47 protein-coding genes (1 of these 47 cut by a window edge) are annotated in these 43520 nt (G+C 67.5%); 36 read left to right on the top strand and 11 right to left on the bottom strand.

Translation table 11 applies throughout. The features are described from left to right. Positions 1-131 precede the first annotated feature (131 nt). The gene (locus tag JCR33_RS04045; protein WP_198880734.1) at positions 132-1175 is read right to left on the bottom strand and encodes a MurR/RpiR family transcriptional regulator; all 1044 of its coding nucleotides are present in this window, start codon (positions 1173-1175) and stop codon (positions 132-134) included. Between JCR33_RS04045 and JCR33_RS04040 the strand changes: the two genes are divergently transcribed. Both JCR33_RS04040 and JCR33_RS04035 read left to right on the top strand, forming a co-directional pair. After that, positions 1096-1842 (top strand): COG4280 domain-containing protein, encoded by a 747-nt coding sequence (locus JCR33_RS04040; RefSeq protein WP_408628749.1) that lies wholly within the window; start codon positions 1096-1098, stop codon positions 1840-1842. The genes JCR33_RS04045 and JCR33_RS04040 overlap by 80 nt on opposite strands. Beyond that, a complete protein-coding gene (locus JCR33_RS04035) occupies positions 1839-2045 on the top strand; it encodes a hypothetical protein (protein ID WP_198880732.1) in 207 nt (68 codons plus the stop codon). The genes JCR33_RS04040 and JCR33_RS04035 overlap by 4 nt, the downstream gene beginning before the upstream one ends. Positions 2046-2169: 124 nt before the next feature. Here the strand turns inward: JCR33_RS04035 and JCR33_RS04030 are convergent, their stop codons facing one another. The 3 genes from JCR33_RS04030 to JCR33_RS04020 all read right to left on the bottom strand — a co-directional run bounded on the left by JCR33_RS04030 (position 2170) and on the right by JCR33_RS04020 (position 4914). Further along, positions 2170-2835, bottom strand: a complete 666-nt coding sequence (locus tag JCR33_RS04030) for an acyltransferase (protein ID WP_198880731.1) — start codon at positions 2833-2835, stop codon at positions 2170-2172. Between the two features lie 277 nt (positions 2836-3112). Beyond that, positions 3113-3991, bottom strand: coding sequence for a cation diffusion facilitator family transporter (locus JCR33_RS04025; protein WP_198880752.1), 879 nt, complete (start codon positions 3989-3991; stop codon positions 3113-3115). Positions 3992-4167: 176 nt separating this feature from the next. Then, the gene (locus JCR33_RS04020; RefSeq protein ID WP_211110053.1) at positions 4168-4914 is read right to left on the bottom strand and encodes a phosphatase PAP2 family protein; all 747 of its coding nucleotides are present in this window, start codon (positions 4912-4914) and stop codon (positions 4168-4170) included. 317 nt (positions 4915-5231) lie between these two features. Between JCR33_RS04020 and JCR33_RS04015 the strand changes: the two genes are divergently transcribed. From JCR33_RS04015 to rnd, 4 genes are read left to right on the top strand one after another with little or no spacing between them, the layout of a single operon-like run. Next, positions 5232-7007, top strand: a complete 1776-nt coding sequence (locus JCR33_RS04015) for an N-acetylglutaminylglutamine amidotransferase (RefSeq protein WP_198880730.1) — start codon at positions 5232-5234, stop codon at positions 7005-7007. Between the two features lie 9 nt (positions 7008-7016). Continuing rightward, a complete protein-coding gene (gene ngg / locus JCR33_RS04010; protein ID WP_198880729.1) occupies positions 7017-8789 on the top strand; it encodes an N-acetylglutaminylglutamine synthetase in 1773 nt (590 codons plus the stop codon). Then, positions 8777-9928, top strand: a complete 1152-nt coding sequence (locus JCR33_RS04005; protein ID WP_332461114.1) for an osmoprotectant NAGGN system M42 family peptidase — start codon at positions 8777-8779, stop codon at positions 9926-9928. The genes ngg and JCR33_RS04005 overlap by 13 nt, the downstream gene beginning before the upstream one ends. Before the next feature lie 17 nt (positions 9929-9945). Then, entirely contained in the window at positions 9946-11211 is a 1266-nt protein-coding gene (rnd, locus tag JCR33_RS04000) for a ribonuclease D (RefSeq protein ID WP_198880728.1), read from the top strand. Positions 11212-11229: 18 nt separating this feature from the next. On the opposite strand, the gene gpt is transcribed toward rnd, so the two are convergent. Together gpt and JCR33_RS03990 are read right to left on the bottom strand one after the other, a co-directional pair. Beyond that, positions 11230-11733: a xanthine phosphoribosyltransferase gene (gpt, locus tag JCR33_RS03995; protein ID WP_198880727.1), complete on the bottom strand. Its 504-nt coding sequence runs from the start codon at positions 11731-11733 to the stop codon at positions 11230-11232. Next, complete coding sequence (locus JCR33_RS03990) at positions 11730-12083, bottom strand: hypothetical protein (RefSeq protein WP_198880726.1); 354 nt, start codon at positions 12081-12083, stop codon at positions 11730-11732. Before JCR33_RS03990 ends, gpt begins: the two co-directional genes overlap by 4 nt. A gap of 154 nt (positions 12084-12237) precedes the next feature. On the opposite strand from JCR33_RS03990, the gene JCR33_RS03985 reads away from it, so the two are divergent. The 30 genes from JCR33_RS03985 to JCR33_RS03840 all read left to right on the top strand — a co-directional run bounded on the left by JCR33_RS03985 (position 12238) and on the right by JCR33_RS03840 (position 38914). After that, a complete protein-coding gene (locus JCR33_RS03985; protein ID WP_198880725.1) occupies positions 12238-12954 on the top strand; it encodes a peptidoglycan-binding domain-containing protein in 717 nt (238 codons plus the stop codon). Between the two features lie 15 nt (positions 12955-12969). Next, entirely contained in the window at positions 12970-13335 is a 366-nt protein-coding gene (locus tag JCR33_RS03980) for a DUF1491 family protein (RefSeq protein ID WP_332461113.1), read from the top strand. Beyond that, positions 13328-13804 carry a YcgN family cysteine cluster protein gene (locus JCR33_RS03975; RefSeq protein ID WP_198880723.1) on the top strand — a complete coding sequence of 159 codons (477 nt, stop codon included), beginning with the start codon at positions 13328-13330 and terminating at the stop codon, positions 13802-13804. The genes JCR33_RS03980 and JCR33_RS03975 overlap by 8 nt, the downstream gene beginning before the upstream one ends. A 224-nt stretch (positions 13805-14028) precedes the next feature. Beyond that, on the top strand, positions 14029-14361 hold the full coding sequence (locus JCR33_RS03970; RefSeq protein WP_198880722.1) for a hypothetical protein: 333 nt from the start codon (positions 14029-14031) through the stop codon (positions 14359-14361). Between the two features lie 83 nt (positions 14362-14444). After that, positions 14445-15713 carry a DNA-packaging protein gene (locus JCR33_RS03965; RefSeq protein ID WP_232372238.1) on the top strand — a complete coding sequence of 423 codons (1269 nt, stop codon included), beginning with the start codon at positions 14445-14447 and terminating at the stop codon, positions 15711-15713. 112 nt (positions 15714-15825) lie between these two features. Then, positions 15826-16989 (top strand): phage portal protein, encoded by a 1164-nt coding sequence (locus tag JCR33_RS03960; RefSeq protein WP_198880721.1) that lies wholly within the window; start codon positions 15826-15828, stop codon positions 16987-16989. After that, the gene (locus tag JCR33_RS03955) at positions 16989-17174 is read left to right on the top strand and encodes a hypothetical protein (protein WP_198880720.1); all 186 of its coding nucleotides are present in this window, start codon (positions 16989-16991) and stop codon (positions 17172-17174) included. The genes JCR33_RS03960 and JCR33_RS03955 overlap by 1 nt, the downstream gene beginning before the upstream one ends. Positions 17175-17194: 20 nt before the next feature. After that, positions 17195-17350, top strand: coding sequence for a hypothetical protein (locus JCR33_RS03950; protein WP_211110051.1), 156 nt, complete (start codon positions 17195-17197; stop codon positions 17348-17350). After that, the gene (locus JCR33_RS03945) at positions 17347-17913 is read left to right on the top strand and encodes an HK97 family phage prohead protease (RefSeq protein WP_198880718.1); all 567 of its coding nucleotides are present in this window, start codon (positions 17347-17349) and stop codon (positions 17911-17913) included. The genes JCR33_RS03950 and JCR33_RS03945 overlap by 4 nt, the downstream gene beginning before the upstream one ends. A 15-nt stretch (positions 17914-17928) precedes the next feature. Further along, positions 17929-19143, top strand: a complete 1215-nt coding sequence (locus JCR33_RS03940) for a phage major capsid protein (protein ID WP_232372210.1) — start codon at positions 17929-17931, stop codon at positions 19141-19143. A 114-nt stretch (positions 19144-19257) separates the two neighbouring features. Then, the gene (locus JCR33_RS03935; RefSeq protein WP_198880716.1) at positions 19258-19830 is read left to right on the top strand and encodes a head-tail connector protein; all 573 of its coding nucleotides are present in this window, start codon (positions 19258-19260) and stop codon (positions 19828-19830) included. Further along, a complete protein-coding gene (locus JCR33_RS03930; RefSeq protein WP_198880715.1) occupies positions 19827-20153 on the top strand; it encodes a phage head closure protein in 327 nt (108 codons plus the stop codon). Before JCR33_RS03935 ends, JCR33_RS03930 begins: the two co-directional genes overlap by 4 nt. Then, entirely contained in the window at positions 20150-20551 is a 402-nt protein-coding gene (locus JCR33_RS03925) for a DUF3168 domain-containing protein (RefSeq protein ID WP_198880714.1), read from the top strand. Before JCR33_RS03930 ends, JCR33_RS03925 begins: the two co-directional genes overlap by 4 nt. A gap of 13 nt (positions 20552-20564) precedes the next feature. Beyond that, the gene (locus tag JCR33_RS03920; protein WP_198880713.1) at positions 20565-20978 is read left to right on the top strand and encodes a phage major tail protein, TP901-1 family; all 414 of its coding nucleotides are present in this window, start codon (positions 20565-20567) and stop codon (positions 20976-20978) included. A gap of 7 nt (positions 20979-20985) precedes the next feature. Beyond that, positions 20986-21324 carry a gene transfer agent family protein gene (locus tag JCR33_RS03915; RefSeq protein WP_232372209.1) on the top strand — a complete coding sequence of 113 codons (339 nt, stop codon included), beginning with the start codon at positions 20986-20988 and terminating at the stop codon, positions 21322-21324. Between the two features lie 44 nt (positions 21325-21368). Further along, complete coding sequence (locus JCR33_RS03910; RefSeq protein ID WP_198880711.1) at positions 21369-21527, top strand: phage tail assembly chaperone; 159 nt, start codon at positions 21369-21371, stop codon at positions 21525-21527. Continuing rightward, positions 21517-22092, top strand: coding sequence for a phage tail tape measure protein (locus JCR33_RS03905; protein WP_198880710.1), 576 nt, complete (start codon positions 21517-21519; stop codon positions 22090-22092). The genes JCR33_RS03910 and JCR33_RS03905 overlap by 11 nt, the downstream gene beginning before the upstream one ends. 3 nt (positions 22093-22095) lie before the next feature. Beyond that, on the top strand, positions 22096-22731 hold the full coding sequence (locus tag JCR33_RS03900) for a DUF2460 domain-containing protein (protein WP_198880709.1): 636 nt from the start codon (positions 22096-22098) through the stop codon (positions 22729-22731). Further along, entirely contained in the window at positions 22728-23579 is an 852-nt protein-coding gene (locus JCR33_RS03895) for a DUF2163 domain-containing protein (protein WP_198880708.1), read from the top strand. The genes JCR33_RS03900 and JCR33_RS03895 overlap by 4 nt, the downstream gene beginning before the upstream one ends. Next, positions 23576-24004 carry an NlpC/P60 family protein gene (locus JCR33_RS03890; RefSeq protein WP_198880707.1) on the top strand — a complete coding sequence of 143 codons (429 nt, stop codon included), beginning with the start codon at positions 23576-23578 and terminating at the stop codon, positions 24002-24004. The genes JCR33_RS03895 and JCR33_RS03890 overlap by 4 nt, the downstream gene beginning before the upstream one ends. After that, positions 24004-27894, top strand: a complete 3891-nt coding sequence (locus tag JCR33_RS03885) for a baseplate multidomain protein megatron (protein ID WP_198880706.1) — start codon at positions 24004-24006, stop codon at positions 27892-27894. The genes JCR33_RS03890 and JCR33_RS03885 overlap by 1 nt, the downstream gene beginning before the upstream one ends. Next, positions 27878-30976, top strand: coding sequence for a DUF2793 domain-containing protein (locus tag JCR33_RS03880; protein WP_198880705.1), 3099 nt, complete (start codon positions 27878-27880; stop codon positions 30974-30976). Before JCR33_RS03885 ends, JCR33_RS03880 begins: the two co-directional genes overlap by 17 nt. Before the next feature lie 56 nt (positions 30977-31032). Beyond that, complete coding sequence (locus tag JCR33_RS03875) at positions 31033-31983, top strand: C40 family peptidase (protein ID WP_198880704.1); 951 nt, start codon at positions 31033-31035, stop codon at positions 31981-31983. Further along, positions 31983-32267 carry a hypothetical protein gene (locus JCR33_RS03870; RefSeq protein ID WP_211110050.1) on the top strand — a complete coding sequence of 95 codons (285 nt, stop codon included), beginning with the start codon at positions 31983-31985 and terminating at the stop codon, positions 32265-32267. The genes JCR33_RS03875 and JCR33_RS03870 overlap by 1 nt, the downstream gene beginning before the upstream one ends. Positions 32268-32534: 267 nt before the next feature. Then, positions 32535-32741, top strand: a complete 207-nt coding sequence (locus JCR33_RS03865) for a PepSY domain-containing protein (protein WP_198880702.1) — start codon at positions 32535-32537, stop codon at positions 32739-32741. A gap of 15 nt (positions 32742-32756) precedes the next feature. Continuing rightward, positions 32757-33428 (top strand): response regulator transcription factor, encoded by a 672-nt coding sequence (locus JCR33_RS03860; RefSeq protein WP_198880701.1) that lies wholly within the window; start codon positions 32757-32759, stop codon positions 33426-33428. A 46-nt stretch (positions 33429-33474) separates the two neighbouring features. Continuing rightward, complete coding sequence (locus JCR33_RS25450) at positions 33475-34794, top strand: ATP-binding protein (protein WP_198880700.1); 1320 nt, start codon at positions 33475-33477, stop codon at positions 34792-34794. A gap of 152 nt (positions 34795-34946) precedes the next feature. After that, a complete protein-coding gene (locus JCR33_RS03850) occupies positions 34947-35294 on the top strand; it encodes a hypothetical protein (protein WP_198880699.1) in 348 nt (115 codons plus the stop codon). A gap of 70 nt (positions 35295-35364) precedes the next feature. Next, positions 35365-38157, top strand: coding sequence for a valine--tRNA ligase (locus tag JCR33_RS03845; protein ID WP_198880698.1), 2793 nt, complete (start codon positions 35365-35367; stop codon positions 38155-38157). Positions 38158-38374: 217 nt separating this feature from the next. Then, positions 38375-38914, top strand: a complete 540-nt coding sequence (locus tag JCR33_RS03840; RefSeq protein ID WP_198880697.1) for a DUF2155 domain-containing protein — start codon at positions 38375-38377, stop codon at positions 38912-38914. On the opposite strand, the gene aat is transcribed toward JCR33_RS03840, so the two are convergent. The 5 genes from aat to JCR33_RS03815 form a co-directional block, all read right to left on the bottom strand. Continuing rightward, entirely contained in the window at positions 38901-39566 is a 666-nt protein-coding gene (aat, locus tag JCR33_RS03835; RefSeq protein WP_198880696.1) for a leucyl/phenylalanyl-tRNA--protein transferase, read from the bottom strand. The two genes, JCR33_RS03840 and aat, sit on opposite strands and share 14 nt — an antisense overlap. After that, positions 39563-40912: an acetyl-CoA carboxylase biotin carboxylase subunit gene (accC, locus tag JCR33_RS03830; RefSeq protein WP_198880695.1), complete on the bottom strand. Its 1350-nt coding sequence runs from the start codon at positions 40910-40912 to the stop codon at positions 39563-39565. Before accC ends, aat begins: the two co-directional genes overlap by 4 nt. Continuing rightward, complete coding sequence (gene accB / locus JCR33_RS03825) at positions 40912-41367, bottom strand: acetyl-CoA carboxylase biotin carboxyl carrier protein (protein WP_198880694.1); 456 nt, start codon at positions 41365-41367, stop codon at positions 40912-40914. Before accB ends, accC begins: the two co-directional genes overlap by 1 nt. 297 nt (positions 41368-41664) lie before the next feature. Then, positions 41665-42417, bottom strand: coding sequence for a DsbA family protein (locus tag JCR33_RS03820; protein WP_198880693.1), 753 nt, complete (start codon positions 42415-42417; stop codon positions 41665-41667). A gap of 103 nt (positions 42418-42520) precedes the next feature. Further along, positions 42521-43520, bottom strand: the 3' portion of a protein-coding gene (locus JCR33_RS03815; RefSeq protein ID WP_198880692.1) for an Rne/Rng family ribonuclease. 1913 nt of this gene lie beyond the right edge of the window; 1000 of the gene's 2913 nt are visible here — the last part of the coding sequence; the start codon falls outside the window, past its right edge; the stop codon is at positions 42521-42523.

Here is a 43520-nt window from a genome sequence, read left to right as displayed (position 1 = left end):
TTCAGTCGGCGACCGGGTCAGTTTTCCAGCGGCGGCAACAACGTCTCCCCAGGTGCTCTCAGTGAGCTGGTGGATTTCGAGTGTTAATCCGATGCTTCTGGCGCCCTCGCTCGGAAGTCGAGCCGGTCGGCTTACGTGTCGTCTTCGTCGAGGCGGAGGCGGGTGGCTTCGCCGGCGAGGCGCTCTCGGGCGGCGTTGAGGGAGCGCAGGCTCGCGATCGTTGCCGAACGTCGCTTCATGGCGAGGCCGATCAGCAGGGCTTCGACGAGAACCATGGTCGTCGCGTGCATGCTGAGAAGGTCCGCCCGTCCGCGTGGGGCCGTCAGCACCAGACGGACGCGCGGTCCGAGGCGGGGGCCGAGAGTGTCGGTGACGAGGATGACCGGGACGTTGCTCTGTGCGGCAGCCTCGAGGAGGACGGCCAACTCCGAATAGAGGCGCCCGTAGGCGAATGCGACGACGAGGTCACCGGCGCGCAGCCGCGCGACGTCGTCGGCAAACAGGAGGCCGCCGTTGGTGAGCGCGAGCGCGTCGAGACCCATGCGCGCCATCTGCAGCACGAAGTAGTTCACCACCGCACTCGTCGGTCCCAGACCGAACACGGCGACGCGACGCGCGTCCCCGATCAAGCCCACGGCTGTGCGAATGTCGTCGGACGTCACCGACCGTCGCAGAGCTGCGATCGACTGCTCATGGAGGCCGAGCGTGAGCGCGAGGGCGTCGGCGGGATTGTCTCCGGTCTCTGCGAGCGTGCGCTCCACGCGCTCGGCGAGCGTCAGGTGTTGTCGCATCTCCTGCGCGAGCACGCGCTTGAGCTCGGCCAATCCAGAAAAGCCAAGAGCCTTCGCCGTACGCACGACGGTGGCATCGCTGGTGCCGGTGCGGTCGGCGAGGACCGTCGCCGAGGACATGAGCGCGACCTCGCGATGCTCGCGAATGAAGGTCGCGACCCGTTGCTCAGCCGCGCTCAGCCGTTCGAACCGCTGCACGAACCGGGTCTCGAACATGGCCACCTCTCGATTGGCTTGACTCTGTAGCGAATTCCACAATAATTGTTCAATCATGTAGAAATTACTACGGATCGGGTGGCCTATGATCGCATCATGGGGATCTGTCGCGCCTGCGGTCGGATCGGCATTCGTGGCCTCGACCGTCGAGGTGGTGGAGGCGTTCACGATCGTTCTCGCCGTCGCGACGCTGCGCGGCTGGAAGGCGGCCGGCATCGGCACCCTTGCCGCGCTCGGCGTTCTGGCGGCGATCGTGCTCGTCTTCGCGCCCCTGCTTGCTCTCGTTCCGCTTCACGGGCTTCAGCTCGTGATCGGCGTGCTGCTCCTCCTTTTCGGGCTGGGCTGGCTGCACAAAGCGATCCTCCGGGCCGCTGGCGTGATGGCGCTGCATGACGAGAGCGCGATCTTCGAACGCGAGAGGCGCGCGATCGGTGACGAGGCGGCTCGCCACGAGACGACCGCCGACTGGATCGCGGGGATTGCCGCGTTCAAGGCGGTTCTGCTCGAGGGACTGGAGGTGGTCTTCATCGTCATCGCCGTCGGCGCGGCGGCGGGTTCGCTCTGGCCCGCGGCGGGTGGCGCGCTGGCAGCCTGCCTCGCCGTCCTCGCCCTTGGCGCCCTGATCCGCAAGCCGCTCGCGCGTGTGCCGGAGAATGCGCTCAAGTTCGCCGTCGGAATCATGCTGTCGTCGTTCGGCGTGTTCTGGACGGGGGAGGGCCTCGGCGTCGTGTGGCCGGGGGCGGACCTCTCCCTTATCGGCCTCGTCGTCATCTTCGCGGTCGCCGGCCTCGCCGCGAGCCGCCTTCTGGCGCCCAACCGGCTGGAGGTCGCGTGAGCATTCTCTCCGACGTCGTGAAAGAGCTCTTCGGCATGTTCCTTGCCGATTTGCGCCTCGCTGTCGGCATCTTCGTTCTCGTCGGCGTGGTCGCCTTTCTGCTTCAGGGGTTGCATGTGGCCTCGCTCATCGGCGCGGCGGTGCTCGTCATCGGCAGTCTCGCGCTTCTCGTGGAGGCCGCGATGCGCAAGGCGCGACGCTAGGTCGGGAGCCGAACCATATCCTGACGATCGCGCTGCACCTGACATATGGCAAAGCCCGGCAAACTCATGAGGATGATCGGCGCCGCGTGGCCGTCATTCTCGATCGGGTGAATATTTCCCCGACCTAGCCTTCGGCGGTCTCGGGGATGTACTCGGCTAGGTAGCCCGACAAGGCGGGGTCGTCCAAACTGTCGCCGAACCAGCGGTCCCAAATGATGCCGGTGCGGACGACGTTGGCCGGGCTTCCGACGAGGAGCGCGCCGTCTGGGTATTCGCCTGCTGACACCGTGGCGTGGGTACCGACCACGGAGTTCATCCCGATGCGGCTGCCTTTGAGAAAGGTGGTGGAGTGGGCGCCCCAGACGTGGTCACCAATGTGCGTGTCAGCGGCCGGATTGATTTGCTGGCGCGTTGCGACGTCGAAGATGGGATGGGCGTCCGAGTTCCGAATATGAACGTTTCGACCGAACATACAGCGGTCTCCGATGGTGATGCGCCGGCCCTCTTGAGCGGTGATGGCGATCTGCTGTGCGGTAACCTCACGACCGATGATCACAGTGGCGCCTTGCGCGATGCCGATGACACCCTGAAGGAGGCAGCCCTCACCGATCTCAAGATAGCTGTTGCTGTGGCGGATCGTAATTGCGAACTGGCGGCGGACACCCATCGGTCCGATGCGAACTGTATTGTTGTTTCCTAAGATTGTAATCCGTAGTTTGAACGGGTGGATCGGGCCGATCTCGATTGTGTTTCCCCGGCCGCGATCATGGATTTCGACGTCCGATCTCATATCATCACTCCAAGAATTGACTTGGGGGATACTCGGGCGTGCTGAATAAGCCGTTTTGTTTAGAGGGATAGATCCGGTGACAGCAAGAGCGGCAACGTCTCCGGACGTAAATGAACATTAAGCGGACCGGTCGACCAGAGACAAGGGGAGGTTAGACGGGCCCCTGCGCCAAATCGTCTACATTGGCGCACGGATCACCGAGGGCGACCGAGCGCCTCTGGGTGAGGCGCGCGTTCTCGGACAACCGAACCTGCGACCGTCGTCCGACCGACCAGAGTCAGTCGAGGACGACGATGCCGGTATGTTTGGACTTGTGCTCCGGCTCGACGTGGATGGTGATCTTGGCGTCGGCGATCGTGGCCCTGAGGGCGGCTTCGACGCGGTCGCAGATCTCGTGGGCCTCGAAGACCGTGGTTTCGCCGGGCACCACGAGGTGGAAGTCGATGAAGGTGACGCGGCCGGCGTGGCGGGTGCGCAGGTCGTGCGCCTCGATGGCGCCGCCGGCCTCGGTGGAGATGATCGAGCGCACGACGCCGAGCGTCTCCTCCGGCACCGCCTCGTCGAGGAGGACGCTGAGCGATTCCTTCACGAGCTTCGAACCGGACCACAAAATGTTGACGGCGACGAGGCTCGCGACGGCGGCGTCGAGGCGCCACCAGCCCGTGGCGAGGGCGAGGAGCAGGCCGACGATCACGCCGATCGAGGTGAGCACGTCGGTGAAGAGGTGCTTGCCGTCGGCGACGAGGGCCGCGGACTTCTGTCGGCGTCCCTGGCGCAGGAGCACGGCGGACCAGGCGGCGTTGACGACGGTCGCGAGGGCGTTGACGAGGAGGCCGTCGATCGGAGCGTCGAGCACGCGGGGGGTGAGGAAGGCGGTGTAGGACTCCTTGAGGATCAGGATGGCGGCGATGATGATCATCACCCCTTCGAGCACCGCGCTGAAGAACTCGGCCTTGTGGTGGCCGTAGGGGTGGTTGGCGTCAGCCGGACGGGCGGCGAGGCGGATCGCGAAGAGGGCGGCGAAGGCCGTCGCCACGTTGACGGTGCTTTCCAGGGCGTCCGACAGGAGCGCGACCGACCCGGTCATCCAATAGGCGAGGCCTTTGAGGCCGAGGACGACGAAGCCGATGATCAGGCTCCCGATGGCGAGCTTCATGGTGGTCGACACGGGGTGTGCTCTCGCTGGTTGCGGACCGGACCTTTGCGGCGGATGGCGGTACCGATATGGCACGCGCCGGCTCTGCCGTCAGCGAGCCAGCTCTAGCGTGCCTGACGCTGGTGCACGAGCCCGCAGGTCGCGGGAACGTGCCGCAGGAGGCGCCGGGGTGAGGGCTATTCGCCTTCGACCGGCTGGTGTTCGATGGCGCCGCGCTGCTCCAGCCAGCGGGCGACGAGCCAGCAAGAGAGCGCCCAGGCGGCGCCCCCGGCCCATCCGGCGAGCACGTCGGTGGGCCAATGGACGCCGAGATAGACGCGGCTCGCCCCCACCGCAAAGGTTACGAGGATCGCGAGGGCGACGATGTAGATCTTCATTCGCCGCCGCTGTTGGGCGTGGGCGACGATGACGGCGAGGGTGAGGTAGGTGGTCGCCGCGAGCATCGAATGGCCGCTCGGGAAGCTGGCGCTGGAGACGGCGACCTCGTGGGACACGAGCTCGGGCCGCGGGCGGTCAAAGGCGAGCTTGGCGAGCGTGGTCACGACGGTGCCTCCGAGGACCGCGATCGCCAGGAAGCTCATGGTGCGGACTTGGCGCTGTAGGTAGAGGAAGCCGCACACGGCGAGGGTGATCGAGGCGAGGATGCCGAAGCCGCCGAGGGCGGTGAAGTCGCGGGCGAGCTCCTCGACCCAAGGCGGGCCGATGGGATCGCCGATGTCGCCGGGCGCGCGAAGGCCGAGGAGAAGGGCGGAGTCGAGCTGGTGTGTGTCGCCCTCGAGGACCTCCTCGGCGATGGCGATGAAGAGCCAGCCGCAACCCGTGACGGCGAGCACGATCAGCAGCGCGCGAAACTCGGTGAAGCGCTGGAGGGTGCCGAGGGCCCAGCGGCCATAGTGGACCATCCGATCCCGGGTGAGGCTCATCCTCGTCTCCTCTCGGGCGGCCGAGCGGCGGCCGTGACACTGGCGCGGGCAGGGCAAGCGGCGAATGCTTTCGCCCTGCGGCACGAATCTTTGCGCGACGGACACATCTTATGCGAGTGGTTGGAACAAAGGGCGGTTGAGGAGGTTGTCCCGTTGACGGCGGGGTCTGCGCGTCGGGGTGTGATGGGCGTCGTGCCCGAAAAGTGACCACTCCGGGCCGCTTTTGGCGGCCCTTTGGGCCAGGGGTGAAGCTCTTTGCCTATCATTGCGGCCAACAGTCGCCTAACAACACGGAATGAAGAGGAGGGTGCAAGCCTATGTGCGGGATTTGCGGCGAGGTGAGGTTCGACGGGGCGCCGGCATCGGTGACGGCGGTGGCCGCGATGGCGGATGCGATGGCCCCGCGCGGACCGGACGGCGCCGGGATCCTCGCGCGTGACCGCGTCGCCTTCGGCCATCGTCGGCTGACGATCATCGACCTGTCGACGCGTTCGTCGCAGCCGATGACGGATCCCGAGCTCGGCCTCTCGATCGTGTTCAACGGGTGCATCTACAACTATCCGGAGCTACGCCGCGAGCTCGAGGGCAAGGGCTATCGGTTCTTTTCCTCCGGCGATACGGAAGTGATTCTGAAGGCGTATCACGCTTGGGGAACCGACTGCGTCAAGCGCTTCCACGGCATGTTCGCCTTTGCGATCCACGAGCGGGACAGCCAGCGCGTGGTGCTCGGGCGCGACCGGTTCGGCATCAAGCCCTTCTACCTGTCGGAGACCGATGGGCGGCTGCGCTTCGCCTCCTCGTTGCAGGCGATCCTGGCGGCCGGCGACGTCGATACGTCGATCGATCCGGTGGCGCTCCATCATTATATGTCGTTCCACGCCGTGGTGCCGCCGCCGCTCACCATCCTGAAGGGGGTGCGCAAGCTGCCGCCGGCGACGGTGAGGGTGATCGAGCCGGACGGGCGTTCGCGCGAAGAGGTCTACTGGCGGGTCGACTATACCCGCACGGCGGAGGACATCGAGACGCCCGCGGAGGTGTGGCGCGATCGGGTGCTTGATGCGCTGCGCCTGTCGGTCGATCGGCGCATGGTGGCGGACGTGCCGGTGGGGGTGCTCCTGTCCGGCGGCGTCGATTCGTCCGTGATCGTCGCGCTTCTTGCCGAGGCGGGGCAGACGGGGCTGAAGACCTTCTCCATCGGCTTCGAGGATGCGCACGGTGAGGTCGGCAACGAGTATCAATATTCCGATCTGATCGCCGAGCGGTTCGGGACCGATCATCACAAGATCTTCATCCCGTCGGCGGAGATGATCGAGGAGATGCCGGCGACGGTGGCGGCGATGCCGGAGCCGATGGTGTCATACGACAACGTGGGCTTCTTCCTGCTGTCGCGGGAGGTCGCCAAGCACATCAAGGTGGTGCAGTCCGGCCAGGGGGCCGATGAGGTGTTCGGCGGCTATCATTGGTATCCGCCGATGGCCTCGGCCAATGACCCGCTCGCCACCTACGCCAAAGCGTTCTTCGATCGGCCGCACGAGAGGATGGCGCAGGAGGTATCGGCACCCTATCTCGCCGACCATGACGTGAGCTTGGAGTTCGTGCGCCGGCAGTTCGACATTCCGGGGGCCGACGACCCGGTCGATAAGGCGTTGCGCATCGATTCCACGGTGATGCTGGTGGACGATCCGGTGAAGCGCGTGGACGCCATGACGATGGCGTGGGGCCTCGAGGCACGGGTGCCGTTCCTCGACCACGAGCTGTGCGAGCTCGCGGCACGGGTGCCGCCGCAGTACAAGCTCGCTCAGGGGGGCAAGGGCGTGCTGAAGGACGTCGCCCGGCAGCTTGTCCCGCATGAGGTGATCGACCGCAAGAAGGGATATTTCCCGGTACCGGCGCTGAAGTATATTTCAGGCCCGGTACTCGATATGGTGCGGGGCGTGCTCGATGCGCCGGCCGCCAAGGATCGCGGCCTGTTCCGGCCGGACTATCTCGACCGGCTGCTGGCCGATCCGCCCGCCCACATCACACCGCTGCGCGGCTCCGAGCTGTGGCAGGTGGCACTGCTCGAGATGTGGTTGCAGTCACATCGGATCTGAGGGGGACCGATGACCAACAAGACCGAAGTCGTGGCGGGACAGAGCGCCAAGGCGCCCGCCGCGGCGAGCGCGTCCGGCCAACGCCGGGCGTCCGACCCCATGAACGTGGCGATCGACTGCGGATGGGGCACGCTGCATTTCGCGGACACCTACGAGACATCGGAGGCGCTGGCGGAGGCGATGCGGGCGGAGGGGCCCGGCCGCCGCGACATCGCCTTCTACGTGGAAGAGCCGCACGTGATGCTGTCGGCGGCGCCACTCGAGCTGTTCCTCGACCCGAGCCACGCCTTTCGGCTGACCCTCGCCGACTACGAACCTTCGGGGACGAAGCCCAAGGGCTTCAGCGTGCGGCGCATGGCCAACGAGGAGGACGCGGAGGCGGTGAACCGCATCTACGCCTCGCGCGGCATGGTGCCGGTCCGGCCCGACTTCTTCTGGCGGCGGCGCGACAGCCGGGCGTTCACCTATCTCGTCGCCGAGGACGAGGCGACGGGCGCGATCATCGGCACGGTGACCGGGGTGGACCACGCCCGGGCCTTCGGCGATGCGCGGCATGGAACCTCGCTCTGGTGTCTGGCGGTGGATCCGCAGACGCGCCACTCGGGCGTCGGCGAGGCGCTGGTGCGCGCGCTGGCCGAACTCTACAAGGACCGCGGCTGCTCGACGCTCGACCTTTCGGTGCTGCACGACAACGAGCACGCGATCCAGCTCTACGAGAAGCTCGGCTTCGGGCGACTGCAGGTCTACACGCTGAAGCGCAAGAACCCAATCAACGAGCGCCTGTTCGCCGGTCCGGCTCCGGAGGTGAACCTCAACCCCTACGCCCGCATCATCGTGGAGGAGGCGCGGCGGCGCGGGATCGACGTCGACGTGATCGAGGCCGGCAGCGGTCTCTTTCGCCTGACCTACGGTGGGCGCTCGCTGCGCTGCCGGGAATCGCTGTCGGAGATGACGAGCGCCGTCGCCATGTCGATCTGCGACGACAAGGCGGTGACGCGGACCATCGTGGAGCGCGCCGGCATCGTGGTGCCCGACGAGATCGAGGCCGAGACCCCCGCCGCGGTGAAGGCGATGTTCGACAAGCACGAGCGGATCGTCATCAAGCCAGCCCGGGGCGAGCAGGGTCGGGGTATTTCAGTGGGGCTTACGGCCGACGACGACGTGGACGCCGCGTTCATGCGTGCTCGCGAGGTCTGCGAGCGGGTTCTGGTGGAAGAGTTCGTCGAAGGGGATGATTTACGCCTTGTGGTGATCGACCATCGGGTGGTCGCCGCGGCGATCCGCAAAGCCGCGCGGGTGTTCGGCGACGGGCAATCCACGGTGGGGACGCTGATCGAGAAGCAGAGCCGGCGCCGGGCGAGTGCAACGGGGGGAGAGGCATCCATTCCGCTAGACGGTGAAACCGAACGCTGCCTGAAGGCACAGGGGCTGACGATGGACAGCGTGCCGGACGATGGACGCGAGGTGCAGGTGCGGCGCACCGCCAACCTCCACACCGGGGGGACGATCCACGACGTCACCGATCACGTGCACCCGGCGCTGGTGAGCGCGGCGGTGCGGGTTTCGCGCGCGATCGACATTCCGGTGGTCGGCGTCGACCTCATGGTGCCCTCGCACCGGGAATCGGCCTATCGTTTCATCGAGGCGAACGAGCGGCCGGGGCTCGCCAACCACGAGCCGCAACCGACGGCCGAGCGGTTCATCGACCTCTTGTTTCCGCAGTCCATCCCGCATGCCGCGCGGCAGGCGGCGCGCCAATCGGAGCCGACGTGTCCCGCCTGACCATCGACACTGTCTATCTGAAGGATACTTTGGCGGAGCTGTTGTCGATCGCTTCGCCGACCGGCTACACCGATACCATCGTGCGGGCGGCGGTGGGCGAGCTGCGTCGGCTCGAGGTGGAGATGGAGATCACCCGGCGCGGCGCGATCCGCGCCCGCCTGCCGGGCAAGAGCCCGCGCGGCGCCCGCGCGATGATCGCCCACCTCGACACCATCGGGGCGCAGGTGAAGCTTCTGAAGGAGAACGGGCGGCTCGAGATCGTCCCGGTGGGCACCTGGTCGTCGCGTTTTGCCGAGGGTGCGCGGGCGACCGTCTTCACCGACAAGGGCGCCTATCGGGGTACGATCCTGCCGCTCAAGGCGTCCGGCCACGTCTATAACGAGGAGATCGACACGCAGCCGGTGTCGTGGTCGAACGTGGAATTGCGCGTCGACGCCCTCGTCAAGGGGCACGAGGATCTGGCGCGCCTCGGCTTTGCGATCGGTGACCTCGTCGCCATCGATCCGCAGTCGGAGTTTATGGACAACGACTTCATCGTGTCGCGCCATCTCGACGACAAGGCCGGGGTGGCGACGCTGTTCGCCACCATCGAGGCGCTGAAGCGGGAGAAGGTGGAGCTGCCGGTGGACCTCTTCTTCATCTTCTCGATCTTCGAGGAGGTGGGGATCGGTGGGGCCTCGGTGCTGACGGACGATGTCGCCTCGTTGGTGGCGATCGACAACGGCACCACCGCGCCCGGGCAGGCGAGCGCGGAGTTCGGTGTCACCATCGCGATGGCCGATCAGTCGGGCCCGTTCGACTACCATTTGACGCACAAGCTGGTGAAGTTGTGCGAAGAGAACGAGATCCGCTATCAGAAGGACCTCTTCCGCTATTACCGCTCCGACAGTGCCGCGGCGCTGCAGGCGGGGTACGACGTGAGGAGCGCGCTTGTGACGTTCGGTGTGGACGCCTCGCATGGTTATGAGAGGGTGCACCTGCACGCGCTACGGTCGATCGCCGAGCTTTTGACCGCCTATGCGGTGAGCCCGGTGGAGATCGTGCGCGATCGTGAGGCGATCGGGTCGATCGCCGGATTTCCGACACAGCCGATGGAGGATGCGGACGTTTTCCCGCGTCCCGGCAAACCACAGCTCTAGGAGTGACGAGCCGATCGATGGAGATCATTCGGGGCACCGAGGCGCTTGCCGATTTGTGCGCGCGGCTCAGCAGCGCAGAATTCGTGACGGTCGATACCGAGTTCATGCGCGAGACGACGTTCTGGCCCAAGCTCTGCTTGATCCAGATCGCGTCGATGGACGAGGCCGCCATCATCGATCCGATGGCGGAGGGGCTCGCGCTGGACCCGCTCTTCGCGCTGCTCGCCGATCCCGGGGTGATGAAGGTGTTTCATGCCGCGCGGCAGGACATCGAGATCTTTCATCACCTGTCGGGCAACGTGCCGACGCCGATCTTCGACACTCAGGTGGCGGCGATGGTGTGCGGCTTCGGCGACAGCGTGGCCTACGATCAGATCGTGCAGCGGGTGACGGGCAACATCGTCGACAAGTCGTCCCGCTTCACCAACTGGGCGGAGCGGCCGCTGACGGATGCGCAGCTGACCTATGCGCTCGCGGACGTGACGCACCTGCGCGCCGTCTATGTGCATCTGCGGGACAATCTCGCCGACAAGGGGCGCTCGGACTGGGTGTCGGAGGAGATGGCGATGCTTGCCTCGCCCGATACCTACGACTTGAAGCCCGAGGATGCCTGGCGGCGCCTCAAGGCGCGTGCGCGGCAGCCGGTGGAGCTTGCCGTGCTGCAGGATATCGCCGCGTTGCGCGAGCGTGAGGCCCGCGAACGGGACGTGCCGCGCAACCGGGTGATGAAGGACGATGTGATCTACGAAATCGCGCTGCAGCGGCCGGCGACGCCGGAAGCCTTGGCGCGGCTGCGTTCGGTGGGGAAGGGCTTCGAGCGCTCTCGCCTCGGCCAGGCCGTGGTGGGGGCGGTGAACGAGGCGTTGCAGCGACCGGCGAATACGCTGCCGACAATTCCGCGCAAGAAGCCGAGCATCGAGGGGGCGTCGTCGGCGGTGGAGCTGATGAAGGTGCTTCTGAAGCTCTCCGCCGAGGCGCACGGGGTGGCGCCGAAGGTGATCGCCACGGTGGACGATCTCGAAGCGATCGTGGCCGGAAACGATGCGCCGGCCTTGTCGGGCTGGCGGCGGGAGGTGTTCGGCGACGCTGCGCTGAAGCTGCGCGGCGGCGAGATCGCCATCGCCTTCGACGGCAAGCGGCTCACCACGATCGAGTGTGATCGGCCGGTGAACCCGGTGCCGGCGGCCGGTCGAAACCGGCGTCGTCGTCGCAAGAATGCGGGCGAGGGGGCGTCGGGAGTGGTCGACGGGGGCGAGGCGGCGGCCAACCTGTCGTCGGGTTGAGGCGGGGCGGGCGAGCGCTCAGCCGCCCGGGCCGCGAATGGGCGGCTGGAAGGAGTAGCCGAGGTCCCAGGGGAAGTAGATCCAGGTGTCCTGGCTCACTTCGGTGACGTAGGTGTCGACCTGGGGGCGGCCCATCGGTTTGGCGTAGACGGTGGCGAGGTGGGCGCCGGGCAGCCGTTGACGCACGAGCTGGGCGGTTTTTCCGGTATCGACGAGATCGTCCACGATGAGGATGGACTTCGGATCGCGGGCGGCGAGATGCTGGTCGATGTCCTTCAGGACGTCGAGGTTCTCGAGCTGCTTGAACTCGCCGTAGGAGACGACGCTGATCGTGTCGATGATCCGCACGCCGAGTTCGCGGGCGACGATGGCGCTCGGCACCAGGCCGCCACGGGTGATGGCGACGATGGCGTCGAACGGGCCCTGGCCGTTGAGGCGCCAGGCGAGCGCGCGGCAGTCCCGATGGAACTGATCCCAGGAAACGGGGAAGGCTTTTTCGGGAAGGCGCGCGTCGTTCGTCATGGCTTGGCGTCGCCTTGAACGGGGCGATTGTCAAGCGGCGAGGGGCCGTTGTTCGCGGCGATCGCGTTGTGCTCGGCCGCCGGGGTGGGAGTGAGGGCGCGGTCGTCGGGGGTGAGCGACGGGCTCTCGGCGCTGGCGATGAGACGGTCGACCGTGCTGGCCACCAGGCGGGCCGTGGCGCGCGCGAGGTCGCCGCCCTGTTCGCAGGTGACAGGGCGCCGATCGCAGAAGGTGCTTACGTCGTCGACGGCGGATCCGATGACCTGGCCGAACTGGGTGTTGGCACCGATGATCGGGGCGAGCATGACGACGACGAACACCAGTGCAGCGAGCTTGAGAAGAAATGTCATGGGCTTTTGTCCGATCGTTTGAACGGGTTGACCCTAGCGCCTGGCGGTAACGCGCGGGTTTGGATCAAGGATCGGATTGTGTCGGGTTGGGTGAGGCGGTGTTTAACACCCTTTTCACGGCTTTGTGGGAACGTTGCGCCAGGAGGTGCCCGACGTGCGACTGACCGAACGGATCGAACATATGCCCATCGAAGATTGGGCGGCTGCTGTGGGTCGGTTGTCGCGCCGCGTTCGTCGGCGTGTCGCCCGCCGCAGGGTGAGTGTGTTGGTGGTCGTCCTTTGCGCGGGCGTGGCGTCCGCGGTGGGCGCCAATGCGCTCTGGCAACAGAATGAGCGGCACCCCGCGCCGATCTGGGGCGCCGCTAGCGACGACACCGAGGTGCGGCAGGTGGTGGCCTCCCACAGCGGGACGGACGATCCGATCGCGGCGCTGACCGGCGATGCCGGCGCGGACGACGAGCAGTCCGATCTCGTGCAGCGTGTCCAGGCGGTGTTGGCCGAGGCAGGCTACTATTCGGGGCCCGACGACGGGGTTCTCGACAGCGCCACGTCGGACGCCATTCGGCGCTTCGAGGAGGCGCATGGCCTGCCGATGACGGGTGAGCCGAGCCTGACTTTGCTGACCGCCGGGGGAAGCGGCGCCACGGCAATGCCGCCGGCCAAGGCGTCCGCTGCGGCGCATCCTGTCTCGGCGATGGACGTGTCGCAGATTCAGCGTCTTCTCAACGAGAAGGGGTTCGGGCCGCTCACCGTCGACGGCATGATGGGCCCGAGGACGCGGGAAGCGGTCAATCGCTTCGCGGAATCGCGCGGTTTGGACGGCGGATTGTCGCCTTCGGTGCTGAAAGCGCTTGCCGGGGGCGATGCCTGACACCACTTCGCGCGTGTGAGAATATCAACGCACGATCATGACGACGAGGCCGCCTCGTTGCCTCGTCTTAAGTCCGGTGTGTGGGTGATGGCGTATGTGCGCCGTTGCTCCGGACAGGGCGCGTTTGCCGCCATCTCGCGTCGTGGTGACGACAGCGCAGGGGCAATCTTCATCGAATGTCTGCACCGCAGCGGGACGGACCTCTACGGACCGCAGCCGGGGGGCGGCGGGCGCGTGTTCGAGAAGGTGATGGAGAACGCCACGAACATTGCCGTGGCCGAACGCCTGGAGCGCGAGGCGAGGTTCGACGACGATCTTTGGGTCGTGACGGTCGAGGATCGCGACGGGCGGAGCTTTCTGACGACCGACGAGCATGGCTGAGCCCTTCTGGAGGGTGAAGTCGCTGGAGGAGATGTCGCCTGAGGAGTGGGAATCCTTGTGCGATGGCTGCGGACGATGCTGTCTCAACAAGCTGGAAGACTGGGACACCGGCGAGATCGCCTGGACCGACGTCGCGTGCACGCTGCTCGACGAGGGGACCTGCCGGTGTCGCGACTACGCACGCCGGAGCGAGGTGGTGCCGGACTGCGTGCAGTTGACGCCTGAGGCGGTGCGCAAGCTGACGTGGCTGCCCGTGACCTGCGGCTATCGGCGCGTCGCCGAGGGGCGCGACCTTGCGTGGTGGCATCCGCTGGTGTCGGGCGACCCGGAGAGTGTGCACCGTGCCGGGGTTTCCGTGCGCGGCAGGGTGACCTCGGAGGACGACGTGCCGGTGGAAGAATATGAGGCGCGGATCGTCGATTGGCCCAACGAAGAGGTTGTGGCCGATGAAGATGAAATTATAGGTTGACAGCGCAACGGTGCTGGGGTAGAAGGTTGCTACTGTCGCAGAGTTGGGCTTGCGGCGGGGTTGGTTGAATGGGCTCACCGGTCGGCTGAGGCTGATCATCGGCTTGGGATTTTGGACGCGTCGCCTTTGGGCGGCGCGTTTTTTGTTGTCCCGGGCGGTGAGCGGCGCCGACTGGTGGTGCCGCCATTTCGGACCAACGCTCAGCGGGAGAGGGGGAAGATGGCATGATCGACATCGCAGCCGACGACCGCGAGAGCCGGGAAGGGCTGGTGAGCCGCTTGTTCGCCGCCTTCGCGATGCAGGTGCGCGACATCGAGGAGCGCGCCGCCTCGCACGGTGGCGCCGAGATCCTCGAGGACACCAAGCTGTTGAGCGGGCTGGCGCGCACCCTCGAGACGCTGATTTCGCTCGACCGCAAGGTGTCGGCGGGGAGCGAACAGACGCCGGCCGACACCGATGGGATGCGCGCCGAGATCGCCGACCGTCTGGCGCGGCTCAACCCCGCGTCGAAGCGGAAGACCAAGGCGCAGGCGATCCCCGACGAGGGGTCGCATTGACCGGGGTAAGGCGACGGACCTCCGCCTACAATCTGCGGCAAGCGCTGATCGCATGCTTTCGGCGTGGCCAGGCGGACGAGTTTCTGGCCGGGCTGACGCCGGAGCTTGCCGAGACGCTGCTGGGCGACTGGGAGGTCTGGGCGCGACCGGAGCAGATGCCGCCCGACGGACGCTGGACGACGTGGCTGGTGCTGGGGGGGCGGGGCGCCGGCAAGACCCGCGCCGGCGCCGAGTGGGTGCGCGGCATGGCCACCGGAAAAACGCCTTATGCGAAGGCGCCGGTCGGTCGGATCGCGCTGGTCGGCGAGACGCTGGCCGACGCACGCGAGGTGATGGTGGAGGGGATATCCGGCCTGCTGGCGGTGTCGCCGCCACGCGAACGGCCGGAGTGGCAGCCCTCGCGCCGTCGCCTCGAATGGTCGAACGGGGCGGTGGCGCAGATCTTTTCGGCGACGGACCCGGAGAGCTTGCGGGGGCCGCAGTTCGGCGCGGCATGGGCCGACGAGCTCGCCAAGTGGCCCGACCCCGACGCCTCGTGGGACATGCTGCAGTTTGCGCTTCGCCTCGGCGAAAGGCCGCGGCAGATGGTGACGACGACGCCGCGGCCGGTGCCGTTGCTGCGTCGTTTGATGGATGACCCTCGCACTGCGCTGACGCGGATGGCGACGGATGCGAACGCGCTGAACCTCGCGCCCGGCTTCTTGGAGACGGTGGTGGGGCGCTATCGCGGCACGCGGCTCGGTCGCCAGGAGCTCGACGGTGAGTTGATCGAGGATCGCGACGACGCGTTGTGGTCGCGTGACGAGATCGACCGTGGTCGCGTTGCCGAAGCGCCGGCGCTGCAGCGCATCGTGGTGGCGATCGATCCGCCGGCGACGAGTGGGGCGCGATCGGCGGCCTGTGGGATCGTGGCGGCCGGTCTCGGATCGGACGGCCATGCCTATGTGCTCGCCGACGCCACGATCGCGCGGGCCGGCCCCAAGGTGTGGGCGGAGCGGGCGGTGTCGCTCTACCACACGCTCGGGGCCGACCGCTTGGTGGCGGAGGTGAACCAGGGCGGCGAGATGGTGGAAACCATCGTGCGTGAAGCCGATCCGACGGTGCCGGTGCAGACGGTTCGGGCGAGCCGGGGCAAGTGGACGCGCGCCGAGCCGGTGGCGCTTCTCTACGGGCAGGGCCGAGTGCGCCACGCGGGGGTGTTCGCCGAGCTCGAGGACCAGATGTGCAATTTCGTGCCGGCGGGGACCGCAGAGGGCGTGTCGCCGGACCGGATCGATGCGCTCGTGTGGGCGCTGACGGTGTTGATGCTCGAGCCGACGGGGGCGTCGCCGCGGGTGCGGCGGTTCGGATGAGACCTGTCGGGTGACGATCGAAGGGGGCCGGTGGCCCCCTTTTTTGTTGGTCGGGCGATTTCGGGAACGGGCGGGGCGGCGCCATGGCGTCAGCTTCTGGGAAAGGGGTGCGATGGGCATCTTTGGCACACGCGAACAGAAGGCCTCGCGGGTGGGCCGGCTGATGACGATCGAGCCGCTCGGCCGCGCGGCCTGGACGCCGCGCGACTATGCTTCGCTGGCGCGAGAGGGCTTTGCGAAAAACGCCATCGTCTACCGCTCCGTGCGGATGATCGCGGAGGCGGCGGCATCGGCTCCCTGGCTTCTCTATGACGGGGAACAGGAGATCGAGCGGCATCCGCTGCTCGATCTCCTGCGGCGACCCAATCCGGCACAGTCGGGGGCGGCGTTGATGGAGGTGCTCTACGGGCACCTGCTCGTCGCCGGCAACGCCTATCTGGAGGTGGTGGCGCTCGACGGGGCACCGCGCGAGCTGTTCTCGCTGCGCCCCGACCGCATGAAGGTGGTGCCGGGGCCTGATGGGTGGCCCCAGGCGTTCGAATATTCTGCCGGGGCGCGGACGGTGCGCTTTGCGCAGGAGGGGACGCCGCCGCCGATCCTGCACCTGTCGCTCTTCCATCCGCTCGACGATCACTATGGCTTCGCGCCCATCGAGGCGGCACAGACGAGCCTCGACATCCACAATGCGGCGGGCGCCTGGTCGAAGGCACTGCTCGACAATGCGGCGCGGCCGTCCGGGGCGCTCGTCTATACCGGCGAGGGTCATCTCAGCGACGAGCAGTTCGAGCGGCTGAAGGCGGAGCTCGAAGACGGCTATACCGGTGCGCGCAATGCCGGGCGGCCGCTGCTTCTGGAAGGCGGGCTCGATTGGAAGACCATGGCGATGAGCCCTCGCGACATGGACTTTATCGAGGCGAAGAACCAGGCGGCGCGGGAGATCGCTCTGGCCTTCGGGGTGCCGCCGATGCTCCTCGGGATCCCGGGCGATTCCACCTATTCCAACTATCGCGAGGCGAACCGGGCGTTCTGGCGCCAGACGGTGCTGCCGCTGGTGAACCGGACCGTGCAGGCGATGGGCAACTGGCTCGGCGCCGCGTGGGGACCGACGCTGCGGCTCGGCTTCGATGCCGATCAGATCGAGGCGCTGTCGGTCGAGCGGGAGGCGCTGTGGGATCGGGTCGCGAAGGCCGACTTCCTGACCCGGGATGAGAAGCGCATCGCCGTGGGCTACGGCATCGACAACCCCGAGGGGGGCGGCGCCGCCGCGGATGAGTGATGGACCCTCTCACGCAGAGCGTGGTGGAGCGAGGTGACCTGGCGCACCTCGCTCTTTTTCTTTGGGCGACGGCCTCGTCCGGCCTCCTGATCTGGACGATGCGCGAGCTTGCCCGCTCGAACCGGCGCTTCTCGGACTTCGTGACCGCGATCGCCAAGCTCAACTCACTGTTCGGACAAGACTGATGGTCAGATGGATGCGGGCAATGTCGCAGCCGGTGATACGGCTGACATTTATGGAGCAGGTGGACCATCAGCCCACCTTCGACGCGTTCGCCGAGAACGTGGCGCGGCAGATCGTGGCCGATCGGGTGCGGCAGGAGCCGCGCGTCGTCAGCCTCCGGCGGAGAGCCGTCCGATGAGGCGCGCGCGGGCGCCGGAAACGAAGTTCGCGAGTCTTGTGGGAAGTGTCGACGCCGAGGGGCGGTTCTGCGGCTACGCCTCGCTGTTCGGTCGGGTGGATCTTTCCGGCGACGTGGTGATGGCGGGGGCGTTCGCCCGCTCGCTGCGCGAGAAGGGGCTCGATCGCGTCGGGATGCTCTTGGAGCACGATCCCGGCAAGCCCATCGGAACATGGCTCGCCATCGAGGAAGACCGGCGCGGACTATGGGTGGAGGGGCGGCTCGGCCGGTCCGCCACCGCGGCCGCCGCCGGGCGGCGCATGGCCGAGGGACGGCTCGACGGGCTGTCCATCGGCTTTCGCACGGTGGCGGCCGAGGAGGATCGGCGGACGCGGGTGCGCCGGCTGATCGAAATCGACCTCTGGGAGGTGTCGGTGGTGAGTGCCCCGATGCTGCCGGAGGCGAGGGCGCGGGCGGCCGGCTCAGGTCGCGGCGCGGGGGGCGAGGCCTCCGGGACTGCCGTGGACGCGGGGCTGATTGCCCGGCTGCGTCGGACAACGGCGCTTCTTCGTCAAACGAGGTGATCAATGGATAACGAGATGAGTGCGCCTGAAACGAAGGCCGATCTGGCGCAGGCGTTTACCGACTTCATGGGGGCGTTCGAGGTCTTTCGCGAGACCAACGACCGCCGTCTCGCCGAGCTCGAGCACAAGAGCGGCGCCGATGTGGTGACGACCGACAAGCTCGCCCGCGTCGAGGCGGCGCTCGACGCCAACCAGCGTCGCATGGACGAGATGGTGCTGAAGTCGCACCGCCCGTCGCTCGGCGGTGCCGTGGTCGCGGGGCCGAACGAGCACAAGGCCGCCTTCGAGGGCTATGTGCGGGCCGGCAACGAGACCGGGCTCCGGGCGCTCGAGAAGAAGGCGCTGACCGGCGGGGCGTCCGATGCCGGCTTCACCGTTCCGGTGGAGGTGGAGGCCGAGGTGATGCGGCGTCTGACCGCGATCTCGCCGATCCGCTCCATCGCCGCCGTACGGCAGGTGTCGGGGGCGACCTACAAGAAGCCGATCACCAGCGCCGGGCCGGTAACGGGCTGGGTCGCCGAGACCGCCGATCGCGACGTGACCGACGCGCCGACCCTGTCGGAGCTGAAGTTCGACACGATGGAGCTCTATGCGATGCCGGCGGCCACGGCGACGCTGCTCGACGATACCGCCGTGGACATGGACCAGTGGCTCGCCGACGAGATCGAGACGGCCTTCGCCGAGCAGGAGACGGCTGCGTTCGTCGCCGGCACCGGCACCAGCAAGCCGCGCGGTTTCACCGACTATACGCTGGTGGAGGAGAGCTCCTGGTCGTGGGGCAACATCGGCGTGGTGAAGACCGGCGTCAACGGCGGCTTCCCGGTCAGCACCCCGGCCGACAAGCTGATCGACCTCGTCTACACGCTGAAGGCGGGCTATCGGCAGAACGCGCACTTCGTGATGAACCGCTCCACCCAGGCGGCCGTGCGCAAGATGAAGGACGGTGACGGCAGCTATCTGTGGATGCCGCCGGCGATCCCGGGCGCCCGTGCCTCGCTGCTCAACTTCCCGGTGGTCGAGGCCGAGGACATGCCCGACATCGCCACGGACGAGCCCGCCATCGCCTTCGGCGACTTCCGTCGCGGCTATCTGATCGTCGATCGCCAGGGGCTGAAGATCCTGCGCGATCCCTATTCCTCCAAGCCCTACGTGCTCTTCTACACGACCAAGCGCGTGGGTGGCGGTGTGCAGGACTTCGACGCGATCAAGATGCTGCAATTCTCCGCCTGATCTCTGGCGGAGGCGGCCACCCAGGCAGGGTGGCGGAGCGCGGGCCGGCCCTTGGGGTCGGCCCGTTCGTGTTTCGGCCGGGACGGCCGTGGTCTTCAACATTCGGGTGGCATGATGGTGGCGATCCTGGTGACGGCGCCGCAGGCGGAGCCTGTGACGCGTGACGAGGCCAAGGCGCATGCGCGCATCGACGGAAATGCCGAGGACGGGCGCGTTGACGCCCTGATCACCGCGGCGCGCATGGAGGTGGAGAACCGCACCGGCCGGGCGCTCGTGACGCAGGGCTGGCGCATCGTGCGCGATGGGGTGCCGCGCGGCGGGGTGATCCGTCTGGCGCCGGCGCCCATTCAGAGCGTCGATGCGGTGACGGTCTATGCGCAAGACGGGACGCCGACGGTGGTGTCGTCCGACGACTACGAGGTGGACAGCGCCTCCGCCCCGGGCCGGCTGAAGTTCGCCGCCGGGCGCTTCTGGGGTGCGCGGGCGATGAACGGGATCGAGGTGGACGTCACCGTCGGCTACGGCGATCCGGAGGACGTTCCCGCGCCGTTGAAGCAGGCGGTGCTGCTGCTCATCGCCTACTGGTTCGAGGAGCGCGAGGCGGCGCGCGTCGGAGCGGTGACGGAGCCGGTGACGAGCGGCGTCGCGGCGTTGCTCGCGCCCTATCGGATGCCGAGGCTCGCATGACTCCGCGGATCGGGGAGCTGCGGCGCCGCATCGACATCGAGGCGGCGGTGGAGACGGCCGACGGCGCCGGCGGCGTGAGCCGCACCTACGAGGTGGTGGCCTCGGTGTTCGGTCGTGTGGAAGCGCGGCGACGGCGCGAGACCGTCGACGACGGGCGCGCCGTGGGGGTGGTCACGCACCGCGTCACCATGCGGCGGCGGGCCGATGTGACGGGTGGCGTGCGCCTCGTCGTCGACGGGACGCGCTATCGCGTGCTCGCCGTGGAGGACGAGGACCCGCAGCGTCGCTTCCTGCGCTGCCTCTGCGAGGAGGAACAGCGATGAGCGAAGCACGGCATGCGCTGCTCGAGGCCGTCTATGGCGCGCTCACGGGGGATGCGGCGCTCGATGCGCTCCTTTCCGGCGTGTTCGACGAGGTGCCGCGGGGGGCGGACTATCCTTTCGTGGCGTTCGGCGAGATGGCGAGCCGCGCTCTCGACGGCGATGCGGCGGGAACGGTCGAGCATCGCTTCGAGATCCTGGTGCATTCGCGCGCGGCGGGGCGCCGGGAGGCTTCCGACATCGCCGAGCGCGTCGTGGGGCTGCTCGACGGGGCGGCGTTGACGCTCGACGGCCACCGGCTCGATGGGCTCGCCCATCGCGAGACCAGCGTACGGGCGAGCCGCGATCGGCGCGCCTATGTGGCGCGGTTGCGATTCCGCGCGCTGACCGAAGCAATCTGAAGGAGGGCGCGCGATGGCGGCGCAGATGGGCAAGGACCTTCTGTTGAAGGTGGACCAGTCGGGGGCGGGGGCGTTCGTGACGGTGGCGGGCTTGCGCTCGCGCCGCATCTCGTTCGGCGCCGAGACGGTCGATGTGACCGACCAGGAGTCGGCCGGCCAATGGCGCGAGCTGCTCGACGGGGCCGGGGTGAAGCGGGCGAACCTCGCGGGCTCGGGCATCTTCAAGGATGCGACGTCCGACGCCGTGGTGCGGACGATCTTCTTCGACGGTGCGGTGCGGGACTGGCAGGTGGTGGTGCCCGACTTCGGCACCATCTCCGGCCCCTTTCAGGTGACGGCGCTCGAATATGGCGGCACCTATGACGGGGAGGTGGTCTACGAGATCGCCATGGAGTCCGCCGGTCAGCTCGTCTTCACCACGCTTTGAGGAGGGTATGATGGCCAATCCTCATCGGGGTGAAGTGACGGCGGTGCTCGACGGGCGGGCGTGGACGCTCTGCCTGACGCTCGGCGCGCTGGCGGAGCTCGAGACGGCGTTTCGTGTCTCGGACATGACCGCGCTGGTGGCGCGATTTTCTAATGGTGAGCTTTCGGCGCGCGATGCGGTCAAGATCATTGGCGCCGGACTGCGCGGCGCCGGCAATCCCGTGGACGACGACCAGGTGGCGCGGATGACCGCCGAGGGTGGTGCGGTGGGGTTCGCCGCCATCGTGTCGGCGCTGCTGACGGCGACGTTCGGCGGCACGGAGCGGGAGGGCGGCGACCCTTCTTGAGCGGGGCCGCGTCGCCGGCGCGGCCGTTTCCTTGGCGTGATCTGATGGCGTTCTTTCTCGGCGAGCGGCGCATGGCGCCGGCCGACTTCTGGGCGCTCACCCTTCCTGAAATCGAGGCCGTTCTGGGTCGTGGTGGCGCGTCAGAGGTGACGCGGCGCGGCGATCTCGCGCGGCTGATGGAGCAGTTTCCCGATGGCCGATGACGACGACAAGCTATCCGAGGAAGTGTGGGCGGCCGAAGAGATCGCCGACACTCTGACCGTCTCGGCCTCCACCTTCTCGCGCGTTCTGCGCACCGGGATGCGCCATGCCGTGGTGGAGGGGCACAGCCTCGAGCGGGTTCTGAAGCGGGCGGCCCTATCGATTTCGAACGGTGCGCTGGTCGCGGGGCTGCGGCCTTTGACGAACCTCGTCGGCGGCGGGGCGAGCGGGCTGTTCGGCGGGCTGGCGCAGGCTCTTGCAGGGGGCGCGGTGTCGGCGGCGACCGACGTGGTGCCCTTTGCCGAGGGTGGTGTGATCGGCTCGCCCACGGCCTTTCCGATGGGGGGCGGGCGCGTCGGGCTGATGGGTGAGGCGGGACGCGAGGCGGTGTTGCCGCTCGCGCGCGGACCGGACGGGCGGCTCGGCGTCGCCCTCGAGGGCGAGCGCGGGGCGCCGGTGATCAACGTCAACATCACGACGCCGGATGCCGCGTCCTTCCAACGGTCGGAGGCGCAGGTGACGGCGATGCTGGCGCGCGCCGTGGCGCGCGGCCGACGGGGGCTCTGAACGATGGCCGGATTTCATGATGTGAGGTTTCCGCTCGCCGTGTCGTTCGGCGCGACGGGTGGGCCGCAGCGACGTACGGAGATTGTGACGCTGGGATCGGGGCGTGAGGAGCGCAACCAGCGCTGGGCGATGAGCCGACGCCGCTACGACGCCGGCACCGGCGTGCGCAACCGCGACGACCTGCAGACGGTGGTGGCGTTTTTCGAGGAGCGGCGCGGCCGGCTCTACGGGTTTCGCTATCGCGATCCGCTCGACAACAAGAGCTGTGCGCCGAGCGAGACGCCTGCGGCCGACGATCAGCTCCTGGGGGTGGGCGACGGCTCCACCACCGACTTCGCCCTGGTGAAGCGTTATGGCGACGACTTCCTGCCCTACGATCGACCGATCCTGCTGCCGGTCGACGGCAGCCTTCTCGTGGAGGTGGGCGGCGTCGCGCGGGTGGAGGGCGCGGACTTTTCCTTCGTCGACGGGGTGATCAGCTTCTTCGGCTTCGCGACGCCGGGTTTCGGCGAGGCGGTGACGGCAGGCTTCCTGTTCGACGTGCCGGTGCGCTTCGACACGGACTTTCTCGAGGTCAATCTCTCGCGCTTCGAGGCCGGTTCGATCCCCTCCATTCCGGTGGTGGAGATCACGCCATGAGGGTGCTGGGGGCGCCTCTACGCGAGCATCTCGAGTCCGGCCTGACGACGACGTGCCGCTGCTGGCGGATCGCGCGGACCGACGGCGTGGTGCAGGGCTTCACCGATCACGACCTTGCGGTGACCTTCGACGGGCTGACCTTCTCGCCGCTCTCAGGGTTCGAGGCGACGGGAGACGTGACGCGAGCCGACCTCTCCGTCGGTGGCCTCGAGATTGCCGGGGCATTGACCTCGGCAGGGCTCGATGCGGTGGATCTGCAGAGCGGGCGGTACGACTTCGCCAGCGTGATGATGTGGCTGGTGAACTGGCAGGATCCCGAAGAGCGGGTGCTGTTGCGCCAGGGAACGCTTGGCGAAGTGGTGCGAGAGGACGGGGCCTTTCGTGCCGAAGTGCGCGGGCCGATGCGTCAGCTCGAGACGATCCGCGGGCGGGTCTACACCGCGACCTGCGATGCTGATCTCGGCGATGCCCGGTGCACGGTGGATTTGTCGGCGCTCTCTAGGATCGCGTCGGTCGCGAGCGTCGACGGGGCGTTGGTGATCGTCAACGGGATCGACTTCAAGGCGGCGGGCTGGGCCTCGCAGGGTGTCTTGGAGGTGACGAGCGGCGACGAAACCGGACGGCGCGAGCTCGTGACGAGCCATGCCGTGATCGACGATCAGGTGGTGCTGACCTTGCGCTCGGCGATCGTCGGCCTCGAGGCGGGCGACATGCTGCTCGTGACGCCCGGGTGCGACAAGCGCTTCGCGACGTGCCGGAAGAAGTTCTCCAATCATCTGAACTTCCAAGGGTTTCCGCATCTTCCGGGGAATGATCGGGCGTTCTCTTATGCAAGGTCCTCCTCGTGAGGCGCGGGGAGATCGTGGTGGCGGCCTTGGGCTGGGTCGGCACGCCCTATCATCACCAGGCCTCGCGCCGTCAGGTGGGGTGCGACTGTCTTGGGCTGGTGCGTGGCGTCTGGCGTGAGGTCGTGGGGACGGAGCCGGAGATCGCGCCCGCCTATTCCCCCGACTGGGCCGAGGCGCGGGGCGAGGAGACGCTACTCGCCGCGGCGCAGCGGCACTTTTTGGCTGCCGACGAGGTGCTGCCGGGCACGGTCCTGCTGTTCCGCTGGAAGCGGGGCGTGCCGGCCAAGCACCTCGGCATTGCGACCGGCGAGGGGACCTTCGTGCATGCCTATGACGCGGCGGGGCGCGCCGTCGAGGGGGTCTTGGGCCCCGTTTGGCGGCGCCGGCTCGCCGGGATGTTCGACTTTCCGGGGGTGACGGACTGATGGCGACGCTTGTACTGCAGGCGGCCGGGCAGGCCGTCGGCGGGCTTCTGGGGCCTGTCGGAGCGATCGTGGGGCGCGCCGCGGGCGCGCTCGCGGGCAACATCATCGATCAGCGTCTGTTCGGCGAGACGACGCACCGGTCGGTGGGGCGGATCGACGACGTCAGCGTGCAGACGGCTGCCGAAGGGGATCCGATCTCCCGTGTCTACGGGCGGATGCGGCTCGCGGGAACAGTGATCTGGGCGACGGATTTCACCGAGCACGGCACCACCACGTCGACCGGCGGCAAGGGCGGCGGGTCGACGGTGACGGAATATTCCTACACCGCGAGTTTCGCCGTCGGCCTCTGCGAGGGGACGATTGCACGGATCGGTCGGGTGTGGGCCGATGGGGAGCCCCTCGATCTCGATCAGATGGCTCACCGGATCCATACAGGCGAAGCCGATCAGGCGGCCGATCCCCTCATCGAGGGGATCGAAGGAGACGCGCCCGCCTATCGGCACCTCGCGTACGTGGTGTTCGAGAATCTACCGATCGGTCCCTACGGCAACCGGCTGCCGCAGCTGACCTTCGAGGTGATCCGGCCCGTCGGCGCGCTTGAAGAGCAGGTGCGGGCGGTGACGCTCATTCCGGGTGCGACGGAGTTCGGCTATCATCCCGACACCGTGAAGCGGACTCTCGGGCCCGGCGAAGCGGTGGCGGACAACCGTCACCTGACGGGGGCGTCCGACATCGAGGCCTCGCTCGACGAGCTGCAGGCGCTGTGCCCGAATTTGGAGAGGGTCGCGCTGGTCGTTGCCTGGTTCGGCGACGACTTGCGTGCCGGATCGTGCTCCCTGGAGCCGGCGGTCGAGAGCCGGGAGCGGGAGACGAGCATTGCCTGGGGTGTCGCGGGGCAAACCCGGGCGACGGCCAAGCTCGTGACCGACACCGGTGGCGATCCGAACTACGGCGGCACACCCTCCGACAACGCCGTGTTCGAGGCGGTGAAGGCGATCCGTCAGCGCGGGTTGAAGGTGGTGTTCTACCCCTTCCTGCTGATGGACGTTCCCGCGGGGAACGAGCTTCCCGATCCCTATGGGGGTGAGGAGCAGGCGGCGTTTCCGTGGCGGGGCAGGATCACCGTGTCGCCGGCTCCCGGAGAGGCGGGGTCGCCGGATGGGACATCGACCGCGGATTCGATGATTAACGCCTTCGTGGGGAGTGCGGTGCCGGGGGATTTTTCGGCCTCTGGCGCGGTCGTGACCTATTCGGGGGCGGCAGAGTGGTCGTTGCGGCGCATGGTGCTCCACTATGCGCACCTCGTGGATGCGGCCGGCGGTGTCGATGCGTTTCTGGTCGGCTCGGAGCTTCGTGGGCTCACGACGGTGCGCGGTGCGAGCAGCTATCCGTTCGTCGATGCGCTGTCGGCGCTCGTCGACGACGTGCGCGCCGTGGTCGGGGCCGACACCAAGATCTCCTATGCGGCGGACTGGTCCGAATATTTTGGGCATCAGCCGGGCAGCGGCGACGTGTCGTTCCATCTCGATCCGCTGTGGGCGAACGCCAACGTCGACTTCATCGGGATCGACAACTACTGGCCGCTCGCCGACTGGCGGGATGGGACGCACCTCGATCAGAGCCTTGCGAGCGGGCCGCACGACGGGGCCTATCTGAGCGCCAACGTGCGCGGCGGCGAAGGCTTCGACTGGTACTATGCGAGCGCTGCCGATCGGTTGGCGCAGGTGCGCACGCCCATCGCCGACGGCGCATACGGCAAGGACTGGGTGTTTCGCTACAAGGACCTCGCGGCGTGGTGGAGCAACCTCCACTACGATCGCGTCGCCGGGGTGGAAATGGGGACGCCGACGGCTTGGCTGCCGGGGCTGAAGCCCGTCTGGTTCACTGAGGTGGGCTGTCCCGCGGTGGACCGGGGGGCGAACCAGCCGAACGTCTTCTACGACCCGAAGAGCGCCGAATCGACGCTGCCCTATTTCTCCAACGGGCGGCGGGACGACGCGATGCAGCGCGCCTATCTCGGCGCGATGCTCGGGGCGTTCGACCCGGAGAAGTCGACCGACATCGAGGCGATCAATCCGCAATCCGGCGTTTATTCGGGGCGGATGGTGGATCCGCGGACGGTTCACGTGTGGACCTGGGACGCGCGGCCGTGGCCCGCCTTTCCGCACCGCTCCGACGTCTGGTCCGACGGTGAGAATTGGGAGCGCGGCCACTGGCTGACCGGGCGGCTGGGGACGGTGCCGTTCGAGGAGCTCGTAGCGGCGCTGTTCGCCGACTGGGGCCTCGAGGCGCCAGCGGTCACGGCAGCGCCGGTGGTGCTCGACGGCTACGTCGTGGCGGGGCCGAAGAACCTCAGATCGGTGCTGGAGCCGCTGTTGGCGACAACGTCGATCGTCGGCGCGGACACCGGGACGCTCATTCGCTTCGTCGGCCTCTCGCAGGAGAGCTCGGCGACGGTCGACGACGACGGGCTCGTCGAGGTCACCGAACGGCGGCCGCTCGTCAGTGAGACGCGGCTCGAGGCGGCGGAGCTGCCGGTCGAGCAGCGGCTGCGCTATTTCGACAGCGGGCGGGAGTACCAGGTCGCGAGCGCGCGCTATCGGCCGCAGGAGGGGTCGGCTCGGCAGATCGAGGAGATCGCCGTGCCGGCGAGCCTCAATGACGGGCTCGCCACCGAGTTGGCCGAGATTGCGCTCGCCGTGCGTTGGACAGGGCGGACGACTGTGCGCTTCGCGCTGCCGCTGTCGCGGCTTGCGATCGTGCCGGGCGACGTCGTCTCGCTGATGCTCGATGGCCGCGTGCGTGATCTCCTGGTGGAGGAGATCGAAGACTTCGGCCATCGCGAGGTGACGGCACGGACGATCGATCGTACGGCGATCGTGCCGACGCCGACACCGGGGTCGCCGTCACCGCCAGTCATCTCGCCGACCTATGCCGCGCCGATCGCCGTGGGTCTTAACTTGCCGATCGTCGACGATAGCGTCGCCGAGCATTTGCCCTGGCTCGGGGTCTATGCCCGCCCGTGGCCCGGCGAAATGGGGGTCTGGCGGGCGGTGCCCGGCGGGGCGTTCCAGCTCGTGCGGACGGTGACGCGGGCGGCTTCGCTCGGCGAGGTGGTTGCTGCGGCGCCGCCGGGGCCGACGAGCCGATGGGACAATGCCGGCCATGTCGATGTGCGCATCTACGCGGCGACGGTCTCGTCGGCGGCGGAGATCGACGTTCTGGGCGGCAAGAACGCCATTGCCGCTCGGGCGGCGTCGGGCCTTTGGGAGATCCTGCAGTTCGCGACGGCGGAGCTGATCGGCGAGCGGACCTATCGGCTGACGAAGCTCTTGCGTGGGCAGCTCGGGACCGAGGATGCCAATGCCGAAGGCCTTGCGGTGGGTGCGCCGATCGCCGTCCTCGACGGCAGCTTGGCGACGCTGCCGACGCCGACGGACGAAGTGGGCCTTCTGCGGACTTATCGGGTGGGCCCGCTCGCCGAAGGGGTGGGCGGGGGCAATGTGTCCACCTTCGAGTTCACGCCGACGGGGCGGGGGCTCACCCCCTTTTCTCCGGTCCATGGCGAAGCGCGGCTCGAGCCCGGCGACGGGTCGTTGCGGATCGCGTGGATCCGACGGACCCGCAAGGGTGGCGATGCCTGGCCCGCGGGCGGTACGGACGTGCCGCTCGGGGAGAGCGCCGAACTCTATCAGCTGGAGATCCTCAACGGTGGCACGGTGGTGCGGACCGTGGAGACGATGAGCCCCTCCTACACCTATTCGCTGGCCGATCAGACGGCCGACTTTGGCGCTGCGCCGGACCCGATCTCGTTCCGGGTGGCGCAGATTGCGCCGGGCTTCGGTGCTGGCGTTCCCTATGAGGTGACGGTCGATGTCAAACAGCCTTAATCTGGAATTGCCTTATGTGGAGGCGGCGCAGGCGCAAAAGCATGTGACGGTGAACGATGCGTTTCGGCGCATCGATGCCGTCGTGCAGCTGTCCGTCGCCGACCGCACGCTGACGACGCCGCCCGCCTCACCGTCGGAGGGGGATCGTCATCTGGTGGCGTCGGGTGCGACGGGAGCGTGGGCCGGCCACGATTTCGAACTCGCCGCCTACGTCGACGGGGCGTGGGTGTTCTTCGCGCCGGTCGAAGGGTGGCTCGCGTTCGTGCGGGCCGAGGATGCGCTCGTCTACTTCACCGGCGCGGCGTGGGAGATCCTCACCGGTGCGGCTGGAGCAGAGGCAACCGCGAAGCTCGGCATCAACGGCACCGCCGATACGACGAACCGCCTGGTGGTGAATGCGGAGGCGGCGTTGTTCGCCCCCGATCTGTCGCAACCGGTGCCGACGGGTGATGTTCGGATCAAAGCTTCGAAGTCGACGAGCGGGGACGTCGCATCCCACGTATTCCAGACCGACTATTCGGGGCGTGCGGAGTTCGGGCTGATCGGGTCGGACGACTTCTCGCTGAAGGTGTCGGCGGATGGGTCGAGCTTTGCCGAGGCGTTCTCGGTGGATGCGTCGACGGCCCGGCTCGACTTCGCCAAGGTTCCGTCCGTGGCGGGAGCGGTGAGCTTCGCCTTCCAGCTACCGAGCCGGGCCGACGGCGCGAGCACGGCCATTCCCTCCGACGTGGAGGTGGTCGAAACGCGGGGCTTCGCGGCCGAGAACGATGGCGGCGGCGGGCGCTACGAGCGGGTGGGAAGCCTTCCCTCCGACGGCCTCGGCTTTGCCGATGGCAACGGTGGCTATTGGGCGCTGTCGGGCAACGTCATCACGCTGCGGCAGGCCGGCGCGAAGATGGACGGGACGACGGACGACACCGCTGCCATCAATCTCGCTCTCGGCTCCGGGCGTTCGATCCATGCCGAGCGGGGCACGTATCTCATCTCGGACGCGCTCGCGACGGGAGCGACGGCGCAACGCATCGTCGGCGATGGGCGAGGGCGGACCAAGTTCAAGGTGTCGCCGTCGTTCAACATGTCGGCGCTCGGGGTGTTTCGGATCGACCACCCGTTCGTGTTCCTCGAGGACTTCGAGATCGAGTTCGATCAGTCGACGGCCTCTTCGCGAGCGACGCTCGTCGCCTATCCTCCGGCCGTCTACATGGTGGGTCGGACGCGGGTGCGTCTGTCGCGGCTGCGCTTCATCGAGGCTTGGGAGGGGGTCGACGCAACCGGCAACACCGGCGGGGCGCTGTTCGAGGACGTGGAGTCGGGCTCGTTCAACGTGGGCTTCCGGTTCGACGGCGCGCTCGATACGGTGGAGCTGCGCAACTGCCGCGTGTGGCCCTATAACTTCGCAGCGAACGCGACGCTCTACGACATCTACCAGGACAGCGAGACGATCGGCTTCCGCTTCGGCCGGGTGGACGATCTAAAACTCTCGAACTGCACCCCGTTCCAGTGCCGCATCATTCTGGAAGAAGGCGCCGACGGGCATCGCCCGTTCGGAATGATCAATGGATTGGCGCTCGACGGCTCCTATTCGCGCATCGAGATGTCCCATGGCGACGTGGCGGTGACGAGCCTCTACGCGACTTCGGCCGACGCCAACGACAGCTTCATCGTGCAGACGGGCGGCAATCTGGAGCTGTCCGATTTCAGCTTCCGGTGCAACGAGGTGTCGAACGTTCCGATGGTGCACGTTAACGGCACCGGGGCGAACTGTCAGATACAGAACGGCAAGTGCGAATTCGGGCCGAGCACACTGGCTGACGGCTTCCGTGTCACGACTGGGCAGCTTTCGGTCTCGTCGGTGCGCTTCGGAGTGAACTCCACCGCGGTGCGCACGGGGGCTTGCATCCGTCAGGTGGGCGGCGACCTGTCCGCCATCGGCAACAGCTGCAACGGGCCGACGACGGGAACGGGCGACTTCATCGCCGTGGCAACGGATGGCAACCACACGATCGTTGCCAACGATTCCAACGGTTGGGGATTCAGCTTTCCCTCGACGCGCGGCAATGGGATCTATGGCCCCAATCACGACGGCAGCAAGGTCGTGATCGACAGCGTGGTAACCTTCGGGGCCGTCAACGATACCACCGAGGGCGGTGAGATCCGTCTGGAGGGGGCCGGCACGAACCCGACGATGGTGATCGACACGGCATCGGGCAACGTGCGCGTTTCGTCGCTGGCGACAGGCAAAGCCCTTCAGGCGACGGGTGCCGACGGAACGGCCTCGCTCGGCGGGCGAGAGCTCCGGTTCAGCAACGGGTTGGCGTTCAACGCCGGGCTTGCCAACGATGTCAACTCGGTCGCGCTCGGCGCGCTCACCCTCGATGCGACGACCTCGGGCAACCACAATACCGCGGTGGGGCGACAGAGCCTCACGGCTTTGACCTCGGGCAGCACCAACACGGCGCTGGGATCCAATGCGGGATCGCAGCTCGTCTCCGACAGCGGCAATACGTTCGTCGGGTACAATGCCGGGTCGGTGCTGACGGCGGGGACGGGCAATACCGGCGTCGGGCGGAACGCCTTCACCGGTGTCGGCAGCACCATATCGAATGCGTCGGCGTTGGGTGATGGAGCGACCGTCACGGGGTCGAACCAGGTTCAGCTCGGCAATTCGTCGACAACGACCTACGCCTATGGGGCGGTGCAGAACCGCTCGGATGCGCGCGATAAGACCGATGTCCGCGAGACCCGTCTCGGGCTCGACTTCGTGTGCGCCCTGCGTCCGGTGGATTTCCGCTGGGACTATCGCGAGGACTACCGCCGGCCTGCCGGTCTCGATCCGGACGTGGAGTGGGTGGCACCGGAGGCCGGGTCGATGGTGCGCGAGCGCTTTCATCACGGCTTCCTGGCGCAGGACGTCGCTGCCGTGATCGAGCAGCAGGGCGTCGACTTCGGCGGCTATCAAGACCATGCGATCGCCGGTGGCGACGATGTGAAGTCGATCGGCTACAGCGAGCTCGTGGCGCCGATCGTGCGGGCGATCCAGGAGATCTGCGTTCGCCTCGAGGCGCTCGAAGCGAAGGGCTGAGACCTTCGCCTGAGCTGAGTTTTCCTTTGAAATCCGACTGTTGACAGGAGTGCGCCATGACAGAGCGCGTGCCTTGGCTCGACTATTTGATCCATCACATCGGTGTTCGCGAGATCCCCGGCCCGCAGCACCATCCGCTCATCGTGGAGTGGGGGAAGCAGGCCGGCATCGACTGGTGGAACAACGACGAGGACGCCTGGTGCGCCGTTGCCGTGAACGGCGCGCTGGTGAACTGCGGCTATCCGTCGACGCGTTCGGCGTTGGCGCGTTCGTTCACCCGGTATGGGACCAAGCTGACGCGGCCGGTGCCGGGGGCGATCGTGGTGTTTCCGCGCGGCTCCAACCCGCTCTACGGCCACGTGGGTGTGGTGGAGCAGGTGAATGGGGACGGGACGGTCACCGTCATCAACGGTAACGTGTCGAACGAGGTCCGGCGGTCGGTGTTTCGGATCGCCTCGATCCTGCCGGGCGGGTTGCGCTGGCCGCCGGGTGCGCCGCCGCCTGTGGCGGGAGCGCCCGAGGCTCAGGCCGCCGAGCTCGGCGAGCGCGTCTTGGCGCTGGGGGCGCGGGGCGAGGACGTCGCGACGCTTCAGCGTGATCTCAACACGCTGAACTATGGGCTGTCGGTCGATGGGGAGTTCGGCGGACGCACGCGCGATGCGGTGATGCGGTTCGAGGCGCGCCGCGGCCTCGCCGCCGATGGTGTGGCGGACGCTGCAATGCTCGCCGCTCTGCAGACCGCGGTGACGGCGCGACGCGATCGCGATTCCCGCCGCGAGGTCGCGACCAAGGCGGCCGCTCCGATCGCTGGCGCCGGTGCTGCGGTGACCATCGGGGCAACCGTTTCCGCCGGGGTGGATATCGCCAAACAGGTGAGGTCGCTGAACGACGGAACCGCGTTCGGCCTCGTGCTGGTGGTTGCGGTGATCGCGGCCTGCGCCGGCGTTTTTCTATGGCGCTTCGCCATCCGCCGCGCCGAAGGGCCGGAGGGGGAGGAAGTGCTGTGATGAACCCGCTCTCACTCCTGTCCCTGCTGGGATGGCGCGGCACCGTGGCGGCGATCGGCGGCGCTCTCGTTGCCACACTGCCCGCCTATGAAGTCGGCCGCTGGCGCGAAGGTGCCGCGACCGAGGCACGCATCGCGAAGGCGCTTGCCGAGCACGAGTTGAAGCGAATGGAGGCCGAGAATGGTCGGATTGATCGGGCGTTGGCGGCGCGGCACGATGCTGTGGCCGGTGGCGGGGGCACTGGCGATGGGCGGCTGCCAGACGACGGTTACCGGCGGGACTGACGCTTCCTGCCGGGTATTCGCGCCGATCAACTGGTCGGTGGAGGACACGATGGAGACCGCGCGTCAGGTACGCGGCCATAATGCTGCCTATCGGGCGTTGTGTGATGGAGGGGAACGGGTGCGGTGATCGGTCGCTCATTCATGCCTGATTCACTGAGTCGCCCGTAACGCTGGCTCATGCGTGTCGCGCCGTGGGCTGCTCTCGTTGGCTTGGTCTTGCTGGGCACTGTCGCCGACATGCCGTCGGTGGTGGGCCAAGGACAGTGCTTGTCCCGGCAAGAGCGGCGCGATGCGGTGGAATCGGGCAGGGTGATGCGTCCGGGGCAGCTCGGCCGCCGGCTGGGCGGGAAGGTGCTGCGGCTCAATCTGTGCCACGGGACCGGTGGTCTCGTCTGGCAGGTCACGATCCTGGGGCGTGACGGCCGTGTCGTCGGGCACATCGTGGACGCGCGGACCGGACAGTTACTGCGTTGAGTAGGGTGGAGTCAGATGCGGCTGCTTGTTGTTGAGGACGATCGCGATCTGAACCGACAGTTGACCGACGCTTTGAAGACGGCCGGGTATGTGGTCGATTCAGCGTTCAACGGGGAGGAAGGGCACTTTCTCGGCGACACCGAGCCGTACGACGCCGTGATCCTCGACCTCGGGCTGCCCGAGGTCGATGGGATCAGCGTGCTGGAGCGTTGGCGCAAGAGCGATCGGATGATGCCGGTGCTGGTGCTCACTGCTCGGGACCGGTGGAGTGACAAGGTGGCCGGCATCGATGCGGGCGCCGACGACTACGTGTCGAAGCCTTTCCACATGGAGGAAGTGTTGGCGCGGGTGCGGGCGCTGATCCGCCGCGCCGCCGGCAATGCCACCAATGACTACCATTGCGGCCCGGTGCATCTCGATGCGAAGGCGAGCAAGGTGACGGTCGACGGCACCATGGTGAAGCTCACCTCGCACGAATACCGGGTGCTCGCCTATCTGATGCTGCATCAGGGGCGGATCGTGTCGCGAACGGAGCTGACGGAACACCTCTACGACCAGGACTTCGATCGGGACTCCAACACGATCGAGGTGTTCATCGGACGTCTGCGCAAGAAGCTGAAGGTGGACGTCATCGAGACCGTGCGTGGGCTCGGCTACCGCGTGGCGCCGCCCGAGAATGCGGCTTAGATCACTCTCCGCCCGGCTGCTTCTGACCTCGCTCGGGTGGAGCGCGGTGGCGCTCGTCGCGGCGGGTCTCATCCTGGGTTCCGCCTTTCGCGAGAGCGTCGAGAAGCGCTTCGACGATACGCTCAACGTCTATTTGTCGATGCTGATCGGACAGCTTGCCGACATGATCGGTGATGGATTGGCATCGACGCCACCCGATCTCGACGAGCCGCGCTTCGTCCTCCCGCTGTCCGGCTGGTATTGGATGGTGGTGGATGCGGACAGCAGCGACGTGCTGCAGACCTCCGAGTCCCTTGCAGGCGATGCCTTTCCCATACCCGAAACACTGCGAACGGCTTCACCCGGATCGCTGCTGCAGAGTTATGTGGAGGGGCCGACCGGGGAGCCGCTGCGAATCGTCGGGCGCCGCGTCGCGTTCGGGGACGGGCGGTGGTTTCTGGTCGTCGTCGGCGGAGCTGCGGCAGAGATCGAGGCGGACACTGCGCGGTTTACTCAGCGCCTGGCACTGTTCCTCGGCTTGTTCGCGGTGATCATGGTCACGACGACGCTGATGCTCTGGCGCGTCAGCCTGCGACCGCTGCGACGGCTTGGAAACGAGCTGCAGGCCGTGCGGGAGGGGCGGGCGCGCCATGTGAGCGAACGGCTGCCGCTCGAGATTGCTCCCGTGGCTGAAGCTCTCAACATGCTGATCGATTCCAACCAGGCGACGCTGGAGCGGGCGCGCCAACATGTCGGCAATCTCGCCCATGCGCTCAAGACGCCGATCAGCGTGCTGGTGAACGACGCGGGCACCGACGAGGCGCCTCTCGCCCGTTCCGTCCGCGAACAGACGCAGACCATGCAGCGGCAGGTGCGCTACTATCTGGAACGGGCGCAAATGGCGGCGCGGGACCGTGTGATCGGCACCGTCACCGACGTGGCACCGACGCTCGAGCGGCTGCATCGGGCGATGGCTCGGCTCGGCGAACGGCGAGGCCTCACCATCCATCTCGACTTCGGCGAACCGGTCCGCTTTGCCGGCGAGCAGCAGGATCTTGAAGAGATCGTCGGCAATCTCGTGGACAATGCGCTGAAGTGGGCGTCTTGCGAAGTGGTGATCGATGTGCGGGCCGTTCCGGCAGGCGAGGCCGGGCAGGGAACCCACCGTCTCTTTCAGATTGCCATTGACGACGACGGCGTGGGGCTTTCCGACGCCGACTGCGTGGCGGTTTTGTCACGCGGGAAGCGGCTTGATCAGTCGAAGCCTGGGAGTGGACTGGGGCTCTCGATTGTTGCCGAGTTGGTGGAGCTCTATGGTGGATCCCTCGTGTTGTCGCGCTCGGCGATGGGTGGGCTGCGCGTTGTGACGCAGCTCCCGCGGGCGTGACTTCAAAGCGAACAACATCATTTAGACTGTGTTTAGGGTGTTGCTGCATTGTTCGATCTTAGCGGCTACAGGCCAATGGATGGTGGCAACGGGAGAGGTCGGCCGTGAGGCTTGTCGCGTGTGCGCTCTTGATGCTGTCGGGATGTGGAGCGTTGGGGCTCGGCTCTCCTGCCGAGACGCCGGCGGTGATCAGCTATGCGCCGACGGAGACACCGGTCGCCTTTTCGCTGCCTGACGGATTCCTCGACAGTGTCGGCGATGGGCCGAAGGCGGCGATCGCGGTCGCTGAGCGGGACGCGCTGCAGGCGCGCTCGAGCGGGGTCACCTTCTCCTGGTCCTACAAGGATCTATCGGGACGTGTGATCCCGGGACCGGTCTATATGGTGAACGCGCGCGCCTGCCGGGACATGGTGCACGAAGCCCAGCAGAACGGTGAGACGAAGCGTGCGAGGGCGACCTTGTGCCTGTCCGAAAACGGCACTTGGGAGCGTGTTGGCTGACGTCCGGCACGCCCGAGCATTGACGGACAGGTGCGGACGGTCTTAGGCACACCCGCCAGGGTGAGCACAGATGTTCGACAAGACGTATGACGCAGCGGCGATCGAGCCGCGAATTCGCAAAGTGTGGCAGGACGCTGACGCCTTCCGCGCCGGAGCCGGCGCGGAGCGCGACGCGGAGGCCTATTCGATCGTCATCCCGCCTCCCAACGTGACCGGCTCGCTCCACATGGGGCACGCCCTCAACAACACCTTGCAGGACGTTCTGATCCGCTTCGAGCGGATGCGCGGCAAGGACGTGCTGTGGCAGCCGGGCACGGACCATGCTGGCATCGCGACACAGATGGTGGTCGAGCGTCAGCTCGCCGAAGCGGGTGAGCCCTCCCGCCGGGAGATGGGGCGCGAGAAATTCCTGGAACGCGTGTGGGCGTGGAAGGAGCAGTCCGGCGGAGCCATCAAGGGACAGCTCGACCGGCTCGGGGCCTCGTGCGACTGGTCGCGCGAGCGCTTCACCATGGATGCCGGCCTGTCGGAGGCGGTGCTCAGCGTGTTCGTGCGGCTCCACAAGCAGGGGCTGATCTATCGCGACAAGCGCCTCGTCAACTGGGACCCCAAGCTTCTCACCGCCATCTCCGACCTTGAGGTCGAGATGAAGGAGGTGAAGGGCGAACTCGTCCACTTCCGCTATCCGCTCGCGGGCAAGACGTTCGATCCCGAGGACCCGTCCACCTTTGTGGTAGTGGCGACCACGCGGCCGGAGACGATGCTGGGCGACACCGGCGTCGCCGTTCACCCGGAAGACGAGCGGTTTGCCGACGTCGTCGGCACGAAGGTCGTTCTGCCCCTCTTCGGGCGCGAGATCGAGATCGTCGCCGATCCCTATTCCGATCCGGAGAAGGGGTCGGGCGCGGTCAAGATCACCCCGGCCCACGACTTCAACGACTTCGAGGTGGGCAAGCGGCACAAGCTCGAGGTCATCAACATCTTTGACGAGCAGGCCGACGTCCGCCTCGCCGGGAACGAGGCGTTCCTGGCCGGCATCGACCAGGACGCGGTCGCCGATCTCATCAAGGCGCTCGAAGGTCTCGATCGCTTCGCGGCGCGCAAGTGGGTCGTCGCCAAGATGGAAGAGGGCGGCTACATCGAGAAGATCGAGCCGCACGTTCATCAGGTGCCGTTCGGAGACCGCGGCGGCGTGCCGATCGAGCCCTTCCTCACCGATCAGTGGTATGTGAACGCCAAGCGCCTGGCGGGGCCGGCGATGGACGCGGTGCGCGACGGTCGCACCAAGTTCGTGCCGGAGAATTGGGCCAAGACCTACTTCGATTGGATGGAGAACATCCAGCCCTGGTGCGTTTCGCGGCAGCTCTGGTGGGGGCATCAGATTCCCGCCTGGTACGGGCCTGACGGCAAGATCTTCGTGGAACGCTCCGAAGCCGACGTGCGCCGCACCGCCGACGTCCACTACGGCACCAGCGTGACGTTCGCCGAGCGCGAGGAGGCTCTCGCGGCATGGGAGCGCGAGGACGACGGCTCCATCGTCCTTTATCGCGACGAGGACGTGCTCGACACCTGGTTCTCCTCCGCCCTTTGGCCCTTCTCCACGCTCGGCTGGCCGGAGCGGACGCCGGAGCTGCGGAAATATTACCCGACCAGCGTTCTCTCGACCGGCTTCGACATCATCTTCTTCTGGGTCGCCCGGATGATGATGATGGGCATGCACTTCCTCAATCAGGAGCCCTTCCACACCGTCTACATCCACGCCCTCGTCCGCGACGAGAAGGGGGCGAAGATGTCGAAGTCGAAGGGCAACGTCGTCGATCCGCTGGAACTGATGGACGAGTTCGGTGCGGACGCGCTGCGCTTCACCCTCGCCGCCATGGCGGCGCAGGGGCGCGACGTCAAGATCGCCAAGGCGCGGGTCCAGGGCTACCGGAATTTCGCGACGAAGCTCTGGAACGCCACCCGCTTTGCCGACTTGAACGAGTGTCGGATCGATCCGAACTTCGATCCGTCCGCCGTACGGGCGACGCTGTCGCGCTGGATCATGACCGAAGCGACCCGCACCGGTCGCCAGGTCACCGACGCGATCGAGGCCTATCGCTTCAACGACGCCGCCGCCGCGATCTACCGCTTCACCTGGAATACCTTCTGCGACTGGTATCTTGAGCTCGTGAAGCCCGTCCTCATGGGCGACGACGGCGCTGCGAAGGCGGAGGCGCGGGTGACGACGGCGTTCGTCATCGACGAGATCCTGAAGCTCCTCCATCCCTTCATGCCTTTCCTTACCGAAGAACTGTGGGCCGGTACCGCCGAGCGGGCCGGCATCACGCGCGAGAGCCTGCTCGTCCACGCGCGCTGGCCGAAAGCCGGCTTCGAGGACGACGACGCGGCCGGCGAGATCAACTTCATCGTCGACCTCATCGCCTCAGTGCGCTCGGTGCGGGCCGAATCCAACGTCCCCGCTTCGGTCGAGGCCGAGATCGTCGTCGTCGGTGCCTCGGCGGACGAGGAGGCGTGGCTCGTTCAGCATGATGCGGCGATCCGTCGGCTCGCGCGGGCCTCCGCGATCAGCGTGTCGGACGTCGCGCCTGCCAATGCGGCGCAGGCGGTGGTCGGCAACGTGGTGGTCTGTCTGCCGCTGGAGGGGATCGTGGACCTCGCCGCCGAGCGTGCCCGCCTCGCCAAGGAGGTGGCGCGTCTCGAAAAGGATATCGAGAAGATCGATAGCCGCCTCTCCAACCCCAAATTCCTCGAAAAGGCGGAAGCGGAGAAGGTGGAGGAGCAGCGGGAGAAGCGGGCGGAGACCGAGGCCCGTCTCGATAAGTTGAAGGCTGCCATCGGCCGGTTGGAGCCGGCCGCCTGATCGGTAAGTTGCCACGCAGCGCAGGGCGCGGCATGAGGAAGGTGGCGCAGTGAGGGAGCGTTCCCAACCCGCCGCGTCGCCGACCGTCCGCCGCCACGAACAGGAATGATGGCTGTGCAGAAGTTCGTCGCCGAACAGAAGTGCTCCGCCGAGAGCCATGACCGGAGTGCGCGGCTCGTCGCCGATGTCGCGACCGCGCCCGCCGTTTGAATCTGTGATGATCCGTTCTCTTTCTCTCTGCGTCGCGAGCCTCGCACTCGGCCTTCTGACGGGACCCGTCGCGGCCGCGCCCATCAAGAACCCCATCGCCGTGTTCTCCGGCCTCGACAAGGTGACGGGGCGCATCATCTCGTTCGACGTCTACATCGACGAGACGGTGCAGTTCGGCGCTCTGCGTGTGACGCCGCGGACCTGCCTCACCCAGCCTCCCACCGAGGAGCCGAACACGATGGTGTTCGCCGAGGTGGACGAGATCACCCTCGATTCGCGGATCCGTCGGATCTTCACCGGCTGGATGTTCGCGGCGAGCCCGGGCCTCAACGCCGTCGAGCATCCGGTCTACGACGTCTGGCTGAAGGACTGCGTCCTATCCTCGGACGTCGCTCCGCCGCCGGGCTTCAAGCAGGGCGACTACGCGCAGGACCCGATGGGGCTCATCGATCGCCCCGACGGATGGTTCCCCGTGCCTCGCCGCCGCCCCTTCGTGGCGCAGCAGCAGGAGGAGGAAGAGGTGCCGCCCGACCTTATCGAGGATTGATGGCGGCGAGCGCGTCGACGCCGCTGAGGGCCGTGGCCGGCGCGAAGTCGGCGTTCACCTCGAGGGCTTGGTCGAGGAGCCGCTGATACTGGTTCCGGCTGATCTCCACCGCGCCGAACTGGGCGAGGTGATCGGTGATGAACTGGGCGTCGAGCAAGGTGAAGCCACCGCGCCGCAGCCGCCCGGCGAGGTGGACGAGGGCGACCTTGGAAGCATCGCGCACCCGCGAGAACATCGATTCGCCGAAGAAGGCACCCGCGAGACGCACGCCGTAGAGGCCGCCGACGAGCTCGCCGTCGAGCCAGGCCTCCACCGAATGGGCCTGACCGAGGGCGTGGAGGCTCGTATAGAGCTGGCGAATGCGGCTGTTGATCCACGTGCGCTGGCGGCCCGGAGCGGGGGCGGCGCAGCCGTCGAGCACCGCAGAGAAGGCGGTGTCGACGCGCACCTCGAAGCGATCCTGCCGCACGAGGCGGGCGAGGCGGCTCGGGACGTGGAAATCATCAAGGGGCAGGATGCCGCGACGTTCGGGCTCGATCCAGTAGAGTCCCGGGTCGTCGGCCGACTCCGCCATCGGGAATATCCCGCACGCGTACGCCTTCAGCAGGACCTCAGGGGTGATCTCAAGCACGATGTTGTCGGGGCTCGTCATCCACCACTTCCCTTTGCCAGGTACGACTCCAGCCAATGGATATCGTAGGCGCCGTTCGCGATGTCAGGATGGTCGATCAGATCACAAAAGAGCGGGAGAGTGGATTCCACGCCATCCACCACGAACTCGCCGAGCGCTCGACGCAGTCGCATGAGACACTCCACCCGATTGTTGCCGTGGACGATCAGCTTGCCGATCAGGCTGTCGTAGTAGGGCGGGATCCGGTAGCCCTGATAGACGGCCGAATCGACGCGGACGCCCAGCCCGCCGGGCGGATGATAGTGGGTGATGACCCCCGGCGAGGGCACGAATGTGCGTGGATGCTCGGCGTTGATGCGGCACTCGATGGCGTGGCCGTTGAAGTGGATGTCCTCCTGCTTGACGCCGAGCGACCCGCCACTCGCAACGCGCAGCTGAGCGTGCACCAGATCGAGCCCGGTGATCATCTCGGTCACCGGATGCTCCACCTGGAGACGCGTGTTCATCTCGATGAAGAAGAACTCGCCATCCTCGTAGAGGAACTCGATGGTGCCGGCGCCGCGATATTTCATCTCCCGCATCGCCTTGGCGACCGTCTCGTAGATCTCCGTGCGCTGGGACTCGTTGAGGGCCGGGGAGCGGGCCTCTTCCCATACCTTCTGGTGGCGCCGCTGGAGCGAGCAGTCGCGCTCTCCGAGCGCCACGGCGTCGCCGCGCCCATCGCCGAGCACTTGGATCTCGATGTGGCGGGGCGTCGCGAGATAGCGCTCGAGATACACCGCGTCGTTGCCGAAGGCGGCCTTCGCCTCCGCGCGGGCACGGGCGGCGGCCTGCACCACGTCGTCGGGACCCTGAGCGACGGTCATACCGCGACCGCCGCCGCCGGCGCTCGCCTTGATCAGCACGGGGTAGCCCACCTCGGCGGCGATGCGCTTCAACTCCTCCTCGGAGCGGATCTCGCCCGCCGACCCCGGCACCACCGGGAGCCCGAGCGCCGCCGCGGTGCGCTTCGCTTCGATCTTGTCGCCCATGGTGCGGATCTGCTCCGCCGTCGGGCCGATGAAGGCGATCCCGTGCGCCTCGAGAATCTCGGCGAAGCGGGCGTTCTCAGACAGGAAGCCGTAGCCCGGGTGAACGGCGTCGGCGCCGGTGATCTCGCAGGCGGCGACGATGGCGGGGATGTTGAGATAGCTCTCGGCCGCGGCGGGTGGCCCGATGCACACCGATTCGTCGGCGAGGCGCACGTGCATTGCGTCGGTATCGGCGGTGGAGTGGACCGCGACGGTGGCGATGCCGAGCTCCTTGCAGGCCCGCTGCACGCGAAGCGCGATCTCACCGCGATTGGCGATGAGGACTTTGCGGAACATCAGCTGATCGCCAACAGCGGCTCGCCGTACTCCACGGGCTGACCGTCTTCCACCAGGATCTCGCTGACCGTGCCGGAGATCTCGGCGACGATCTGGTTCATCGTCTTCATCGCTTCCACGATCATCACCACCTGGCCGGCACGAACGCTGTCGCCCACTTCCACGAAGGGCCGGGAGCCGGGCTCCGGTGCGCGATAGGCGGTGCCGACCATGGGCGACAGCACGATGCCTTCCCGCTTGCCCTGCGGGGCCGCCGCGGCACCCGCAGCCGCGGGGGCGACGGCCGGCGCCGCTGCGGGTGCCGCCGGCACCACGACGGGAGCGGGCGCAACCTGCCGCGCCACGCGCAGCTTCCTGTCGCCTTCGACAATCTCGATCTCGGAGAGGTCCGCCTCGTGGAGCAGCGCGGCAATGGCGCGGATCGCCGCTTCGTCGATGCTTGGGGTGTCTGCCATGTGGATGAACGCCGCCGGTCGCCGACCGGCGCGCCGTGCCCTCTCATGTCAATGCGAAGGGTGGTAGCCCTTCCGGATGATGTGCCGGCAGCCGGCATTCTCCCTCATACGGGAACTCTGCCGGCAAGCCGAGTGGATTCGCGCCGATCCCACAGTGATCCACCGTGGGAGGATGCGTGGGGGCGAAACCCGCCCCTGCGCATGCACACATGGTGCGCGGTGCGTGGCTCATCCACTAGCCGAAGCCTCGCGCCGGACACAAGATTGCCGCAGCCCGGGCGCTGAAAGAGCTGCCGATCAGCACTCCATCTCGCCGCACCGCGCCTCGTTGATGCGCGTGCGCAGCGTGTCGTAGCCCACGGCACCGAACTCCACCGTGTCGCCGACCACGTAGGAGGGGGTACCTGACAGGCCGAGCGCCTGGGCGATCTCGTAGCTCGACTGCACCGTCTCGCGCACCTTGTCGGAGCGCAGCTTGGCGCGGATCTCGTCCACCGGCAGGCCCATGTCGGTGGCGATGCTGAGGGCCACCTTCTCGTTGGCCTGGCCGTCGGCGGTGATCAGACGCTCGTGGAACTCGGGGTAGGATTCGGGGACGAGGTCGTTGACGAGGATCGACACGGCCGCCGCCTCCATGGAGCCCTGGCCGAGCACCGGGAACTCCTTCATGATGACCTTGAGCTGCGGGTCGGCGGCGATCAGCCGCTCGAGATCCTCGTGGGCGCGGCGGCAATAGCCGCAGTTGTAGTCGAAGAACTCCACCATCGTGACGTCACCGGCGGGATTGCCGAGCACGGGGTCGCCCGGCGTGTTCTCCAGCGCATCGCGATATTGCGACAGCGAGCCCTTGCGGGCCGCTTCCGCCTCGGCCTGGCGCTTGGCCTGAAGGGCGGTGAACGCCTCTTCCAAAATCTCCGGATTGGCGAGGAGATAGTCGCGCATGATGGCTTCGACGTCGCTCTTCGTCAGCGGCGCGTCCTCAGCGTCGGCGCGCGGGCCGAAAAGGAGAAGCGGCGCCGCTGCCAGGAGGGTGAGGAATATGCGGATCATGTTGAGCCCTTCGCTGTGAAGATGGTCTCTCGTTAGCGCGGCGGCGGCGCGCCTTGTAGAGGCACGCCGCCGCAGGGGTGTCACATTCGATTGAGGCCTGAGATCAGAAGAACGAGCGGCGCTGCCACCAGCCGACGCGGCGCGGCCGTGCCTCGTCGCTCTCTTCCGTCTTGGTCTCGGTGTCCGTTGCCGTTTCCGTCGCTGTTTCGGGGCTGGCCTCGGCCGTGGTGCTCTCGGCTTCCTCGACCGGCACTTGCGCGGCCGTGACCGCATCCTCGCTTTCGGAGGTTGCCTGGGCCTCGTCCGGCACGACGGCCTCGGCCTCGCTCGATACCGCGGCCGTCTCTTGCGGCGTCTCGATCGGCACCTCGATGACGCCATCGGGAACCGCGACGGCCTCCGCGACCACCGGCTCGCTCACCGCCTCGGCGGGAGCGACCTCCTGGTCGGGCGCATCGCCTTCCTCGTCCGAAGCCTCGTTCTCGTCGCTGCCCGTCGTTTCGACGGCGTCGCCCTCGCGGCGGTGGCGGCGGCCACCGCGACGGCCGCGACGGCGGCGGCCACGCGCTTCGTCGCCGTCTCCGCCGTCGGCGGTCGCCGGTTCGCCGGCCGTCTCGACCGGAGTCTCGGCTTCGACCTCGGTCTCGATTTCGGTGGTGTCGGCGTCGTCCTCGCCCGCCGCATCGGCTTGGCCCGCCTGATAGTCGCGGCCCTCGTCCGAGCCGCCGCGCCGCCGGCGGCGCCGGCGCCGGCGCGACGAACGGTCGCCGTTGCCCGTGTCCTCGGTGGCCTGGACCGTGTCGACCTCGTCGTCCTCGTCCTCCACGGAGACGGCTACGGCATCGGGAGAGAGCTGCGCCGTTGGCGGCACGTCTCCCGGCTCCCGCTCCACCGGCGTGCCGGCCTCGATCTTCATGTGCTGGCCGGACAGCGTTTCGTCGGCATCGACGCCGATCTGAAGGCCGAACCGCTCCTCCAACGCATGGAGATGGGCGCGCTTCTGATTGAGGATATAGAGCGCCACCCCCGAAGACGTCTTGATCGTCACGTGCCGGTCGGCGTGCTTCAGGAGATGCTCTTCGAGCGAGCGCAGGCAGTGGAGG

Origin of the sequence: Acuticoccus mangrovi, assembly GCF_016411865.1 — a bacterium.
Lineage (GTDB): Bacteria > Pseudomonadota > Alphaproteobacteria > Rhizobiales > Amorphaceae > Acuticoccus > Acuticoccus mangrovi.
This window is presented reverse-complemented; position numbering and strand designations above follow the sequence as displayed.

Bases quoted from the DNA above. Each gene is read 5' to 3' on its own strand.
- JCR33_RS03990 (WP_198880726.1), bottom strand. From the start codon at position 12,083: ATGACATTTCTTCTCAAGCTCGCTGCACTGGTGTTCGTCGTCGTCATG.
- JCR33_RS03925 (WP_198880714.1), top strand. From the start codon at position 20,150: ATGAGCGAAGCACGGCATGCGCTGCTCGAGGCCGTCTATGGCGCGCTC.
- JCR33_RS03875 (WP_198880704.1), top strand. From the start codon at position 31,033: ATGACAGAGCGCGTGCCTTGGCTCGACTATTTGATCCATCACATCGGT.
- JCR33_RS03880 (WP_198880705.1), top strand. From the start codon at position 27,878: ATGTCAAACAGCCTTAATCTGGAATTGCCTTATGTGGAGGCGGCGCAG.
- JCR33_RS04015 (WP_198880730.1), top strand. From the start codon at position 5,232: ATGTGCGGGATTTGCGGCGAGGTGAGGTTCGACGGGGCGCCGGCATCG.
- JCR33_RS03920 (WP_198880713.1), top strand. From the start codon at position 20,565: ATGGCGGCGCAGATGGGCAAGGACCTTCTGTTGAAGGTGGACCAGTCG.
- JCR33_RS03900 (WP_198880709.1), top strand. From the start codon at position 22,096: ATGGCCGGATTTCATGATGTGAGGTTTCCGCTCGCCGTGTCGTTCGGC.
- JCR33_RS03905 (WP_198880710.1), top strand. From the start codon at position 21,517: ATGGCCGATGACGACGACAAGCTATCCGAGGAAGTGTGGGCGGCCGAA.
- JCR33_RS03940 (WP_232372210.1), top strand. From the start codon at position 17,929: ATGAGTGCGCCTGAAACGAAGGCCGATCTGGCGCAGGCGTTTACCGAC.
- JCR33_RS03840 (WP_198880697.1), top strand. From the start codon at position 38,375: ATGATCCGTTCTCTTTCTCTCTGCGTCGCGAGCCTCGCACTCGGCCTT.
- JCR33_RS03895 (WP_198880708.1), top strand. From the start codon at position 22,728: ATGAGGGTGCTGGGGGCGCCTCTACGCGAGCATCTCGAGTCCGGCCTG.
- JCR33_RS03885 (WP_198880706.1), top strand. From the start codon at position 24,004: ATGGCGACGCTTGTACTGCAGGCGGCCGGGCAGGCCGTCGGCGGGCTT.
- JCR33_RS03910 (WP_198880711.1), top strand. From the start codon at position 21,369: ATGGCGTTCTTTCTCGGCGAGCGGCGCATGGCGCCGGCCGACTTCTGG.
- gpt (WP_198880727.1), bottom strand. From the start codon at position 11,733: ATGACGAACGACGCGCGCCTTCCCGAAAAAGCCTTCCCCGTTTCCTGG.
- JCR33_RS03960 (WP_198880721.1), top strand. From the start codon at position 15,826: ATGGGCATCTTTGGCACACGCGAACAGAAGGCCTCGCGGGTGGGCCGG.
- JCR33_RS04030 (WP_198880731.1), bottom strand. From the start codon at position 2,835: ATGAGATCGGACGTCGAAATCCATGATCGCGGCCGGGGAAACACAATC.
- JCR33_RS03870 (WP_211110050.1), top strand. From the start codon at position 31,983: ATGAACCCGCTCTCACTCCTGTCCCTGCTGGGATGGCGCGGCACCGTG.
- JCR33_RS04025 (WP_198880752.1), bottom strand. From the start codon at position 3,991: ATGAAGCTCGCCATCGGGAGCCTGATCATCGGCTTCGTCGTCCTCGGC.
- JCR33_RS03970 (WP_198880722.1), top strand. From the start codon at position 14,029: ATGATCGACATCGCAGCCGACGACCGCGAGAGCCGGGAAGGGCTGGTG.
- JCR33_RS03915 (WP_232372209.1), top strand. From the start codon at position 20,986: ATGATGGCCAATCCTCATCGGGGTGAAGTGACGGCGGTGCTCGACGGG.
- JCR33_RS03930 (WP_198880715.1), top strand. From the start codon at position 19,827: ATGACTCCGCGGATCGGGGAGCTGCGGCGCCGCATCGACATCGAGGCG.
- ngg (WP_198880729.1), top strand. From the start codon at position 7,017: ATGACCAACAAGACCGAAGTCGTGGCGGGACAGAGCGCCAAGGCGCCC.
- JCR33_RS03945 (WP_198880718.1), top strand. From the start codon at position 17,347: ATGAGGCGCGCGCGGGCGCCGGAAACGAAGTTCGCGAGTCTTGTGGGA.
- JCR33_RS03820 (WP_198880693.1), bottom strand. From the start codon at position 42,417: ATGATCCGCATATTCCTCACCCTCCTGGCAGCGGCGCCGCTTCTCCTT.
- JCR33_RS03955 (WP_198880720.1), top strand. From the start codon at position 16,989: ATGGACCCTCTCACGCAGAGCGTGGTGGAGCGAGGTGACCTGGCGCAC.
- JCR33_RS03860 (WP_198880701.1), top strand. From the start codon at position 32,757: ATGCGGCTGCTTGTTGTTGAGGACGATCGCGATCTGAACCGACAGTTG.
- JCR33_RS03935 (WP_198880716.1), top strand. From the start codon at position 19,258: ATGGTGGCGATCCTGGTGACGGCGCCGCAGGCGGAGCCTGTGACGCGT.
- JCR33_RS03845 (WP_198880698.1), top strand. From the start codon at position 35,365: ATGTTCGACAAGACGTATGACGCAGCGGCGATCGAGCCGCGAATTCGC.
- JCR33_RS03950 (WP_211110051.1), top strand. From the start codon at position 17,195: ATGTCGCAGCCGGTGATACGGCTGACATTTATGGAGCAGGTGGACCAT.
- accC (WP_198880695.1), bottom strand. From the start codon at position 40,912: ATGTTCCGCAAAGTCCTCATCGCCAATCGCGGTGAGATCGCGCTTCGC.
- JCR33_RS04020 (WP_211110053.1), bottom strand. From the start codon at position 4,914: ATGAGCCTCACCCGGGATCGGATGGTCCACTATGGCCGCTGGGCCCTC.
- rnd (WP_198880728.1), top strand. From the start codon at position 9,946: ATGGAGATCATTCGGGGCACCGAGGCGCTTGCCGATTTGTGCGCGCGG.
- JCR33_RS03975 (WP_198880723.1), top strand. From the start codon at position 13,328: ATGGCTGAGCCCTTCTGGAGGGTGAAGTCGCTGGAGGAGATGTCGCCT.
- aat (WP_198880696.1), bottom strand. From the start codon at position 39,566: ATGACGAGCCCCGACAACATCGTGCTTGAGATCACCCCTGAGGTCCTG.
- accB (WP_198880694.1), bottom strand. From the start codon at position 41,367: ATGGCAGACACCCCAAGCATCGACGAAGCGGCGATCCGCGCCATTGCC.